Origin of the sequence: Croceicoccus sediminis (assembly GCF_007570835.1) — a bacterium.
GTDB classification, from domain to species: domain Bacteria; phylum Pseudomonadota; class Alphaproteobacteria; order Sphingomonadales; family Sphingomonadaceae; genus Croceicoccus; species Croceicoccus sediminis.
In genome coordinates this window covers 285,709-340,533 of the sequence record NZ_SUNC01000004.1, presented here as the reverse complement: position 1 = coordinate 340,533, position 54,825 = coordinate 285,709, and the positions used below count along the sequence as shown (strand labels likewise).

The 54,825-nt window shown below is 64.8% G+C and carries 61 protein-coding genes (2 of these 61 cut by a window edge); 35 read left to right on the top strand and 26 right to left on the bottom strand.

Annotated features, from left to right (window positions below; translation table 11 throughout):
• A protein-coding gene (gene acs, locus FAX90_RS14760) for an acetate--CoA ligase (protein ID WP_144098178.1) crosses the window boundary here: on the top strand, window positions 1-964 show its final stretch. The gene continues 989 nt to the left of window position 1, outside the view; the window shows 964 of its 1,953 coding nt (coding positions 990-1,953); the start codon falls outside the window, past its left edge; its stop codon occupies window positions 962-964.
• A 57-nt stretch (window positions 965-1,021) separates the two neighbouring features.
• Entirely contained in the window at window positions 1,022-1,660 is a 639-nt protein-coding gene (locus FAX90_RS14755) for a LuxR C-terminal-related transcriptional regulator (protein ID WP_144098177.1), read from the top strand.
• Between the two features lie 6 nt (window positions 1,661-1,666).
• On the opposite strand, the gene FAX90_RS14750 is transcribed toward FAX90_RS14755, so the two are convergent.
• Window positions 1,667-2,284, bottom strand: a complete 618-nt coding sequence (locus FAX90_RS14750; RefSeq protein WP_240704932.1) for a TlpA family protein disulfide reductase — start codon at window positions 2,282-2,284, stop codon at window positions 1,667-1,669.
• Between the two features lie 37 nt (window positions 2,285-2,321).
• Between FAX90_RS14750 and argH the strand changes: the two genes are divergently transcribed.
• The 4 genes from argH to FAX90_RS14730 are packed head-to-tail and all read left to right on the top strand — an operon-like array spanning window position 2,322 to window position 5,988.
• Entirely contained in the window at window positions 2,322-3,704 is a 1,383-nt protein-coding gene (argH, locus tag FAX90_RS14745) for an argininosuccinate lyase (protein WP_240704939.1), read from the top strand.
• Window positions 3,701-3,952: a hypothetical protein gene (locus FAX90_RS14740; protein WP_144098175.1), complete on the top strand. Its 252-nt coding sequence runs from the start codon at window positions 3,701-3,703 to the stop codon at window positions 3,950-3,952. Before argH ends, FAX90_RS14740 begins: the two co-directional genes overlap by 4 nt.
• A gap of 1 nt (window position 3,953) precedes the next feature.
• Entirely contained in the window at window positions 3,954-5,213 is a 1,260-nt protein-coding gene (gene lysA / locus FAX90_RS14735) for a diaminopimelate decarboxylase (RefSeq protein ID WP_144098174.1), read from the top strand.
• Between the two features lie 10 nt (window positions 5,214-5,223).
• A complete protein-coding gene (locus tag FAX90_RS14730) occupies window positions 5,224-5,988 on the top strand; it encodes a precorrin-2 dehydrogenase/sirohydrochlorin ferrochelatase family protein (RefSeq protein ID WP_144098173.1) in 765 nt (254 codons plus the stop codon).
• A 250-nt stretch (window positions 5,989-6,238) separates the two neighbouring features.
• Here the strand turns inward: FAX90_RS14730 and ruvX are convergent, their stop codons facing one another.
• The 7 genes from ruvX to pyrE form a co-directional block, all read right to left on the bottom strand.
• Entirely contained in the window at window positions 6,239-6,712 is a 474-nt protein-coding gene (gene ruvX / locus FAX90_RS14725; protein ID WP_144098172.1) for a Holliday junction resolvase RuvX, read from the bottom strand.
• Window positions 6,709-7,866: a DUF3089 domain-containing protein gene (locus tag FAX90_RS14720; RefSeq protein ID WP_144098171.1), complete on the bottom strand. Its 1,158-nt coding sequence runs from the start codon at window positions 7,864-7,866 to the stop codon at window positions 6,709-6,711. Before FAX90_RS14720 ends, ruvX begins: the two co-directional genes overlap by 4 nt.
• Window positions 7,866-9,044 (bottom strand): AI-2E family transporter, encoded by a 1,179-nt coding sequence (locus FAX90_RS14715; RefSeq protein ID WP_240704931.1) that lies wholly within the window; start codon window positions 9,042-9,044, stop codon window positions 7,866-7,868. Before FAX90_RS14715 ends, FAX90_RS14720 begins: the two co-directional genes overlap by 1 nt.
• On the bottom strand, window positions 8,951-9,883 hold the full coding sequence (lepB, locus tag FAX90_RS14710) for a signal peptidase I (protein WP_144098170.1): 933 nt from the start codon (window positions 9,881-9,883) through the stop codon (window positions 8,951-8,953). The genes FAX90_RS14715 and lepB overlap by 94 nt, the downstream gene beginning before the upstream one ends.
• 3 nt (window positions 9,884-9,886) lie before the next feature.
• Entirely contained in the window at window positions 9,887-10,300 is a 414-nt protein-coding gene (gene acpS / locus FAX90_RS14705) for a holo-ACP synthase (protein WP_144098169.1), read from the bottom strand.
• A 240-nt stretch (window positions 10,301-10,540) separates the two neighbouring features.
• A complete protein-coding gene (locus FAX90_RS14700) occupies window positions 10,541-11,281 on the bottom strand; it encodes a pyridoxine 5'-phosphate synthase (RefSeq protein ID WP_240704930.1) in 741 nt (246 codons plus the stop codon).
• A gap of 14 nt (window positions 11,282-11,295) precedes the next feature.
• The gene (pyrE, locus tag FAX90_RS14695; RefSeq protein ID WP_144098167.1) at window positions 11,296-11,880 is read right to left on the bottom strand and encodes an orotate phosphoribosyltransferase; all 585 of its coding nucleotides are present in this window, start codon (window positions 11,878-11,880) and stop codon (window positions 11,296-11,298) included.
• A gap of 270 nt (window positions 11,881-12,150) precedes the next feature.
• On the opposite strand from pyrE, the gene coxB reads away from it, so the two are divergent.
• From coxB to FAX90_RS14640, 12 genes are all read left to right on the top strand, one after another.
• The gene (coxB, locus tag FAX90_RS14690) at window positions 12,151-13,161 is read left to right on the top strand and encodes a cytochrome c oxidase subunit II (protein ID WP_144098166.1); all 1,011 of its coding nucleotides are present in this window, start codon (window positions 12,151-12,153) and stop codon (window positions 13,159-13,161) included.
• 25 nt (window positions 13,162-13,186) lie between these two features.
• Window positions 13,187-14,884, top strand: a complete 1,698-nt coding sequence (ctaD, locus tag FAX90_RS14685; RefSeq protein ID WP_144098165.1) for a cytochrome c oxidase subunit I — start codon at window positions 13,187-13,189, stop codon at window positions 14,882-14,884.
• Between the two features lie 139 nt (window positions 14,885-15,023).
• Window positions 15,024-15,944: a heme o synthase gene (locus tag FAX90_RS14680; protein WP_144098164.1), complete on the top strand. Its 921-nt coding sequence runs from the start codon at window positions 15,024-15,026 to the stop codon at window positions 15,942-15,944.
• Window positions 15,941-16,111: a hypothetical protein gene (locus FAX90_RS16660; RefSeq protein WP_170235002.1), complete on the top strand. Its 171-nt coding sequence runs from the start codon at window positions 15,941-15,943 to the stop codon at window positions 16,109-16,111. Before FAX90_RS14680 ends, FAX90_RS16660 begins: the two co-directional genes overlap by 4 nt.
• A complete protein-coding gene (locus tag FAX90_RS14675; protein ID WP_276612383.1) occupies window positions 16,108-16,686 on the top strand; it encodes a cytochrome c oxidase assembly protein in 579 nt (192 codons plus the stop codon). The genes FAX90_RS16660 and FAX90_RS14675 overlap by 4 nt, the downstream gene beginning before the upstream one ends.
• A 136-nt stretch (window positions 16,687-16,822) precedes the next feature.
• Window positions 16,823-17,650: a cytochrome c oxidase subunit 3 gene (locus FAX90_RS14670; protein ID WP_144098163.1), complete on the top strand. Its 828-nt coding sequence runs from the start codon at window positions 16,823-16,825 to the stop codon at window positions 17,648-17,650.
• Window positions 17,650-18,090 (top strand): DUF983 domain-containing protein, encoded by a 441-nt coding sequence (locus tag FAX90_RS14665; RefSeq protein WP_144098162.1) that lies wholly within the window; start codon window positions 17,650-17,652, stop codon window positions 18,088-18,090. The genes FAX90_RS14670 and FAX90_RS14665 overlap by 1 nt, the downstream gene beginning before the upstream one ends.
• Window positions 18,087-18,674 carry an SURF1 family protein gene (locus FAX90_RS14660; RefSeq protein WP_338080293.1) on the top strand — a complete coding sequence of 196 codons (588 nt, stop codon included), beginning with the start codon at window positions 18,087-18,089 and terminating at the stop codon, window positions 18,672-18,674. The genes FAX90_RS14665 and FAX90_RS14660 overlap by 4 nt, the downstream gene beginning before the upstream one ends.
• Before the next feature lie 11 nt (window positions 18,675-18,685).
• Complete coding sequence (thrC, locus tag FAX90_RS14655) at window positions 18,686-20,089, top strand: threonine synthase (protein ID WP_144098161.1); 1,404 nt, start codon at window positions 18,686-18,688, stop codon at window positions 20,087-20,089.
• Window positions 20,089-20,982 carry a class I SAM-dependent methyltransferase gene (locus FAX90_RS14650; RefSeq protein ID WP_144098160.1) on the top strand — a complete coding sequence of 298 codons (894 nt, stop codon included), beginning with the start codon at window positions 20,089-20,091 and terminating at the stop codon, window positions 20,980-20,982. Before thrC ends, FAX90_RS14650 begins: the two co-directional genes overlap by 1 nt.
• A 2-nt stretch (window positions 20,983-20,984) precedes the next feature.
• Window positions 20,985-21,356 (top strand): dihydroneopterin aldolase, encoded by a 372-nt coding sequence (locus tag FAX90_RS14645; RefSeq protein ID WP_144098159.1) that lies wholly within the window; start codon window positions 20,985-20,987, stop codon window positions 21,354-21,356.
• Complete coding sequence (locus FAX90_RS14640; protein WP_144098158.1) at window positions 21,356-21,676, top strand: Rossmann fold domain-containing protein; 321 nt, start codon at window positions 21,356-21,358, stop codon at window positions 21,674-21,676. The genes FAX90_RS14645 and FAX90_RS14640 overlap by 1 nt, the downstream gene beginning before the upstream one ends.
• Window positions 21,677-21,685: 9 nt before the next feature.
• On the opposite strand, the gene FAX90_RS14635 is transcribed toward FAX90_RS14640, so the two are convergent.
• Window positions 21,686-22,237 (bottom strand): hypothetical protein, encoded by a 552-nt coding sequence (locus tag FAX90_RS14635; protein ID WP_144098157.1) that lies wholly within the window; start codon window positions 22,235-22,237, stop codon window positions 21,686-21,688.
• A 247-nt stretch (window positions 22,238-22,484) separates the two neighbouring features.
• Here FAX90_RS14635 and rplU point away from each other — a divergent pair, with 247 nt between their 5' ends.
• From rplU to FAX90_RS14615, 4 genes are all read left to right on the top strand, one after another.
• Window positions 22,485-22,832, top strand: a complete 348-nt coding sequence (gene rplU, locus FAX90_RS14630; RefSeq protein ID WP_144098156.1) for a 50S ribosomal protein L21 — start codon at window positions 22,485-22,487, stop codon at window positions 22,830-22,832.
• 33 nt (window positions 22,833-22,865) lie between these two features.
• The gene (gene rpmA, locus FAX90_RS14625) at window positions 22,866-23,135 is read left to right on the top strand and encodes a 50S ribosomal protein L27 (RefSeq protein ID WP_144098155.1); all 270 of its coding nucleotides are present in this window, start codon (window positions 22,866-22,868) and stop codon (window positions 23,133-23,135) included.
• Window positions 23,136-23,289: 154 nt separating this feature from the next.
• Window positions 23,290-23,706 carry a hypothetical protein gene (locus FAX90_RS14620; RefSeq protein WP_144098154.1) on the top strand — a complete coding sequence of 139 codons (417 nt, stop codon included), beginning with the start codon at window positions 23,290-23,292 and terminating at the stop codon, window positions 23,704-23,706.
• Window positions 23,707-23,836: 130 nt separating this feature from the next.
• Entirely contained in the window at window positions 23,837-24,448 is a 612-nt protein-coding gene (locus FAX90_RS14615) for a TetR family transcriptional regulator (RefSeq protein WP_144098153.1), read from the top strand.
• A 13-nt stretch (window positions 24,449-24,461) separates the two neighbouring features.
• On the opposite strand, the gene ygfZ is transcribed toward FAX90_RS14615, so the two are convergent.
• Window positions 24,462-25,229: a CAF17-like 4Fe-4S cluster assembly/insertion protein YgfZ gene (ygfZ, locus tag FAX90_RS14610; RefSeq protein ID WP_144098152.1), complete on the bottom strand. Its 768-nt coding sequence runs from the start codon at window positions 25,227-25,229 to the stop codon at window positions 24,462-24,464.
• A 46-nt stretch (window positions 25,230-25,275) separates the two neighbouring features.
• On the opposite strand from ygfZ, the gene FAX90_RS14605 reads away from it, so the two are divergent.
• On the top strand, window positions 25,276-26,604 hold the full coding sequence (locus tag FAX90_RS14605; protein WP_144098151.1) for a dihydroorotase: 1,329 nt from the start codon (window positions 25,276-25,278) through the stop codon (window positions 26,602-26,604).
• 24 nt (window positions 26,605-26,628) lie between these two features.
• On the opposite strand, the gene rarD is transcribed toward FAX90_RS14605, so the two are convergent.
• The gene (rarD, locus tag FAX90_RS14600) at window positions 26,629-27,540 is read right to left on the bottom strand and encodes an EamA family transporter RarD (RefSeq protein WP_240704929.1); all 912 of its coding nucleotides are present in this window, start codon (window positions 27,538-27,540) and stop codon (window positions 26,629-26,631) included.
• A gap of 146 nt (window positions 27,541-27,686) precedes the next feature.
• Between rarD and FAX90_RS14595 the strand changes: the two genes are divergently transcribed.
• A complete protein-coding gene (locus FAX90_RS14595; RefSeq protein WP_144098150.1) occupies window positions 27,687-28,160 on the top strand; it encodes a glycine zipper 2TM domain-containing protein in 474 nt (157 codons plus the stop codon).
• Window positions 28,161-28,229: 69 nt separating this feature from the next.
• On the opposite strand, the gene astD is transcribed toward FAX90_RS14595, so the two are convergent.
• Window positions 28,230-29,636, bottom strand: coding sequence for a succinylglutamate-semialdehyde dehydrogenase (gene astD, locus FAX90_RS14590; protein WP_144098234.1), 1,407 nt, complete (start codon window positions 29,634-29,636; stop codon window positions 28,230-28,232).
• Between the two features lie 87 nt (window positions 29,637-29,723).
• Complete coding sequence (locus FAX90_RS14585) at window positions 29,724-31,133, bottom strand: protein adenylyltransferase SelO family protein (protein ID WP_144098149.1); 1,410 nt, start codon at window positions 31,131-31,133, stop codon at window positions 29,724-29,726.
• Between the two features lie 111 nt (window positions 31,134-31,244).
• Here FAX90_RS14585 and FAX90_RS14580 point away from each other — a divergent pair, with 111 nt between their 5' ends.
• From FAX90_RS14580 to FAX90_RS14565, 4 genes are all read left to right on the top strand, one after another.
• The gene (locus FAX90_RS14580) at window positions 31,245-32,168 is read left to right on the top strand and encodes an alpha/beta fold hydrolase (RefSeq protein WP_144098148.1); all 924 of its coding nucleotides are present in this window, start codon (window positions 31,245-31,247) and stop codon (window positions 32,166-32,168) included.
• A gap of 13 nt (window positions 32,169-32,181) precedes the next feature.
• A complete protein-coding gene (locus tag FAX90_RS14575) occupies window positions 32,182-33,282 on the top strand; it encodes a glycosyltransferase (protein WP_144098147.1) in 1,101 nt (366 codons plus the stop codon).
• Between the two features lie 150 nt (window positions 33,283-33,432).
• Window positions 33,433-34,230: a tetratricopeptide repeat protein gene (locus FAX90_RS14570; protein WP_144098146.1), complete on the top strand. Its 798-nt coding sequence runs from the start codon at window positions 33,433-33,435 to the stop codon at window positions 34,228-34,230.
• Between the two features lie 5 nt (window positions 34,231-34,235).
• Window positions 34,236-35,597, top strand: coding sequence for an outer membrane protein assembly factor BamB family protein (locus tag FAX90_RS14565; RefSeq protein WP_144098145.1), 1,362 nt, complete (start codon window positions 34,236-34,238; stop codon window positions 35,595-35,597).
• A gap of 48 nt (window positions 35,598-35,645) precedes the next feature.
• Here the strand turns inward: FAX90_RS14565 and FAX90_RS14560 are convergent, their stop codons facing one another.
• Genes FAX90_RS14560 through FAX90_RS14550 form a run of 3 tightly spaced genes read right to left on the bottom strand, consistent with a single transcriptional unit; the run spans window position 35,646 to window position 38,594 of the window.
• Entirely contained in the window at window positions 35,646-37,019 is a 1,374-nt protein-coding gene (locus tag FAX90_RS14560; protein WP_144098144.1) for a glutamate--cysteine ligase, read from the bottom strand.
• Window positions 37,020-37,068: 49 nt separating this feature from the next.
• A complete protein-coding gene (locus tag FAX90_RS14555) occupies window positions 37,069-37,827 on the bottom strand; it encodes a 16S rRNA (uracil(1498)-N(3))-methyltransferase (protein ID WP_144098143.1) in 759 nt (252 codons plus the stop codon).
• Entirely contained in the window at window positions 37,827-38,594 is a 768-nt protein-coding gene (locus FAX90_RS14550) for a class I SAM-dependent methyltransferase (protein ID WP_144098142.1), read from the bottom strand. Before FAX90_RS14550 ends, FAX90_RS14555 begins: the two co-directional genes overlap by 1 nt.
• Window positions 38,595-38,694: 100 nt before the next feature.
• Between FAX90_RS14550 and ubiA the strand changes: the two genes are divergently transcribed.
• On the top strand, window positions 38,695-39,603 hold the full coding sequence (gene ubiA / locus FAX90_RS14545) for a 4-hydroxybenzoate octaprenyltransferase (protein WP_144098141.1): 909 nt from the start codon (window positions 38,695-38,697) through the stop codon (window positions 39,601-39,603).
• 18 nt (window positions 39,604-39,621) lie between these two features.
• Window positions 39,622-40,239, top strand: coding sequence for an SOS response-associated peptidase (locus FAX90_RS14540; protein WP_144098140.1), 618 nt, complete (start codon window positions 39,622-39,624; stop codon window positions 40,237-40,239).
• A gap of 53 nt (window positions 40,240-40,292) precedes the next feature.
• Here the strand turns inward: FAX90_RS14540 and FAX90_RS14535 are convergent, their stop codons facing one another.
• On the bottom strand, window positions 40,293-40,670 hold the full coding sequence (locus FAX90_RS14535) for a VOC family protein (protein WP_144098139.1): 378 nt from the start codon (window positions 40,668-40,670) through the stop codon (window positions 40,293-40,295).
• A 122-nt stretch (window positions 40,671-40,792) separates the two neighbouring features.
• On the opposite strand from FAX90_RS14535, the gene soxR reads away from it, so the two are divergent.
• A complete protein-coding gene (gene soxR / locus FAX90_RS14530) occupies window positions 40,793-41,245 on the top strand; it encodes a redox-sensitive transcriptional activator SoxR (RefSeq protein ID WP_144098138.1) in 453 nt (150 codons plus the stop codon).
• Here soxR and FAX90_RS14525 read toward each other — a convergent pair.
• The 6 genes from FAX90_RS14525 to FAX90_RS14500 all read right to left on the bottom strand — a co-directional run bounded on the left by FAX90_RS14525 (window position 41,234) and on the right by FAX90_RS14500 (window position 48,790).
• Window positions 41,234-42,736: a PH domain-containing protein gene (locus FAX90_RS14525; RefSeq protein ID WP_144098137.1), complete on the bottom strand. Its 1,503-nt coding sequence runs from the start codon at window positions 42,734-42,736 to the stop codon at window positions 41,234-41,236. The genes soxR and FAX90_RS14525 overlap by 12 nt on opposite strands.
• Complete coding sequence (locus tag FAX90_RS14520; RefSeq protein ID WP_144098136.1) at window positions 42,733-43,203, bottom strand: PH domain-containing protein; 471 nt, start codon at window positions 43,201-43,203, stop codon at window positions 42,733-42,735. The genes FAX90_RS14525 and FAX90_RS14520 overlap by 4 nt, the downstream gene beginning before the upstream one ends.
• Window positions 43,203-46,628, bottom strand: coding sequence for a chromosome segregation protein SMC (gene smc / locus FAX90_RS14515; protein ID WP_144098135.1), 3,426 nt, complete (start codon window positions 46,626-46,628; stop codon window positions 43,203-43,205). Before smc ends, FAX90_RS14520 begins: the two co-directional genes overlap by 1 nt.
• A gap of 40 nt (window positions 46,629-46,668) precedes the next feature.
• On the bottom strand, window positions 46,669-47,436 hold the full coding sequence (locus FAX90_RS14510) for a thioredoxin domain-containing protein (protein ID WP_144098134.1): 768 nt from the start codon (window positions 47,434-47,436) through the stop codon (window positions 46,669-46,671).
• A gap of 114 nt (window positions 47,437-47,550) precedes the next feature.
• Entirely contained in the window at window positions 47,551-48,216 is a 666-nt protein-coding gene (locus tag FAX90_RS14505) for a DsbA family protein (protein ID WP_144098133.1), read from the bottom strand.
• A 16-nt stretch (window positions 48,217-48,232) separates the two neighbouring features.
• On the bottom strand, window positions 48,233-48,790 hold the full coding sequence (locus tag FAX90_RS14500) for a DUF721 domain-containing protein (RefSeq protein ID WP_240704927.1): 558 nt from the start codon (window positions 48,788-48,790) through the stop codon (window positions 48,233-48,235).
• A 30-nt stretch (window positions 48,791-48,820) separates the two neighbouring features.
• Between FAX90_RS14500 and FAX90_RS14495 the strand changes: the two genes are divergently transcribed.
• Together FAX90_RS14495 and nudC are read left to right on the top strand one after the other, a co-directional pair.
• Window positions 48,821-49,864, top strand: a complete 1,044-nt coding sequence (locus tag FAX90_RS14495) for an A/G-specific adenine glycosylase (protein WP_144098131.1) — start codon at window positions 48,821-48,823, stop codon at window positions 49,862-49,864.
• Between the two features lie 67 nt (window positions 49,865-49,931).
• Window positions 49,932-50,816, top strand: a complete 885-nt coding sequence (nudC, locus tag FAX90_RS14490; RefSeq protein ID WP_240704926.1) for an NAD(+) diphosphatase — start codon at window positions 49,932-49,934, stop codon at window positions 50,814-50,816.
• Here the strand turns inward: nudC and FAX90_RS14485 are convergent.
• Window positions 50,813-51,214 carry a DUF1489 family protein gene (locus FAX90_RS14485; RefSeq protein WP_144098130.1) on the bottom strand — a complete coding sequence of 134 codons (402 nt, stop codon included), beginning with the start codon at window positions 51,212-51,214 and terminating at the stop codon, window positions 50,813-50,815. The two genes, nudC and FAX90_RS14485, sit on opposite strands and share 4 nt — an antisense overlap.
• A gap of 24 nt (window positions 51,215-51,238) precedes the next feature.
• Entirely contained in the window at window positions 51,239-52,693 is a 1,455-nt protein-coding gene (gene mgtE, locus FAX90_RS14480) for a magnesium transporter (protein ID WP_144098129.1), read from the bottom strand.
• A gap of 273 nt (window positions 52,694-52,966) precedes the next feature.
• On the opposite strand from mgtE, the gene FAX90_RS14475 reads away from it, so the two are divergent.
• Both FAX90_RS14475 and FAX90_RS14470 read left to right on the top strand, forming a co-directional pair.
• Window positions 52,967-53,431 (top strand): peptidylprolyl isomerase, encoded by a 465-nt coding sequence (locus FAX90_RS14475; protein ID WP_144098128.1) that lies wholly within the window; start codon window positions 52,967-52,969, stop codon window positions 53,429-53,431.
• A 41-nt stretch (window positions 53,432-53,472) separates the two neighbouring features.
• Entirely contained in the window at window positions 53,473-54,348 is an 876-nt protein-coding gene (locus FAX90_RS14470; RefSeq protein WP_144098127.1) for a Tle-like phospholipase domain-containing protein, read from the top strand.
• On the opposite strand, the gene FAX90_RS14465 is transcribed toward FAX90_RS14470, so the two are convergent.
• Window positions 54,349-54,825, bottom strand: partial view of a LysR substrate-binding domain-containing protein gene (locus FAX90_RS14465; protein ID WP_144098126.1) — the 3' portion only. It continues 408 nt past the right edge of the window; the window shows 477 of its 885 coding nt (coding positions 409-885); its start codon lies off the right edge, out of view; its stop codon occupies window positions 54,349-54,351.

Below are 54,825 nucleotides of genomic sequence, written 5' to 3'. Positions count from 1 at the left end.
GATGTTCGAAGGCGTGCCCAACTATCCCGACCATGACCGGTTCTGGGCGGTCTGCGACAAGCACAAGGTCAACATCTTCTACACTGCGCCCACCGCGATTCGCGCCCTGATGCGCGAAGGCGATGCCCACGTGAAGAAGCATGACCTGTCCTCGCTGCGCCTGCTGGGCACGGTGGGCGAGCCCATCAACCCCGAGGCATGGCGCTGGTATTACGAACAGGTCGGACACGGCGAGTGCCCGATCGTCGACACCTGGTGGCAGACGGAAACGGGTGGCCACATGATCACCACGCTTCCCGGCGCACATGCGATGAAGCCGGGCAGCGCGGGCAAGCCGTTCTTCGGCATCTGCCCGCAGCTGGTCGACAACGACGGCAACGTGCTGGACGGCGCGACCGAGGGGAACCTGTGCATCACGCGCAGCTGGCCCGGACAGGCGCGCACCGTCTATGGCGACCACGACCGCTTCATCCAGACCTACTTCGCCACCTACAAGGGCAAGTATTTCACCGGCGATGGCTGCCGCCGCGATGCGGACGACTATTACTGGATCACGGGCCGCGTCGACGACGTCATCAACGTGTCCGGCCACCGCATGGGCACGGCAGAGGTCGAAAGCGCGCTGGTCCTGCACGAACTGGTCGCCGAATCGGCGGTCGTCGGCTTCCCGCACGATATCAAGGGGCAGGGCATCTACTGCTATGTCACCTTGAACGCGGGCGTGGAACCTGACGATGAGCTGGCCAAGGTGCTGCGCAACTGGGTCCGCACCGAAATCGGACCCATCGCATCGCCCGACCACATCCAGTTCACGCCGGGCCTGCCCAAGACCCGTTCGGGCAAGATCATGCGCCGCATCTTGCGCAAGATCGCGGAGAACGACTTCGGTTCGCTGGGCGACACGTCCACGCTTGCCGACCCGAGCCTGGTCGACGGGCTTATCGAAGGCCGCCTGAACCGATAGGTTTTTAGGCGTTGTCGACAGTCCTTGGGAGAGGGCCTGATCGTGGGGGGGAAGGAAATGACCGGGCGGATCGTAATCGCCGATGACCATCCGCTGCTGCGTGCAGCGGTGCGCGGATGTGTCGAACAATCGTGGCCGGGCCGCGACGTGGTGGAGGTGGCCGACGCCGCCTCTGCCCGCGCCGAGGTGGGCCGAGGCGATGTCGAGCTGCTGACGCTGGACCTGCACATGGCGGACAGCGCCGGGCTGCAGACGTTGATGGCCTTCCGCCAGGACTTTCCGGCCGTTCCCATCGTCATCGTGTCCGCCAGCGAGGACGCGAAAGTAAGGCGCGGCGCCCGCGAACTGGGTGCCGCCGCCTTCATCCCGAAAAGCGCGCCGCTACCCTTGATGAGAGAGGCACTGACCGCCGTGGCCGAAGGGGACTACTGGTTTCCCGAAGAGGGTGAGGTGACCGAGCAGGATGCCAGCAACCTAGAAAAGCTGGCCCGCCTGACCCCGGCGCAGCGCCGCATTTTGACGCTGGTTTCCGAAGGCAAGCTGAACAAGCAGATCGCCCACGAAATGGACATTTCCGAAGCGACGGTGAAAGCGCACATGACCGCGATCTTCCGCCGCCTGGGCGTCGTGAACCGCACGCAGGCCGTGCTGATCGCCAAGGAGCTCGACGCGGCAGTCCCGCCCGCAGGGGCATAAGGGGGCTCAGCCTCCGATCGTGTCCGCCAGCATCGCCTCGGTCCGCGCGCCGGACCAGTCGTGCCCGCCGATCATGCGCCAGACTTCCTTGCCGTCGGCATCGTAAAGCACGGTCGTGGGCAACATCCCGGTGGCGTAGGAAAAACCCAGGTCGTTGTTCGGGTCCAGCCACGGCTCCAGATTGGCGAAATCTTTCTCCGCGAACCACGGCTCGACCGTTTCGGCCCCGTCCATGTCTTGCGAAACGACGATGACTTTCAGCTTGTCGGGATAGCGACCGGCCAGTTCGTCCAGCATCGGCATTTCCAGCACGCACGGTCCGCACCACGTCGCCCACAGGTTCACAAGCAACGGTTTACCCTTGAAATCGCTTATTTTCTTCGAAGTCCCGTCGGGCAGCGTAATGGTAAGATCGGGCATTTCCTGACCGCGTGTGGAAATGTCGAGCGTGCCGTTGAACTCGCTCTCGCCGCCTTGCGCCGCGTTCGCTTCTGCTTTGGCTGATGCTTCAGGTTGCTCCGGAGCCTCGCTTTGCCTATCGCACGCGGCGATTGCCGGTACGGTGCAGGCCAGCGCGATTCCGGCGAAAAACTTGAAGGACGGGTTTATTTCGATGACGGGCAATTCGGGCTCCGGTGCAGGCGGCGGTCAGGCGAACCAGATGTGGGGCGGACGTTTCGCCGAAGGACCGTCCGCGATCATGCGCGAGATAAACGCCTCCATACCCTTCGACAAGGCCATGTGGCGACAGGACATCGCCGCCAGCAAGGCCCATGTCGCGATGCTGGGCAAGCAGGGTATCGTGTCGGCAGACGACATGAAGCTGATTTCGGACGGGCTCGATCAGGTCGCTGCCGAATATGAAGCTAACGGGGTTCCCGAAAACTGGGACCTCGAAGACATCCACATGGTGACCGAGGATCGCTTGACCCAGCTGATCGGCGCTGCGGCCGGGCGCTTGCACACCGCGCGCAGCCGCAACGACCAGGTGGCGACCGATTTCCGCCTCTGGGTGCGCGACGCGATGGATCAGGCGGATGCGGGGCTGCTGGCCTTGCAGCGGGCGCTGGTAACGCGGGCGGGTGAGAACGCCGACAGCATCATGCCCGGATTTACCCACCTTCAGACCGCGCAGCCGGTGACGCTGGGCCATCATCTCATGGCCTATTACGAGATGTTCCGCCGCGACCGTTCGCGCTTTGCCGATGCCCGCACGCGCATGAACGAATGCCCGCTGGGCAGTGCGGCGCTGGCGGGTACAGGTTTCCCGCTGGACCGTGACAGCACCGCAGGCGAGCTGGGCTTCGACAAGCCGACCGACAACAGCCTAGATGCCGTGTCGGACCGTGATTTCGCACTGGATTACCTGCAGGCCGCGGCGCAATGTTCGCTGCACCTTTCGCGTCTGGCCGAAGAAATGATCATCTGGGCCAGTCAGCCCTTCGGCTTCGTGCGGATGCCCGATACGCTGTCTACCGGCAGCTCGATCATGCCGCAGAAGAAGAACCCCGACGCGGCCGAACTGGTGCGCGGCCATGCGGGGCGGATCGTCGGATGCCTGACCAGCCTGATGGTCACGATGAAGGGGCTGCCGCTCGCCTATTCGAAGGACATGCAGGACGACAAGCCGCCGGTGTTCGAGGCGGCATCGCTGCTGGCGCTGTCGATCGCGGCGATGACCGGCATGGTCGCCGACGCGACGTTCAAGACGGACCGGATGCGTCAGGCCGCCGAACTAGGCTATGCCACCGCGACCGATTTGGCCGACTGGCTGGTCCGACAGGCGGACATTCCGTTCCGCGAGGCGCATCACATCACCGGCGCTGCGGTCAAGCTTGCCGAAAGCAAGGGCGTCGCACTCGACCAGCTTGCGATGGACGAATTGAAAGCCATCGATGCGCGGATCGACGAACGGGTCTATGATGCCCTTTCGGTCGAGGCATCGGTCGCCGCGCGGTGCAGCCATGGCGGCACCGCTCCGTCCGAAGTCGCAAAGCGCGTGGCAGAGGCCCGCAAGGTTCTGGGAATGGAGCAGGGCGCATGACGATCCGTAACGCCATCATCGGCAGCGCGCTGGCAGTGCTGGCCCTGTCTGGGTGCGCGCGCGAAACCGACTTGCGCCCCGTCGAAGGTGCTTCGCTGCCGCCGACGCCCTATGGCGCCGATACGCAGCCCGATGCCGACGACCTGCTGGAACGTCCCGCGCAGGCTGCGCCTGAACGCAGCGTGGAACTGCGCACCCGTTCGGAAGAGCGGGAGCAGGACCCCTTCGACCTGCCGCCGGAGGGCTGACGTGGACCATTTCCAGGTAAAGAACGGCGTGCTCCACGCCGAGGACGTGGCCCTGCCGACAATTGCCGAAGCGGTGGGCACGCCCGTCTACGTCTATTCCGAAGCGACCCTGCGCCGCCATGCTCGCGTGTTTCGCGAGGCGCTTTCGATCCTGCCCAGCACGCATTTCGCCTTTGCGGTGAAATCGAACCCGAACCTCGCCGTATTGCGCGTGCTGAAGGAAGAAGGCTTCGGCGCGGACGTCGTTTCGATCGGCGAGGCGCGCCGCGCGCTGGCTGCAGGCATTCCGGGCGCGGACATCGTCTTTTCCGGTGTCGGCAAGACCGACGAGGAAATGGCAGAGGCGCTGGAATCGGGCATCGGCCAGTTCAACCTTGAGAGCGAGGAAGAGGGCATCGAGCTTGCCCGCATCGCGCATGAAAAGGGCCTGACCGCGACTGCGGCTCTGCGCGTCAATCCCGACGTCGATGCCGGGACGCACGACAAGATCAGCACCGGCAAGGCCGACAACAAGTTTGGCGTGCCCTATTTCGCCGCGAAGGACATTTTCGCACGCTTGTCAGCGCTGCCGGGCATGAACTTGCGGGGTCTGGCGGTTCACATCGGCAGCCAGATCACCAACCTCGACCCCAGCCGTGCCGCTTTCACCAAGATGGGCGTGCTGCTGGCGGACCTTCGCGCGGCGGGCCACACTATCACGCACGTCGATCTGGGCGGCGGTCTGGGCGTGCCCTACCGCGTGGGCGAACAGCTTCCCGGTCCCGACGACTATGCCGCGATGGTGGCCGAAGTCGTGAAGGATTGGGACGTCACCGTCATGTTCGAACCGGGCCGCGTCATCACCGGCAATTCGGGCGTGCTGGTCAGCAAGGTCGTGCGCGTGAAGCGCGGCGCGAATAATCCCTTCGTGGTGGTCGACGCGGCGATGAACGATCTCGCCCGTCCGGCCATGTACGATGCCTGGCACGATTGCGTGGCCGTCTGTCCGAATGGCGAGACGATGACCGCGAACGTCGTCGGCCCGATCTGCGAAAGTTCGGATACCTTTGCCAAGAACCGTGAGATGGACGCGGTGACGACCGGCGATCTGGTCGCCTTCCGTACGGCGGGGGCCTATGGCGCGACGATGGCGAACACATACAATTCCCGTCCGCTGGTGCCCGAAGTGCTGGTGAATGGGGACAGGTTTAGCGTCGTCGCCAACCGCATCGAGCCGGCCACGATCCTTGCGGCCGAACAGGTCCCGGACTGGCTGAAGTAAGGCCGCGCCGATGCAGTCCCTTCCACTCTTCTTCCGCATTTCGGGCCGCAAGGTCGTCGTGCTGGGGCAAGGGGAGGCGGCCGACGCGAAACGCCGCCTGATCGAACGCGCGGGCGGGGAATGCGTCGGAGAGCCGGAGGCACACCACGCCGTCCTGGGCTTCGTCGTGGTAGAGGACGACCGCGATGCCGAGGCCGCGGCCATCCGGCTGCGCTGCCGGGGGCTTTTGGTCAACGTCACCGACAAGCCCGCGCTATGCGATTTCACCGTGCCGTCGATCGTGGACCGCGATCCGGTGCTGATTGCGGTGGGCACAGGCGGTGCCTCTGCCGGGCTTGCCAAGATCTTGCGCCTGCGAATCGAACGGCTGCTGCCGCAAGGGCTGGGCAGGCTTGCCCTCGCGCTGCGCGATGCGCGGGCGGCGATGAAGGAGCGCTGGCCGGGCGCCGCCGAACGCCGCCGCGCGCTGGACGCTGCACTGGATGAAGGCGGAACGCTCGACATCATGGCCGTGCAGGACGACCATGCGGTCGAAAACTGGCTCAAATCGGATGCCGACACTGCGCCGGGCGGGCTGCACGAAGTGGTGCTGCGTTCCACCGATCCCGACGACCTCACCCTACGCGAAGCGCGCCTTCTGGGCAGCGCCGATGTCATCGCTCATGATCCCGCCGTGCCCGATGCGCTTCTGGTCCGCGCCCGCGCCGATGCGGTGCGCACGGACCTCTCCGACACGGCGCACGATGGCCTTGTCGTGGTGCTGCGCCTTTCCTGACCGGATGTGCAGGGGTTCGGCCCTCATCAGCGTTAACGGCTTTGCAAGGTTCCTGACATATCTCGTTACCTGCAAGTAAGAGACCAACCAGGAGACCAGTCATGATCGTAGCAATAGCAGCCGCAGGCGTCGGCATCAGCTTTGCAGCTTCGGTTTGGGCGACCAAGCAGATCGCCGCCCAGGACGAAGCCAAGGCCTAATCCTTCTCGCGTGATCCCTGCCCGCAGTGCCGGGCAGGGGGATCGCACCTTTATCCCAGCCCGTCCTGAACCAGCGCGTCGAGCGCGCCCTGCAGGATGATGGCTGCCGCGTGAGAGTCGATGCGTTCGGCCCGTTTGGCGCGGCTCATGTCCTGTTCGATCATCGCGCGTTCGGCGCCGACAGTGGACAGGCGTTCATCCCACAACAGTATCGGCAGATCGAACGCGGCATCGAGGTTTCGCGCCAATGCCCGTGTCGCCTGTGCGCGCGGTCCTTCGGTGCCGTCCATGTTCTTCGGCAGGCCGATGACGAAGCCCATAGCGCCGCGTTCGGTGACCAGTTTCGTCAGCGCCTCTTTCAACGGGCCGAACTTGCCGCGCGGCAGGGTCTTGCCCGCGGTCGCAAAGCGCCATCCCGCATCGCATGTCGCCACACCCACCGTCTTCGTGCCGGGGTCGAGCCCAATCAGGATACCGCCGTTCGGCAGGAGGTCGGAAAACCCGCGCGCGTTTTCGAAGATCATTGCGCCGGGGCACTCGCCGTAGTCGCGGGCGCGGCGTTACCGTGCGTTTTCAGCCACCCGGCTTCCCGGTTGGCGAAATCCCGGCGGATGTTCATCCAGAACAGCGGGATGTCATAGACGTGGTAATTGTTACCCGGCAGCACCGCGTTGCCCATCGCGGGCGGGGTGCCGATCAGCAGCAGGTTGTCTTCCGAACACCGCGCCGGGACGACCCCGGGAACAAGCATTCCGCTCGAAAAATTGCCATTGGGAACCAGCGTGCCCAGATTGGCACTGGCCGGAGCCTTCCCGCCGACCGTCCCCAGGATCGGGTTGGTGCAAAGCGTATCGGCCTTGTCCAGCGGCTTTCCGTCCAGCGTCGGCCCGCGTTCGTAGGCATCGAACAGCGCTTCGGGATCGGCCGGCTCGCCATAGCTCTGCCAACTCAGCACGCAGCCCGCCTGGCTGTCGGTGGCACAAGCTGGAAGGCCCATGGCAGGCAGGTCCCGCTCCATCGAAACGGGCCAGCCGGCGATATAGGCGGCAACGATCCTGTCGGCAAGCGGCGTGCCCGCGACCTTTTCGGCCAGCAGCCGTTTCAGGTGCAGCGCGCCCTGGCTGTGTCCGGCCAGCACGATGGGAGTGTCCTTGCCGGTGGTCGCCACGAAATAGTCGAAGGCCTGTGCGATGTCGTTATACGCAAGGTCGAAGGCCTTGGACGTGTTTTCGCCCGATACCAGGAAGGCACCGACCGCGGCCTGGCGATAGCGCGGGGCCCAAATCTCGACCGATCGGTTGAACGGACTGGCCAGCCCGCGCACGAACAGTTCCGCACCCGAATTGGCCGCCTGGTCGTCCAGCGGCGCGTTCCATGCATCGCGTTCGAGATAGCTGGTGGGGTGGACGAAGAACACCGCTGAACGGGCCGGCGTCCCGGCATTCGCCACGCCGGCGGGCCGCCAGCGGGCGGGATCGGACGAACTGTTGCCCGGACGGCTGATCCACATGTCCGGATCGGCGTAGGCGTTCCCGGTCAACGGGTCCTGCGCCACGAAATCGCCCTTGGGCGTAAAGGCCAGTTCGGTCAGCTCCTTCGACCAGATCGTCAGCACGAAACCGGCAATGATGACCAGGACGATGCAAAAGGCGATGAAATAGAGAAACTTGCGAACCATCAGGCGGGTGTCTCCGCGTCGGGGAAGCCATCGGGCGTGCCGTGTCCGGCACGTTCGCTACGGTGTTCGAGCATGACCTTGAACATGGCGACCAGCGGATCGGCCAGAGCAAGGCCGATGATCCCGAAAAGGATGCCCAGGATAAGCTGCATCGCAAGGACGAGGGCGGGGGCGAGATCGACGGTCTTCTTCGCGATCATCGGAATGACGACATAGCCGTCGAAGGTCTGCACCACGAGATAGACGCCAAGGCAGTAGAGCGCCATGTCCGTCCCGCCCGAAAAACCGACCAGCACCATCAGCAGGCCGGAAATGACCGCGCCGATGTTCGGGATGAACGCAAGCAGGCCGGTCAACAGGCCGAGGAGCGCGGCGAGCGGTACGCCATATAGCCCCAGCGCGGCCCAGGTCAGGACGCCTTCGAAGACCATGCCCACAAGCCGCCCGAACATCAGGCGGCGTAGGGCGTGGGCCATCTTGCCCGCCATTTCGAGAAAGCTTTCCCGGCTGTTGTCGGGCAGCATCCAAGCGACGCCGCGTTCGTAGAGGCGTGGTTCCAGCACGATGTAGATGCCAAGGATCAGGATCAGGAACAGCGTGGTAACCCCGCCGATCAGGCCGCCGACCACACGGGTCAGCTGACCGACCCCGCCCAGTGCCTGCTGCGCGATGCCGGACATCGAATCGGCGTTGATGGCAAAGCCCTGTGCTTCGAACCAGTTTATGACGCGAACGCCCTGTTGTTCGATGATGGAGGGGAACTGCGCGGCCTGATCGGCAAGCTGGGTTCCCGCGAAGAAGGCCACCCACGCGGCAAAGAGCGCGCCCAGAATCAGCACGACCGCTATGCGCGCACCGCGGTTGAGCGGGATCACTTTACCCAGAAGCCGCGCACCGCCATCGATGATCGCGGCAAAGACCAGCCCGCCGAAAACCACCAGCAGCGCCTGCGCCATGTAGATCGCCGTACCGACAAGCACGACGACGAGCGACCAGACCAGCGCCTTGCGCGCCTCGAACCGTAGCTGGGGGTCGGAAATTGTGGTCGGGCTGTGCGACTGCGGGTGCGGATCGTCGACGTCCATCAGGTCTTCCCATGCTCCCCACTGTCGCCGCGTGCGGGCGAGGAAGCGATCGAGGTGCCGCGCTCCCGTATTTCGGGGCGCAGACTGCGCCATGCGCGGCCTTCGCGCAAGGCTCCCCACCATGTCAGGGGGTTCCAACTCTCTGTTCCGTCGAGCGAAAAGGTGATGAATTCGGCCCGCCCGCCGATGTCGGCCAGCGGAACCGGGCCGTTCAGGCCCTTGTTCAGGCCCATCTCGCGGCTGTCCGCGCTGTGATCGCGGTTGTCGCCCATCAGGAAGACGTGACCTTCTGGAACGACGATTTCCGCCATGTCGTCCAGCGGCTGATTCTCCAGGTGGTCTATAACGACGTAGCTTGCCCCGTTGGGCAGCGTTTCGCGCAGCAGCGGCAGTTCGCATACTTCCTTGCCCGAAGGCAGCCGCTTGCGAAGATAGGGGAAAGTATAAGGCTCGCACGGCGCATTGACGTCCACGGGCAGGTCGACCGGCGGTTCGACTTCCTGCGGGACGGCGACGCCGTTCAGGATGATGCGTCCCTTTTCGACCGCGATCCGGTCTCCGGGCAGGGCGACGACGCGCTTGATCCAGTCTTCGGTGGCATAGGGCGGGACGACGATCACGATATCGCCATATTCCGGCGTTCCGGGAAGCACGCGCCAGTCGCTGCGCGGCAGGACGTGGAAACTGGCCGACACCCAGGAATAGCCATAAGGATATTTGGATACGATCAGGCGGTCGCCGACCAGAAGGTTCGGCATCATCGAGATCGACGGGATGTAGAACGGCTTGGCCACCAGGCTGTGAAACGCGATCACGGCCAGCAGCATGACAAGCAGGCCGACGATCTCCTGAAACCAGGAATGACCTTCCGGCTCCTTCGACAGGGTTTGCGGCGATTTGCGCACCGCCTCGCTTTTACCGAACAGCGGCATGGATCAGTCTGCCTGCGTAAAAGGCCGTGCCTCGATCACCACGAAGGCCTGTGCCCATGGGTGATCGTCGGTCAGCGTCAGGTGAACGTGGACTTCGTGGCCATGCGGGGTGAGTTCGGCCAGCCGCGCCGCTGCGCCCCCTTCGAGAGCCAGCGTCGGCGCGCCCGACGGGGCGTTCACGACGCCGATGTCCTTCATGAAGACACCGCGCTTGAACCCGGTGCCGACCGCCTTGGAAAACGCCTCTTTTGCCGCGAACCGCTTGGCATAAGTGCCCGCGCGGGTGTGGGGACGGCGCGCGGCCTTGCCGCGTTCCACCTCGGTAAAGACGCGAAGTTCGAATCGCTCGCCGAAACGGTCCAGAGAGTTCTGGATTCGCTCGATATTGCAGAGGTCCGAGCCCATGCCGATGATCATGGCGTTACCTGTTTGTTGGGGCCCTCAGGCGCCGGGCGGGGCGCATCCGCGCCCCTTGGCTTCGCGCCAATAAGGCGCGGCGGCCATTCGGCCTTGCGGGAGTCGCTGCGCGCCCCGATCAGCGCTTTTCCGGGGCGCGAAGCGAAACCCGCAAGCGCGAACGCGCGCCCGAGCTTATGCGAAGAAGCCAAGCGGGCCGGATGGCCCGCGCCCGGCGCTTGAGGGGCGAACAAACTCACCTCACCTCGCCTCGTCCATCAGGTTACGCATCCGGCGCACAGCATTCTCCAGGCCGACGAAAACGGCCTCGCCGATGAGGTAGTGACCGATATTGAGTTCCGCCAGTTGCGGGATCGCCGCGATGGGCGTGACATTGTCATAGGTGAGGCCGTGGCCTGCGTGCGGTTCGATGCCGTTCTTGGCGGCAAGGGCTGCCATGTCGGCAATGCGCTTCAACTCGCGCGCGGTGCGTTCGCTGTCGCCGTCGATCTGGGCATGGGCATATTCGCCGGTGTGGAACTCGACGATATCGGCGCCCAGCTTCAACGCGGCCTCGATCTGGCGTTCCTCGGCCTCGATGAACAGCGAGACGCGGATGCCGGCATCGGTCAGCCGCGAACAGACAGGGGCCAGACGGTTGTGCTGCCCCGCTGCGTCCAGCCCGCCCTCGGTCGTGCGTTCCTCGCGCTTTTCGGGCACGATACACGCCGCGTTCGGCGAATGGGCGAGCGCGATTTCCAGCATCTCGTCCGTCGCCGCCATTTCCAGGTTCAGCGGAAGGCCGGTCGCCGCCTGGATACGGGCCAGGTCGCCGTCGCGGATATGGCGGCGATCCTCGCGCAAGTGCGCGGTGATGCCGTCCCCGCCAACGGCCGCAACGATTTCCGCCGCGCGCACGGGATCGGGATGATCGCCGCCGCGCGCGTTGCGGATCGTGGCGACGTGATCGATGTTGACACCCAGCCTGAGGCGTTCGTTCACCACTGCGTCGATCCTTATGCGGCCTTGCGGCTTCCGGGCTTGACCGCGGGCAGGGCGGCCAGGTCCTCGGGCAGCTCGTCCTCGGCGTAAGTCGGGAAAGTGAGCGAGACGAGCGGTTCGAACGGGACGTCGAACTCGATCTCGCCGCCGGTGCGGTCGACAAGACAGGCCAGCGCGACGACCTTTCCGCCTTCGTCCTCGATCGCCTTGATCGCCTCGCGGCTGGAAAGGCCGGTCGTCACGACGTCTTCGACCATCAGCACCTTTTCGCCAGGTTCGATGGAAAAGCCGCGGCGCAGCTCGAACGTTCCGGTGGGGCGTTCGACGAAAATCGCATCCACGTTCAGCGCACGGCCCATCTCATGACCGATGATGAGGCCGCCCATTGCCGGCGAGACGACCTTGTCGATCTTTCCGCGCAATTCGCGCGGCAGCTTCGCGGCAAGGGCCACGGCCAGCCTTCCGGCGCGGTCCGGGCTCATCAAAACGCGTGCGCATTGAAGGTAATGCGCGCTGTGCCGGCCCGACGAGAGCAGGAAATGCCCTTCGAGCAGAGCGCCTGCTGCGCGGAATTCGGAGAGGACTTCTTCGTCGGTCATGCTTCTCTTTCGCGGAGGCCGATGGGCCAGAATTCAGTACGATGATAACGCTGCTGCGACGGTCTGGGCCATTGGTGCGATGGACTGCCTGCCGCGCCGCAGTGCAAAAATATCCCCTAGAGGTGCTTGAGACAGGCCGCAAGCGCGCGTATAGGCCCCCTCGCAAGCGGACCTTCAAGGGGTGTTTCGTATCGCGTCCGGGCGGGATACGACACAGGCGAAGGGGGCTGGAATACAGTTGGAACGACGCAGGAAGGCGACAGACTGGTGATGGGAATCCGCCGCACAGTTCAGTATATTGCAGGGGCCGCGACGACGCTCGCCCTCCTGCCGCAGGCGGCTCTCGCCGCAGTAGCGACCACAGAGGCACCCGTTGCCGAAGCGACCCAGGCCGCGGCCGAAGCTGCGGGCGGTTACGTCCCGATGGCTCCGACGCCGGGCAAGGGCATGCCGGTCGACGGCGGCATCTGGTTCCAGGACCAGTATTCGCCGATCGGTGACTACGGTTCGTGGATCCACGACGCGATTCTGTTCCCGTTGATCACGGTGATCTCGCTGTTCGTTCTTCTCCTGCTGTTGTGGGTCATGGTGCGCTATCGTCGCGGCAAGAACCCGACGGCGTCGAAGACCAGCCACAACACGCTGATCGAAGTGATCTGGACCGGCGTTCCGGTTCTGATCCTTCTCGGCATTGCCGTCCCCTCGATCGACCTGCTGGCAAAGCAGTACGAATCGCCGCCCGAAGACGCGCTGACCGTCAAGGTGAACGGCTATCAGTGGTACTGGGGCTACGAATATCCCGACAACGGCGGTTTCGAAGTCATCTCGAACATGCTGGACGAGGAAGAGGCGATCGCCCGCGGTGAGCCGGCACACCTGGCCGTCGACAACCGCATGGTCGTTCCCGCCGGTGTCCCGATCCGCATCCAGACCATCGGCATGGACGTGATTCACTCGTTCGCGGTTCCCTCGCTCTGGTTCAAGCTGGACGCAGTGCCGGGCCGTCTCAACGAGAAGGCTCTCTTCATCAAGGAACCGGGCGTCTATTACGGTCAGTGTTCGGAACTGTGCGGCGTGCGTCACGGCTACATGCCGATCGCCGTCGAGGCTCTGCCCAAAGAACAGTTCGAGGCATGGGTCCTTGAACAGGGTGGTGAACTGCCCGGCAGCCAGCCGACTGTCGCGGCATCGCAGGAAGACGGCGACGCAGAAGTCGACGCCGAGGCCGAAGTCACCACCGAGGGCGAAGAGCCCGAAGCCGCCAATGTCACGGCGGCCTGACCAGATTTCCGGATAGGGTAAGATCATGGCTACCACAGCAACCCCCGAAACGCTGCCGGCACACGAGGACGCGCACGACCTGCACAGTCACGCAGATCACAAGCCGCCGTTCTTCCAGCGCTGGTTCATGTCCACCAACCACAAGGACATCGGCACCCTCTACCTGATCTTCGCGATTTTCGCGGGTGTCATTGGTGGTGCGATTTCCGGCATCATGCGTGCCGAACTCGCCGCGCCGGGTATCCAGTACCTTGGCTGGTGGACCACGTTCCTCGGCGGTGACGGGGCCAATTTCGATGAAACGCTCCACCTGTGGAACGTCCTGATCTCGGCTCACGGCCTGATCATGGTCTTCTTCATGGTCATGCCGGCCGTCATCGGCGGTTTCGGCAACTGGTTCGTCCCGATCATGATCGGCGCGCCGGACATGGCCTTCCCGCGCATGAACAATATTTCGTTCTGGCTGACTTTCGTCGCGTTCTGTTCGCTCATGATCTCGGCCTTCGTGCCGGGCGGCACGGGCAACGGCGCGGGCACCGGCTGGACGGTCTATGCTCCGCTCTCGACTTCGGGTTCGCCCGGGCCTTCGGTGGACTTCGCCATCTTCGCGCTGCACCTTGCCGGTGCCAGCTCGATCATGGGCGCGATAAACTTCATCACCACCATCTTCAACATGCGTGCGCCGGGCATGACCCTGCACAAGATGCCGCTGTTCGTGTGGTCGGTGCTGGTTACCGCCTTCCTGCTGCTGCTGGCCCTTCCGGTCCTGGCCGCAGCCATCACCATGCTGCTGACCGATCGTAACTTCGGGACGACGTTCTTCGATCCGGCCGGTGGCGGCGATCCGATCCTGTACCAGCACCTGTTCTGGTTCTTCGGTCACCCCGAAGTCTACATCATGATCCTGCCCGGCTTCGGCATCATCTCGCAGATCATCTCGACCTTCAGCCGCAAGCCGGTCTTCGGCTACCTCGGCATGGCCTACGCCATGGTCGCGATCGGCGTCGTCGGCTTCATCGTGTGGGCGCACCACATGTACACCGTCGGCCTGTCGGTTAACGAGAAGATGTACTTCACCGCCGCCACGATGGTCATCGCGGTGCCCACCGGCATCAAGATCTTCTCGTGGATCGCGACGATGTGGGGCGGCAGCCTCGAATTCAAGTCACCCATGTGGTGGGCCCTTGGCTTCATCTTCCTGTTCACCGTCGGCGGCGTCACGGGCGTTGTCCTGGCCAACGGCGGCATCGACGACAACCTGCACGACACCTACTACGTCGTCGCGCACTTCCACTACGTCCTGTCGCTGGGTGCGGTCACCGCTCTCTTCGCGGGCTGGTGGTACTGGTTCCCGAAGATGTTCGGCAAGATGCACTCCGAGTTCCTCTCGAAGCTGCAGTTCATCGTCTTCTTCGTGGGCGTGAACACGCTGTTCTTCCCGATGCACTTCCTGGGCATGCAGGGTATGCCGCGGCGTTACCCCGACTACGCCACCGCTTACGAGCTGTGGAACTGGGTTGCGACCAAGGGCTATGAGATCATGGCCGTCTCGATCGTGATCTTCTTCATCAACGTCTTCTATTCGCTGATCGCGGGCAAGAAGGCTGCGCCCAACTACTGGGGCGAAGGTGCCACGACGCTGGAATGGACGCTGTCCAGCCCGCCGCCGTTCCACCAGTTCGAGACCCTGCCGGTCATCGACGACAAGGCCGGCGCCCACTGAGGCACCGGGACACCGCAATCACCAGGGCGCCCCGGGATCCGATCCCGGGGCGTTCTGTTTTAGGGGGCTCTCGTTCGATGCAGGGCCTCCGCCCAAGGACGGGCTTTTCACACCGGACCACATGGTTCATAGGGCACCGATGATCACAGCCGATCATTCCGTACTGATACCCAGCGACTGGCGGGACTTCCTCGCGCTGACCAAGCCGCGCGTGATGACGCTTGTCGTCTTCACCGGCCTTTGCGGCCTGCTGGCGGCGCCGGGCAGCATCCATCCCGTGATCGGGTCCATCGTCATCCTGTGCATCGCCGTGGGCGCAGGCGGCGCGGCCGCACTCAACCAGTGGTACGAATCCGAGATCGACGCGCAGATGAAGCGCACGGCAAAGCGGCCCATTCCCGCCGGCCGCATGGCGCGAACCGATGCCCGCGATTTCGGCATCGCGCTCTCGGCAGGATCGGTGATGGTCATGGGCTTGGCTGCAGGCTGGTTGACCGCCGCGCTGCTGGCGGTGTCGATCGTCTATTACGCGGTCGTCTACACGATCTGGCTGAAGCCGCGCACGCCGCAGAACATCGTCGTCGGCGGCGGGGCGGGGGCCTTTCCGCCGCTGATCGGGTGGGTCGCGGTGACGGGCGACGTGACCCTGATGCCGATCGTGCTGTTCGCGATCATCTTCATGTGGACGCCGCCGCATTTCTGGGCGCTCGCGCTCTTCGTGAAGACCGATTATGCGAAAGTCGGCATCCCCATGATGCCGGTGGTGGCGGGCGAGAAATCGACTCGCCGTCAGATCCTGATCTACGCGATTCTGCTCACGCCTTTCGCGCTTGCGCCGTGGTATCTGGGGTCGGCCGGGACGGTCTATGCGGTTAGCGCCGCGGTTCTGTCGGCGGCCTTCGTCGGCTTCTCGTTACCAGTTGGCCTGCGCGCCAGCGCAGAGGAAGACGCGATGAAGCCCGAAAAGCGCCTCTTTGCCTTTTCCATCCTCTACCTTTTCGCCCTGTTTGGTGCGCTTGTCGCCGACAGGCTCCTTCACAACGCAGGACTGATCGCATGACCCCCGAAGATCAGAAGCAACTCGAAGCGCGCCGCAAGAGCAGGAACAGGGCACTGGGCCTCGTCCTTCTCGGCCTCGTGGTGCTGTTCTTCGCGCTCACCATCGTGCGTTTCCCCGATGCAGACGACATCGCGGCGTTCCAGGCGGAGCAGGAGGCGGCACGGTGAGCACGGTTTCAGCGACCGGACCGGACGAAACCAACGCGCAGAGGAGCAATCTTCGCGTCGGCATGTTCGCGCTGGGCATCGCGGTCGCGATGCTGGGGCTGGGCTATGCCTCGGTGCCGCTTTACCGGATGTTCTGCCAGGTCACCGGCCTTGGCGGTACGACGCAGCGGGTTGACGAGGCGCAGGCTGCGACGGTTCAGGCCGCGACCGGTCAGACGATCACCGTGCGATTCGATGCCAACACCGATCCCGGTCTTCCGTGGGAGTTCCGCCCCGAACGTCCCAAGCAGAAAGTGACGATCGGACAGCGCGACATGGCGACGTTCGTTGCGCGTAACGATTCCGACAAACCGATCACCGGCACCGCGACGTTCAACGTCACACCGACTCAGGCGGGGGTCTATTTCAACAAGATCCAGTGTTTCTGCTTTACCCAGCAGACGCTGAAACCCGGGCAGGAAATGCGGATGCCGGTGCTTTTCTACATCGATCCGGAATACCTCAACGACCCGGATACGAAGGATGTCGGGGCGGTCACGCTCAGCTATACCTTCTATGAAAGCGCGGATAGCTGACCGCTAACCGGCGAAAAGGCGTGCAAAGGCTCTGGACCGGGCGCGCAGGCGGGGTTAAAGGCCCCGTCAAACCGAATGGGCGGAACCGTTTTTGGATCCGCAGTGCTCAAAGGCTGGAAACTCAGGGGACCGTATAATGGCCGGCGCGAAGAACCACGATTACCACATTCTGCCGGCAGATCCCTGGCCGCTCATCACGTCCGTCAGTGCTTTCGTGATGACCTCGGGTCTTGCCCTGTTCATGCACGACTATGCTTTCGGCACGTACCTGCTGATCGCCGGGTTCCTCGGCGTCATCATCTCGATGTTCAGCTGGTTCGGCAACATCATCAAGGAAGCCCACGCAGGCGACCACACCCCGGTCGTTCAGCTGCACCAGCGTTACGGCATGATCCTGTTCATCGCTTCGGAAGTGATGTTCTTTGTCGGCTGGTTCTGGGCGTTCTTCGACTTCTCGCTGTTCCCCTCGGCGCTGAGCGAGGTTGTCGACGGCCAGTGGCCGCCCAAGGCGATCGAAGCGGTCATGAACCCGTGGGACCTGCCGCTGCTCAACACCATGATCCTGCTGTGCTCGGGCACTACCGTGACCTGGGCGCACCACTCGCTGATCCACGGCGACCGTGACGGCCTGAAGAAGGGCCTTTGGGCCACCGTCATTCTAGGCGTGCTGTTCTCGGCGCTCCAGGCTTTCGAATACATGCACGCGCCGTTCCCGTTCGGTGAGAACACTTACGGCTCGGCCTTCTACATGGCGACCGGCTTCCACGGCTTCCACGTCATCGTCGGCACGATCATGCTGATCGTGTGCCTCGTTCGCGCCTACAAGGGCCACTTCACGCCCAAGCAGCACTTCGGTTTCGAAGCCGCGGCCTGGTACTGGCACTTCGTCGACGTCGTGTGGCTGTTCCTCTTCGTCGCGATCTACATCTGGGGCGGCGGGGACGCACCGTACCATAGCGCCTGATGACCGGCGATAAGGACGGCGGGGACGATCGCGAGGTCGCGCTTCCCGCTTCCGCCAACCTCGTGAAAGCCGCGGCGATGGGCGAATGCCCGCGCTGCGGCTCTCGCACATTGTTCAAGAGCGTGGTGAGCTTCGCCGACCGCTGCACCACCTGCGGGCTCGACTTTTCGCGGTTTAACGTCGGTGACGGCCCGGCCGCGTTTCTGACGCTGGCCATCGGTGCCATCCTGGCGGTGCTGGCCATCGTGTTGGACCAGTCGGTCCACCCGCCGTTCTGGGTCCACGTGATCCTGTGGGTGCCGCTGACCATCGGCATGGTGCTTTACGGTCTGCGCATCGCCAAGGGCATGTTGCTGATCACCGAGTACAAGCGCAGCGCGCGTGAGGCCGGCAGCCTCGAAACCGACGGCACCCGCGCACAAGACGACCAGGACGCGTGATCCGCAAGCTCCCCATCGTAGCAACCGTAATCGTCGTCGCTGCCGTTGCGACGATGATCGCACTCGGTTTCTGGCAGCTTGATCGCAGGGCCGAGAAAGAGGCTCTGCTCGTCCGCTACGACAGCGCGCTCGTCGATCCGGATCCTGTGGCTTTCCCGCTGAGCGATTCCGATCCGCACCGCTGGCTCTATCGCCAGTCCTCGCTCGATTGCCGCGAAGTCCTGTCGCAAAGCGCGATGAGCGGGCGCAATGCCGATGGCGAACCGGGCTGGGCCATGACAGCGCGCTGCGCCGTCGATGGCGGAGAGGCCGAGATCGACATTGGATGGAGCCGCAATCCCAATGGCCCCAGCTGGTCCGGCGGCACCGTTGCCGGGACGATCGCGCCGCTTGGCGAAACCGTCCGACTGGTCGCCGGTGAACCGCAGGCCGAGCTGGAGCCGCTGGCCCGGCCTGACCCGTCGGAAATCCCGAATAATCACCTGGCTTATGCCTTCCAGTGGTTCTTCTTTGCGATTACCGCGCTCGTTATCTACGCCCTCGCGCTCAAACGGCGTCTTGCGCGCAAGGGCGAGCAGGGCTAGGCGCGCGGCCCATGGAATACGTTTCGACAAGGGGCAGCGCACCGGCGCTGGACTTCCGCGGGGTCACGCTGGCTGGCCTGGCCAGCGACGGCGGCCTCTACGTGCCGCGCGCATGGCCGAGCTTTTCGCAAGACGAGATCGCCGCCATGGCGGGGCTCCCCTATGCCGAGTTGGCCGCACGGGTCATGCAGCCTTTCATCGGCGACTGCATCGCGCCCGAACGCCTGCTTGAACTGACGACACAGGCCTATGGCCGTTTCGCGCACAAGGCGGTGACCCCGCTCAAACAGTTCGACGAGACTCAGTGGCTGCTCGAATTGTTCCACGGGCCGACGCTGGCGTTCAAGGACGTCGCGCTCCAGCTTCTGGGCTTGTTGTTCGAGGAATTCCTCAAGGACAGCGACCAGCACCTCACCATTGTCGGCGCGACCAGCGGCGACACGGGTTCTGCCGCGATCGACGCGGTGGCCGGGCGTGACAAGATCGACATCTTCATGCTGCATCCCAAGGGCCGCGTGTCCGAAGTGCAGCGCCGCCAGATGACGAGCGTGATCGCGCCCAACGTCCACAACATCGCCATCGAAGGCAGCTTCGACGATGCGCAGGCGATGGTGAAACGGATGTTCGCCGATCGACAAATGACCGACCGTTTCCGCATCAGCGCGGTGAACTCGATCAACTGGGCCCGCCTGATGGCGCAGGTCGTCTACTACTTCGCCGCCGGGGTCCAGCTTGGTGCGCCGCACCGCAAAGTCGCGTTCTCCGTGCCCACCGGCAACTTCGGCGACGTGTTCGCGGGATATGTCGCGGCGAAGATGGGCCTGCCCGTCGAGCGCCTCGTCGTCGCCACGAACGTGAACGACATTCTGCACCGCGCGATCTCCACCGGCGACTATTCGGCCCACGGCGTCACGCCGACCGACGCACCGTCGATGGACATCCAGGTTTCGTCGAACTTCGAACGCCTCCTGTTCGACGCGGGTGGGCGCGATGGTCTTGCCATGGCGGACCAGATGAAGGGTTTCGAGGCATCGAAGGCGATGCAGCTGACCAATACGCAGCGCGATGGCGCCGCCGCCCTGTTTACCAGCGAGCGTGCCGACGCGGCCCAGACCGCCGATGCCATGCGCTGGGCGTGGGACAATTGCGGTGAAGTGATCGACCCGCATACCGCGATCGGGCTTCACGCCGCGCTCAACACAAGGCTGCCCGCGGGGGTCCCGATGGTCACTCTGGCCACCGCGCATCCGGCCAAGTTCGGACCTGCGGTCGAAAAGGCCATCGGTGAAAAGCCCATCCTGCCGCCGCGTGTCGGCGACCTGTACGACCGCGAGGAAGCCTTCAGCGAACTTCCCGGCACATATGAGGCCGTGGCCGAATTCGTCGCCGAACGGGCCACGCCGAGCCCGCTCTAATGGCAGTTCTGGCCGAAAACCCGATCCTGCTCGCGGGCGAGGGCTGGGACGGTTATCGCCTGCTGGACAGCGGGAACGGCCGCAAGCTGGAAGGCTATGGCCCGTACCGCTTCATTCGCCCCGAACCGCAGGCGATGTGGACCCCGCGCAGCAAGGACTGGCAGGCCGATGGCGAGTTCATCCCCGCCAGCGACGAGGATGGCGGCGGCCGCTGGCACTTCAACACGAAAGTGCCGCGTGATGGCTGGCCGCTGTCGTGGCGCGAGGTGAACTTCACCGCGCAGTGCACGCCGTTCCGGCATCTCGGTTTCTTTCCCGACATGGCCCCGGTGTGGGACTGGATGGACGAACAGCTTGGCGGGCTGGACGATCCGCACACGCTGAACCTGTTCGGCTATACCGGCGTGGGCTCGCTCAGCCTCGCACGGCGCGGCCGGGTCGCGCACGTCGATGCCAGCAAGAAATCGGTGGCGCAGGCGCGCGACAATGCCGCCCTGTCGGGAATGCAGGATGCGCCGATCCGCTGGCTGGTCGACGATGCCGCGAAATTCGCTGCGCGCGAGGTGCGCCGCGAGCGCCGCTATGACGGCATCATCCTCGACCCGCCGAAATTCGGACGCGGTCCGGGGGGCGAGGTCTGGCGTATCGAGGACGGGTTGCCTGGCCTCGTCACCGATTGCCGCAGCCTACTCGACAGCGATTCGCGTTTTCTGTTCCTGACGGCCTATGCCGTGCGGATGAGCTCGCTCGCGCTGGCCGGACTGCTTGCGGAAAAGTTCGAAGGTCTTCCGGGCCGGATCGAACATGGCGAACTTGCCGTGCGCGAAGAGGGTGAGGGTGGGCGCATCCTGCCGACCGCGATCTTTGCGCGCTGGGTCAACGACGGGAAATGACGATGCGCGACAGCCTCACGCTGGAGGTCGAGGATTTCGTCGTCGACATCCTGACCGGGATCTACTCCGAAGAAACCGGCAAGCCGCAGCCGCTGCGCATTTCGATCGCGGTGGACCTTGCCATGCCCGAACGGTTCGAACCCGATACGCCCCTGTCGGCCAGCAAGAACTACATGGACCTGAAATTCGCCGCCAGCGAGGCCTTGCCCGAAGGGGTCCATTTCAAGCTGATCGAGGCCGTGGCCGAACATATCTGCGAAACGCTGTTCCTGCAGGACGACCGCGTGAACCAGGTCAGGGTGAAAATCGTGAAGCTCGCCATTGCCGAGGCGGACGAGAAGATCGGCATGACGCTGGTGCGGAACCGCCGGTAATGGCGGTGCGGGTCATTCCCGTGGCCCTGGGCGATGCGCAGCCGCTGGATGCTGCTGCCCGTTTTCATGCCGAGTTTCTGCCGGAAATCGAGGATGTGCTCGCGTCCGGAAGCAGCGTCACCGTCCATTTCTCCGCGGCCGAGGAAAAGCCGCATCGCTGGCGCAAGGAAGCGATTGGCGCGCTCGCCCGCAAATATGCACCGCTGCGTGTGAACGCGGTCTCGCCTTCCAACGATGGGAACGAGGCAGCAGTTCAGGCCGCCATCGATTTCCTGTCCGGCAACGAAGGCGTGACCGGGCAGATCGTTATCGCGGGCTGAGTGTCGCGGTCAAAGGCCGCGCAGGCTGGAGAGGACCGCGTCTTCCGCCGCGATCAGCCCTTCGACCTTTTCGCGCAGCGCGATGATTTCGGGCAACCCTGCCGGCGTGCCCGTATCGGCCTCGCTGACCGCGCCGAGGGCGAGTAGCGAATCGAGATCGGCCAGCGCGAACATCGTGTCGCTGCGCGCCGATTCGAGGCTTGAGAGCGCGACTTCGGCATCCGACCATGCCAGTGTGCCGAGTGCGGCCCCGGATGCCGAACGCGCCCTGGCGCGGGCCGTGGCCTCGCGGGCTAGGAAAGTTTCGTGCGAGGCATAGGCCGCCTTTTCGATCGCGGCGAGGCGGCCGGGAAGATCGGCGGGCGGGGCAGGGGGCGTGACCGGTGCGGTCACGTCGGGTTCGGCCGGTGCGGCACTGCCCGTCATCCGTTCGGCCTCGCGCACGGCGAGCGAGGGATACTTCGAGGACGTGCTGGCACAAGCCGAAAGCGAGGCGGCGGCGCAGGCCAGGACGAGCAGGCGGGCGGCAGAGGTGCGAAAGTCGGGCATTGCCTCTCCCATAGCAGCTTGATTTGCCGGTGCCAGCCACCACCTTGCAACCATCGCGGCAAAGGCACCCTTGCGGCACGCTGCAAATGGCCAATCACGCGTTGACAGCGAAGGCCATCTCCAGTAACGGGCACCGCTCAATCCGGCATCGGCTTCGTTTTTTGCCGCGCCGGAAATAAACGCCCGCAGATCGGCACGGATACAACATCGGCGCTTTGACGTCGGGTCGTGGCTTCGCGGCAGAACAGACAGGTGAACAATGTTCGCAATCGTGCGTACAGGCGGCAAGCAGTATCGCGTTGCCGAAGGTGACAAGATCGCAGTCGAAAAGCTGGCAGGTGAAGCCGGCGACACGATCACTCTGGGTGACGTGCTTCTCGCCGGTGAAGGCGACAAGCTCGAAGACGCCTCGAAGGTGACGGTCTCGGCCGAAATCATCGCCCAGGCGAAGTCGGAGAAGGTCGTCGTTTTCAAGAAGCGTCGCCGTCACAACTACCGCCGCAAGAACGGTCACCGCCAGCAGATGACCCTGCTGCGCATCACTTCGGTCGGCGCTGCCAAGAAGGCACCGGCGAAGAAGACCGAAAAGCAGGAAGACGCGGCCTAAGTCGCCGCCCAACGGAATTCGGAGCACTAAACCATGGCACATAAAAAAGCAGGCGGTTCGTCGCGTAACGGTCGCGATTCGGTCGGCCGCCGCCTTGGCGTGAAGAAGTTCGGTGGCGAAGCCGTCGTCGGTGGCAACATCATCGTGCGTCAGCGCGGTACGAAGTTCTACCCCGGCGACAACGTCGGCATCGGCCGCGATCACACGCTGTTCGCGCTGACCGAAGGTCAGGTACGCTTCCATGAAGGCAAGCTCGGCCGCAAATTCGTATCGGTCGATGCGCTGGCGGAAGCCGCCGAGTAATCGGATGGTCGATAACGGGCCGTCCTGCGAAGGATGGCCTCGCCGACACCTGATGTCGGCCTGAAAAGGGAGAGGGGCCACCCCCGCTCCCTTTTTTCGTTCTGCTCTCCCTGATCCTGCATTCGGCCCCATTTGCGGGCCGGTTGCCACCATAATGAAACGCATCGTTGCTATCGGCGCGATGCGAAATTCAGGGAGTGACATCGCGATGTTCATTCGCAGCGAAAACCTGTTCGTCCGCCCGGCCTGGCCGGAAGACCGTCCCCGGCTGTCCCGGCTCGACGTTCCCGCCCGCGTCGATCCGTTCAAACTGGACGGTCAGGGCCTTGTCGTGACTTTGCCCGGCGGACACGATGCGCGGGGCGAAAGGGTTGCCGGCGCGCGCCTGATCGGTACTGGCGGTTTTCGCGTGACGCGCGGCCGGTGGCAGCCGGTCCTCTGGCTGGCGCCCGCGTGGCGCAGTCTGGGCCTGTTCGACGAGGCCGAGGAATCGCTGGATCAATTGGCGGGTCAGCTGCCCCCTCCGCCCGGTGACGGCGGAATGGATGAGCTGGTCGCGATCGCGGCGTAACTTTCCCATGAAATTTGCTGCGGGCGCGCGATCGATGCGGTCGTGCGCTCGCCGGTTTCCGTGCGGATTTCCCGTTGCCCCGTGATGTGTTAGACTGCGCGCCATTGGGGATTGGGGAAATTACAGTTCTATGACGATGCGAAAGCGGCTCAGCCCCGCTGACAGCCAACGTATGGCATTGGATGCTGCATTGCAGATCCTGATCGAGAACGGCCCGCAGGCTGTCACGCTCAAGGCGGTGGCGGCCAAGGTCGGTCGTACCCATTCGAACCTGCTGCACCATTTCGGAAGCGCCGACGGGTTGCAAAAGGCCTTGGCCGGTCATCTGGCGTCTGGGGTTTGCGCAACGATCGGCAGGGCGGTGCAGGCCCGGCGTGCCGGTCAAGGCAGCGCGCGCGAGATCGTGGATCTGGTCTTCGACGCTTTCGGCAAGCAGGGCGCAGGCGCGCTGGCCAACTGGATGGCGGTGACGGGGGATCGCGACGCGCTGGACCCCATATTCGAGGCCATTCACTTACTGCTCGACCAGATCGGCCCGGCGGGCGAGGACTGGCAGAGAGTGCGCGAGGTGACGATGACGCTCGTGCTCCAGGCGCTGGGCGAAGCGATGATCGGCAACCTGCTGGCGGATTCTCTGGACCTGCCGCACGGGCATGCGCGCGATGTCGCGACGCGCCAGCTGGTCGCCATGCTGCCGCGTGGTGAGGCGGCGGGCGGCGAGGAAGAATCGGTCGCCGGTTAGCTTTGGGGGCAGCTCAGATTTCGGGGCCGGTCAGCGCGCCCTGCAGCCATTTCGGGAAAAGCGACGGATCGGCATCGGCGACGCGCACGTGATCGACCGCAAGGTCATGAGCTTCGTAAGCGATGCGGCGGCGCTTTTCGTCGGACTTGTTCAGCGGCACGACGACAAGGCGGCGGTTCACCTTCTGCCGCCAGTTCATGCGCGCGGTGTTTTCCTGTCCGACATAACAGCCCTTTGCGAAGCTGACGCCCCTCAGTTCCACCGCATTGCATTCGAGCCAGAGCGTTTGGTCATGGCCAAGCTCGTCACGGCCCTCTGCCACGCCCAGCGACAGGCGATGCTTGCGGTAGGCCTCGTCCGCGCAGTCGGCGGGATCGTCCTCCGCCGGTTCCAGCCAGCGTTGACCCAGGGCCGCCATGCGCGGATCATCCCCGCCGCCGTCGCCGCGATGCGACGTCCAGTGGACGGCGACGGCCGGGTCGATGGCGATGTCGATCTTGCGGCGAAGGCGATAGAGCGTGAGGCGGCGGGCCAGTTCCTCGGCATGGGCGGCCTCGCAATCGATCAGCAGCGCGTCCTTGGCGGGCCAGACGAAGAAATCGAACAGCGCCTTGCCCTGCGCGCTGAGCAGTGCGGCCCAGACCGGCAGCGCGCCCTTCACGTCGTTGGTCACCAGTCCCTGCAGGAATTCGGCGACGTCGCTTCCGCCTGCGCCTTCCTCTCCAGAAAGGCGGATGATCGCCCTGTCGCACAGCCGTGTCGAGGTGAAGCCGTCGCTCATGCAAGTCCCTTTGCCAAATCGCCCGTGCCATCCTAGATGATGGGGCATGACTGATACGCACCAAACCCCCGAATGGGTCCTGAGCGGCGGCACCGTGCATACGCCGTCCGGACCGGTCGAAGCCGAGGTCGCCGTTGCCGGTGGCCGCATTGTGGGAGTTGGGCATTATCCCGGCATTCGCAAGGTCGATTGCACCGGGCTCGATATTCTTCCCGGCGTCATCGACAGCCAGGTCCATTTCCGCGAACCGGGGCTGGAGCAGAAGGAAGACCTTGAAACCGGCAGCCGCGCGGCGGTTCTGGGCGGCATCACCGCCGTTTTCGAGATGCCGAACACCAATCCCAATACCGACACCGAAGAGCGCATCCACGACAAGCTGAAGCGCGCCCATCACCGCATGTGGTGCGACCATGCCTTCTATGTCGGCGCGACGGCCGAAAACGCGGAAAGCCTTGCCGAACTGGAGCGCATTCCCGGCACGGCCGGCGTGAAGATCTTCATGGGCGCATCGACCGGCAGCCTGCTGGTGGCAGAGGACGAGAACCTTGCCCGCGTGCTGGCATCGGGCCGCCGCCGCGTCGCGATCCATGCAGAGGACGAGGAGCGCATGAACGCGCGCAAGGACAAGCGGGTGGAAAACGATCCGTCCAGCCATCCCGTCTGGCGCGATGACGAATCGGCCATGCTGGCCACTCGCCGCATCCTGCGCCTTGCACGAGAGGCGAACCGCCCGATCCATATCCTGCACGTGACCACCCCGGCGGAGCTGGAAGTCATCTCGCAGCACCGCGACGTCGCGACCTGCGAAGTGACGCCGCAGCACCTGACGCTCAATGCCGAGGATGCGTATCCCCGGCTTGGTAGTCATGCCCAGATGAACCCGCCGATCCGCAGCAAGGCGCATGTCGACGGATTGTGGCACTGGTTGCAGCAGGGCGTGCCCGATGTCATCGGATCGGACCATGCGCCCCACACGCTGGAGGAAAAGGCCAAGCCCTATCCCAACAGCCCCAGCGGGATGCCGGGCGTGCAGACGTTGCTGCCGCTCATGCTGAACCACGTGCTGGAAGGGCGAATGACGTTGGAACGGCTGATCGACATGACCAGCGCGGGCGTGCAGCGCGTGTTCGGGCTTGTCGGCAAGGGCCGCATCGCTGCCGGTTATGACGCCGATTTCACCATCGTCGATCGCAAGGGCAGCTTCACCATTACGGACGAATGGCTGGCCTCGCGCTGTGGCTGGTCGCCGTTCACGGGAATGGAGCTGAAGGGCCGCGTTGTCGGCACGATCATCCGCGGCAATGTCGCGATGTGGGACGGGCAGCTCGGTGAAAGCGCGCAGGGCGAACCGCTGCGTTTCGCCTTCGCGCTCTGAAGGTCCTGAACGGAAAAGGGCGGATCAGACGGGGTCGGGCGGTGGACGCCGCTTGCGCCCCCTGATCAGGATATCGGCACAGAACAGCACGGCTGCGGTCCAGATCAGGGCAAAGCAGATCGCCTGCGCCGTTACCAGCTGTTCGCCAAAGATGAAGAGGCCCGACAGGAAGACCAGCGTCGGCGCGAGGAACTGGACAAAGCCCAGCGCCGAATAGGTCATGCGCCGCGCCGCCGTTGCGAACAGCAGAAGGGGAACGCCGGTCACCAGCCCCGAGCCCATCAGGAGTAGCGAGGTCGAAACGTTCGTCCCGAAATCTTCCGCCCCTTCCGGTACGAAAGCCAGCACGCCGAGCGCGAGCGGAGCGATGAGCAGCACTTCGACCGTAAGGCCCGGCAGCGAATCGACCTTCACCTTCTTGCGGACCAGCCCGTAGAGCCCGAAGGAAAACGCCAGCGTCAGGCTGATGTAGAGCGTTTCGGCCGCCTCGAACGCCAGCACGCCGATGCCCATCGCGGCGACGGCCACGGCAAGCCACTGCAACCTGGCCAGCTTTTCGTGCAGGAAAATCGTGCCCAGCAGCACGTTGACAAGCGGGTTGATGTAATAGCCGAGGCTGGCCGCGTAGAACTGCCCCGCCTGGACCGCGAGGATGTAAATGACCCAGTTGACGGTGATGAGCAGCGCGCTGACCAGCAGGAGCGCGACGGCCCGCCGGTCGGCCAGCGCCGCCTTCAGCTTTGCGAAGTCGCGAAACAGCAGCAGTGCGGCAAAGCAGACGGGAATCGTCCACAGCACGCGCCACGCGACGAGCCGGAACGGATCGACCGGGTTCAGCCACACCAGGAAAAGCGGGATCAGGCCCCAGATCGTGTAGGCGCCCAGTGCAAAGGGCAGGCCGCCGCGCCTGGGCTGCGATTCGATTTTCGTAGTCACGCGCCGCCCCTAGGCCCGAATTTGCCGCACCGATAGGGCGTGCATGCAAATCGGCAGGACGAGGCGATCTGTTATCATGGCGTTCAGGTTTACACCCCTAATCCTGAATGGGCGATAGAGATACAGAATTTTTGGAGTTGTCCCCGATGTCCCTTTCCCCTCTTTTCCGCACTGGCCTTGCGCTTGCCGCTGCACCCGCGCTTGCCATCGGCGTCGTGCCCACGGTGCAGGCCGCTGCCTTCGATCATCCGGTCGCTTCGACCTATGAAGTCGAAAGCGCCGCGCACAAGCGTCACAAGCATGACCGTCACGACCGTTATGACCGCTATGATCGGTACGACCGCTATGATCGGTATGACCGTCGCGGCGAACGTTATGGCAGCCGCGATTATTACTACGGCGACCGCGTAACGCGAAACACCCGCGTGTGGCGCGGCAACGATGGCCGTTACTATTGCCGCAAGGACAACGGCACGACCGGCCTGCTGATCGGCGGCGCCGTAGGCGGCCTGATCGGTAACGAGGTTGCGCGCGACAAGACGCTGGGCGCGATCCTGGGCGCTGCTGGCGGTGCCCTGTTGGGCCGCGAGATTGACAGGGGCGGCTCGCGCTGCCGCTAAGCGCCTTCGAAGTGTGAAACAGGAACGCCGCGCCGGGATGACCGTCGCGGCGTTTCCTTTATTGCACCCTTACTTCAGGCCAACGCCGATGCTGGCCTCGATCTCGTCTCCCTCGGCAGAGGCGACGGGATAGGAGCAGTAGTCGGCGGCATAGAATGCGCCTGGACGGTGGTTGCCCGAAAGGCCCGTGCCGCCGAACGGAGCGGCGGAGGATGCGCCGTTCGTGGGCCTGTTACGATTGACGATGCCGGCCCGGCTTTCGCGCCAGAACTGCTGCCACTGTTCTTCGCTACCCCCGACGAGAGAGGCCGACAGGCCGTAGGCGGTATCGTTCGCCGCTGCGATGGCCGCGTCGAAATCGGGGACGCGCACGATCTGCAGGACAGGGCCGAAAAGCTCCCGATCGGGCAGGTCCGCGACGCCGGTGACGTCCAGGATCGCGGGCGTGAGCAGTGGCCTCGACGGATCGGGCCGTTCGAGGGGGCGCAGCACTTTCGCGCCCATTTCGAGCAGCTGGTCATAGCCGCGTTGCAACCCGTCCGCCGCGTCGTTGTCGATGACGGGGCCCATGTAAGGCTGCGGATCGTCGAACGGGGCGCCGACGCGGATACGGTCGACCAGCGGCAGCAGTTCGGCCAGCAGCGCATCTGCCATGCTGTCCTTCACGATCAACCGGCGCGCGGCGGTGCACCGCTGGCCCGCCGTCGTATAGGCCGACTGCACGATGATCGTGGCGGCTTCGGCCAGTTTGTCCGTGTCCCAAACGACGAGCGGATTGTTGCCGCCCATTTCCAGCGCACAGATCACGCCGGGGCGTTCGGCCAGCGCCTTGCCGATGGCGATGCCGGTATTGGACGATCCGGTGAACAGCACGCCGTCGACCCGCGTATCGCTGGTCAGCGTGCGGCCCACGTCTGCCGCGCCGACGACGCACTGCACGACATCGCCGGGAATGCCCGCACGGTGGTACAGTTTTACGAGGTGCTCACCCACCGCGGGCGTCTTTTCCGACGGTTTGAACACGCAGACATTGCCCGCCAGCAGCGCGGGGACCATGTGCCCGTTCGGCAAGTGCGCGGGGAAGTTGTAGGGGCCGAGCACCGCCATCACGCCGTGTGGCTTGTGACGCAGGGCGGACCGGCCACCGGGCGCTTCGTCGATGCGGACGCCGGTGCGTTCTTCATGCGCGCGGATCGAAATCGCGACTTTGGCCGCAACGGCGGCGACTTCGGTCTTCGCCTCCCACAGCGGCTTGCCCGTTTCGCGCGCGATCAGTTCGGCAAAGGCGTCGGCATCTTTCTTCACTTCCTCGGCAAAGGCTTCGAGCAGCTCCACGCGCTCTTCCAGCGGGCGGGCGGCCCAGGCGGGGAAGGCGGCGCGCGCGCGGGCGATCGCAGCAGAGGCATCGCCATGTTCACCGCGCCAGAGTTCGGCGCCGGTCGCCGGTTCGGTAGAAATCAGGGTCACGGCGGTCATCCTCCTGTCACTGGCCGGCTGGTGCGGGCCACGCATGTCTATCATGCACCCCTATCTAGGGCTCCATCGTTGCAAATGAAACCACCTCTATGGCTGTGCGGCGGGCTTTGGCGCGGGGCCGTGGGCGTCGCCCATGCCGCGCAGGGCCGCGACCTTGCGGTCCAGCACCGACCAATCGTTTTCGAGGTCGACTGCGTTCAGGATCGCCTCCACTTCCTCGATCAACAACGACTGCGGCGCATCGTCGGACCAGTATTCGTGCGTGTCGGAGACGCGCGGCGCATCGTTCAGCGCATCGCGAAAGGCGTCCATCTCCGCGCCATTGGGCAGGCTGTTGGTGCGCGCGGCAAAGAAGAAGGCGTCCGGCTGCATCCCGCTTGCGGTAAGCGCTGCTTCGCCGCTTGTAACCAACTGCGCCGCCTGTTCGGGCGAGGCACCGGGCGCGCCAAGCCGCCATGCGAAGCGGCGGGCGACGTTGTCGGTGAACAGCTGCGGAAACCGTTCCAGCGCGGCGACCAGCGGCGGTGCTTCGCAGATCGGCCGCAGGGCTATGCAAAGCTGCGCCGCGTTCCAGTGCATCGCCTCGGCCTGCCTGCCGAAGGCGTAGAGGCCCGAATGGTCGAAATAGGCGGCGGTGAAGGCCGCGTCCCACTTCGGCAACCAGCGCCACGGGCCATAATCGAAGCTTTCGCCCGAAACGTTCATGTTGTCGGTGTTGAGCACGCCGTGGACAAACCCCGCGGTCACGTAGGACGCGGCAAGGTCGGCCATGCGCTCCACCACCAGGTGGGCAAGCCGGACTGGCGGCAAGTCGCGTTCGGGCGCGTCTCCGGGCGGCGGCGGGCCGGGATATTGCGCCAGCGCGTATTCGACGAGCTCTGCAAGGTGATCGTTCTCTCCCAGCGCGGCGAGGCGCTGGAAACTGCCGATGCGCACGTGCCCGTGGCTGAGCCGCACCATGACGGCGGAACGGGTGGGCGAAGGTTCGTCCTGGCGCTGCAGGTTCTCGCCCGTCTCGATCACCGAGAAGGTTTTCGACGTGTTTGCGCCCAGCGCCTCCAGCATCTCGGTCGCGAGAATTTCGCGCACCGCGCCGCGCAAGGTCAGCCGGCCGTCGCCAAACCGGCTGTAGGGCGTCTGTCCCGACCCCTTGGTGCCAAGGTCGAGCAGGCGATCTGCGCCGTCGCGCATCTGGGCAAACAGGAACCCGCGGCCATCGCCGATATCGGGGTTGTAGTTGCGGAACTGGTGCCCGTGATACCGCATCGCCAGCGGGCCGGGCAGGTTGTCGGGCAGGGGTTGAAACCTGCCGAAGTGGGCCAGCCATTCGGCATCGCTCAACCCGTCCAGACCCACCGCCTTGTCCCAGCGATCGTTGCGAAAGCGCAAGGTGGTTTCGGGAAAGTCCGCGGCTTCCACCGGGTCGGCGATCCATTCGGCAATCTGCGCGATCGGTGTGTCGGGACGATAGCGTGATGCTTGCGGTTCGCGTGCCATGTAGCGATAGTGGGGGCCACCCTATCGCTTCGCAAGGCTTCACAGCACAGGGTTCGGGGCATAAGGACGGGGCAATCCGAACGAAATCGAGCACAGGGGCGCTTTGCACGAATGACTGGTGAAAAGGCCGCGACCAAGTCGTGGCGCGATTCCTTCTGGCGCAGCGAGGACGGGCTCGAGCTGCATTACCGCGACTATCCGGGGCCGGAAGGCAGCAGGGCGATACCCGCGCTGTGCATTCCCGGCCTTAGCCGCAATGCGCGCGATTTCCACGATCTTGCCCTGCATCTGGCGCATGACCGGCGTGTCATCGTCGTCGACCTGCGGGGCAGGGGCGACAGCGAATATGCCAAAGTCGGATCGACCTATAACCCGCTGCAATATGCACAGGACCTGCAAAGGCTGTTCGTCCTGGCCGATCTGGACAGGGCCGTTTTTATCGGCAGTTCGCTGGGCGGACTGGTCACGATGATCCTCGCCATGCTCGATCCTGCGCGGATCGCGGCGGCGATCCTGAACGATATCGGACCGGTCATCGGGCGTGCGGGCCTTGAACGGATTTCGGGCTATGTCGGGCAAGGGCGCAGCTATCCCACGTGGATGCACGCGGCCTGGGCCCTGCAGGACATGCACCAGGACACTTATCCCGACTGGAAGCTCGAAGACTGGCTGGCCGAGGCGAAGCGCGCGATGGAGCTGGGCAACAACGGGCGTATCACGTTCGATTACGACATGCGCGTGGCCGAAACCTTTCAGCAGGGGCTGGCCGATGCCGCCGAGACCGAGATCTGGAACGGGTTCGATGCGTTGAAGGGAAAACCGGTGCTGATCCTGCGCGGCGAACATTCGGACATCCTGACCGGCGCGACCGCGCGCGACATGGTCTCTCGCTTCGACGGGGTCGAACTCGTCACCGTGCCGCGCGTGGGGCATTTGCCGACCCTGTCCGAACCCGCCGCGGTTGAGGCGATAGACCGGCTGTTTGACGAAAGGCTTCCGCTTGCGATCAAGGCTGGCCCTGGCGACCAAGGCTAGGTAAGCGGCTGGCATGGCTGCTAAGAAAACCGTCAAGAAGATCAAGGTGCACCGCGTCCGCAAGGTGCTCCACGTCGGGATCGACCTCGTCAAGGCGCCGTGGACGGCAACGCTGGTCCAGGCGCTGCCTTCCAACGTGGAAAATCACGGACCGCATACCGACGATCCGACGGCATCTTTGTTGCAGCTATATCGCCCCCAATTCCCACCTTTGCGCCCGCGTTCCGGGCCGGGGCCGATGAACCGCATGGCGCGGGTGATGCGCGGATACGAACTCGTCATCTCGCATGGCAGCCGCGCCTTTCCCGCCACGATGGGCCACACCCTTTTCGGAGAGGCGCTGAAACTGCCGCCGCTGGTCCATTACCACGACGGCGTGGACGAAGTGCCCAAGGGCTGGTGGGTGCGTTTCCGCCGCCGGCTGGGCTTTGCCCGTACGCCGCTGGTGATCGTGCCGACACAGTCCGCCGCGCAGTCGGTGACGGCCGCGTGGAACGTGCCGGGGCAGCGCGTGCGCATCCTGCCGCCGGTCTTTCCAAAGCCCAAGGGCGGCGCGAACATCCCACGCCTGATGAAACGCGGCAATGAAAAGTGGCTGGGCATCCGCGCCGCCGATGCCATCGCCATGCTCAACGAAATCGTTTCGGCCATGATCGAGATGGACAATGCGTGGCACGTCGTCGTTTTCGGACCGGCAGAGGAAACGAACCGGGTGCGCGCGGCGTTCGATGCCGGGGACATGGTCGACAGGCTCCACGTGACCGACCGGTATCACGGTCCGGGCGCGGTCGCCGCCTTGTTCGATCTCGCGCTGCTGGATGGCCGCGACGGGTTGATCCCGCCCGATATGCCCGCGCTGATGGCCGCTGGCGTGCCGATCGCCGCGCTTGGCCCGCGCGGTCTGGGCGAGCTTTTGCCAGAGGAAAGCCGCGCGATGCTCCTTGCGCCCGGTGCCGATCTTGCCGGCAGGCTGCAACAGATCGCGCACGACGACGCTGCGCTTGCCCGGTCGGGAGAGGCGAATGCCGCCTTCGCCGAACAGCACAACGACCCCGCGCCGCATCTTTCGGCGCTGGCAGGATTGCTTGGCCTGAACGCCTTGCAGGACCGCTGATCGGGCCGATTTCATCCGCCGTTCACCCGCCTCCTGCTTGATGACGGGGGATGCTGGTGCCCGAAGGCAGGCTTTGTCGTTGAAAAGGCGCTTTGCCGCCCCTAAACCGCACGCGTTCGAATAATATTGAAAGCCCGAAAGGCACTGGACTTGGCGCTTCGCCCGAAATCTCCGAAAACCGATCTCGAAAAGACTGCGCAGCGTGATGAGGCGCGCAACGATGTCTTCATGCGCGAGGTCGACGACGCCGTCCGGCAGGACCAGATGGCCAACGCCGCCAAGCGGTTCGGCATTCCACTGGCGATTCTCCTCGTGCTCGGCCTTGCGGGGCTGGGCGGATACTTGTGGTGGGATTCGCAGCAGACCGCCAAGGCCGAGGAAGATTCGGTCGCCATGACGCTGGCTATCGACAGGCTTGAGGCGAACCAGCCCGATGCGGCGCTGGAAAAGGTCGCGCCGCTGAAGGACAGCGATATCGAAGGCTTCGCCGTTCAGGCGAGGCTATTGGAAGCCGGGATCGCGCAGCAGCGGGGTGAGGATGAAAAGGCCGCCAAGCTGTTCGGCGAAGTCATCGCAGATGCCGATGCGCCCGCGCCGATGCGCGATCTTGCCACGCTGCGCCTCGTTTCGCTGCAGTACGACGACATGAAGCCCGAAGACGTGGTGGCAAAGCTCAAGCCGCTGGCCGTTCCGGGCGAACCGTTCTTCCCGTCGGCCGCCGAAATGGTCGGCATGGCCTATATCGAACAGGGCAAGCCTGAACTTGCCGGTCCGCTTTTCGCGGAAATCTCACGCGACGAAACCGCGCCGCAGGCCTTGCGCGCACGGGCCCGCCAGATCGCGGGCCTCGTCGGTACCGATGCCGTCGACGACGTCGACGAAGTCATGGAACAGATCGAGCGCAACAGCGCAGCCCGCGCCGCAGCACAGCAGCAGGCAGGGCAATAGGGAGCATGAAACAGATGAAGCATGAACGCGTCTCGCGGGGGAAAGTCCTGCGCACTGCCGCGCTTGCCACCGCCGCTGCGGCAACCCTTGCCGGGTGCGGTGCCTTCAAGGGCGACGGTCCGGAAAAGACCCCGACGCTGGGCGAACGCGTCCCGATCCTGTCGCGCATCGAAAGCGGCGCAAAAGTCGATCCGGCGCTGGCAGGGGTTCCCGTAACCCTGCCCGCGCAGCAGGTGAACGCCGAGTGGGCGCAGGCCGGCGGTTCGGCTTCGAAAAGCTATGGCAACCTCTCGCTCGCCGGAAGCCCGGTGCGCGCCTGGACCGCGTCGATCGCGGGCTCCACCAGCAAGCAGCGCCTTGCGGCCGCGCCCGTCATCGGCGGCGGACGCCTGTTTGCCTATGACACCAACGGTATCCTGCACGCCTTCGACGCGCAGACCGGCGGCAAGGTCTGGACCCGTTCCTTTGAGGTGAAGGGCGACGGTTCCTCGTCGGTCTATGGCGGCGGCGCCAGCTATGACGCGGGCAAGGTCTATGTCACCACCGGCGTCGGCGAAGTCGCGGCGCTGGATGCGGAAACCGGCGCGGAAATCTGGCGCATTCAACTCGCCAGCCCGCTGCGCGGTTCGCCGACGATCGCGTTCGGCGCGCTCTACGTGATGACGCAGGACAACCAGGTTATCTCGCTCGACATCAATACCGGCGCGACTCAGTGGACCGAGGCGGGTTCGTCGGGCCAGTCCGGCGTTTTCGGCGTGGCGGCACCGGCTGCGGGCCAGGGCACCGTGATCGCGGGTTTCAGCTCGGGCGAACTGATCGCCTATCGCTATGAAAACGGCCGCAACCTGTGGGCCGACGCTCTGGCGCGGACCAGCATTTCCACCTCGGTCGGCACGCTGACCGACGTCGATGCCGATCCGATCATCGATTCGGGCGCGGTCTACGCCCTTGGTCAGGGTGGCCGCATGGCCGCATACGAACTCGTCACCGGCCAGCGCATCTGGGAACTGAACCTTGCGGGCATTTCCACACCGGCGGTCGCAGGCGACTGGATCTTCGTGCTGACCGACGATGCCAAGGTCCTGGCCATCGCGCGTTCGACGGGCAAGGTCCGTTGGATGTCGGTCCTGCCGCAGTACCGGAACATGGACGATGAAAAGGGCGAGCTTTACTGGTCTGGCCCGGTCCTTGCCGGCAACCGCCTGTGGCTGACCAACACCAACGGCGAAGTCTGGTCGATCGAGGCGGCATCGGGCGAGGCATCGCCGTTCGCCGACCTTGACGAAAAGATCAGCCTTGCCCCTGTCGTTGCCAACAACACGCTCTACGTGCTGGACGACAACGGCAAGATCACCGCCTGGCGTTAAAAGCCGGGCGGGTCTTTATTTCGCAGCGGATCGTGAATTCGTGGCCGGTCAGAAGCTCTTGAGCTTGTAGAGACCGGTCACGTCCTCATCCCAATCGTTGTAGTAGTGTTCAAGGCAGACCTCGGCCGGGGTCTTGCCGCGATCGACGATTTCCTGAAGCGGGCCGAGAAAGCCGGTCTCATCGTCGCCGATCGAATTGAGCTGCCCGCGGGCGGCAAGGCCGGAGCGCGCGATCGACAGGACTTCGCCCGCGATATCCTGAAGCGTGCCGCCGCCCGGGATTGGCGCCCGAAGGCCCATTTCCGGCACCGAATCGCGCAGCGTCTCACGCTCTGCCATGGTCCAGTCCTTCACCACGTCCCACGCCGCGTTCAATGCGGTCTGGTCGTAAAGCAGGCCGACCCAGAATGCGGGCAGGGCACAGATCCGGTTCCACGGGCCGCCATCGGCCCCGCGCATTTCGAGGAAACTTTTCAGGCGCACTTCGGGAAAGGCCGTCGAAAGGTGATCCTGCCAGTCGCTTTCGGTCGGCAACTGGCCGGGAAGCGCGGGCAGTTCGCCCTTCATGAAGTCGCGGAACGACTGGCCCGCCGCGTCGATGTATTTCCCGTCGCGGAAGACGAAATACATCGGCACGTCGAGCATGTAGTCGACATAACGCTCATAACCGAAGCCGTCCTCGAACACGAAGGGCAGCATGCCCGTGCGATCGGGGTCGGTGTCGGACCAGATGTGGCTGCGGAAAGAAAGGAACCCGTTGGGCTTGCCCTCGGTAAACGGCGAGTTCGCGAAAAGCGCGGTCGCCAGCGGCTGTAGCGCAAGACCGACGCGGAACTTCTGCGCCATGTCCGCCTCGCTCGAATAGTCGAGGTTCACTTGGATCGTGCAGGTCCGCAGCATCATGTCGAGGCCGAGATTGCCGACCTTGGGCATGTAGTTCGACATGATGCCATAGCGGCCCTTGGGCATCATCGGCAGTTCTTCGCGGGTCTTGTCGGGCCACATGCCCGCGCCGATGAAGCCGACGCCGAACTTTTCGCCGATGGCCTTCACCTGAGTCAGGTGCCGTCCGGTCTCTGCGCAAGTCTGGTGAATGTTCACCAGCGGCGCGCCCGAAAGCTCCAGCTGGCCCGCCGGCTCAAGGCTGACGGTGCCGTCCGGACCGGCCATCGCGATGACCTTTCCGTTCTCCTCGACAGGGGACCAGCCATATTCGGTGAGCGCCATGAGAATGTCGCGGATGCCGCCCGGTTCGTCATAGCTGGGCGCGTGATAGTCAGCCTTGGAATAGACGAACTTTTCGTGCTCGGTACCGATGCGATAGTCGGCGACGGGCTTTTCGCCCTTTTCCATCGGCCGGACAAGTTGGTCGCGGCTTTCGATCAGCGGGTCGGCCTTGGCGGACTGGGTACGGGTAGACATGGCGCGCGAATTAGGGTGCCGAGGCCGGTGATGCCAGCGAAATTTCGCCTCAGCTCTGCGCGGCCCAATCTCCCATCGCGCCCATCCACAACGCCGTTGCCGCGATCGCGGCCGTTTCGGCGCGCAGGATACGCGGACCCAGCGTGACCGGACGGGCCTGCAAGAACCCGCGAACCTCCTCGCGCTCGGCATCGTCGAACCCGCCTTCTGGGCCGATCAGCAGGCCTGCGGGCGGCAGACGTTCGGCAAAGGCGGTGGCCGCGGACGGGGCATCGCCCATCTCGTCCGCGAACCACAGGACGGCGTCTTCGGGCCAGTCGCGGATCAGGTGCGAAAGGCTGACAGGGGCGAAAATTTTTGGCAGGGCCGTGCGGGCGCATTGCTCCGCCGCTTCGGTAACGACGGATCTTGCCCGTTCCATATTCAGCGAATCGGCAACGCAGCGGCGCGTGACGACGGGCCGGATCTTTGCGACGCCGAGTTCGGTCGCCTTTTCCAGCACCTGATCGAACCGGGGCTTTTTCAAAAGCGCGGGGCAAAGCGTGAAGTCCGGCACGTCTTCGCGGGTTCGCAGCAACTCCACCGGGTCGAGCACGACTTCGCGCTTGCCAGCGGAGATGACGCGGGCGGCCCATTCGCCGGTCGCGTCATCGCACAGGATCACCGCGTCACCTTCGCCCACCCGCATGACGCGCGAGAGGTAGTGCGCTTGCGGTCCGTCCAGTACGCGCTGATCGCCCGCGGCCAGCGGGCAATCGACGAAGAGCCGCGGCGCGCTGCGCGGGGGCCAGGCCGGGGTCGCGCCCATCAGCTTTGCAACACCGCGCGCGTGGCGATGTAGGGCGCGAAAAGCTGCGGCGCTTCGCCTTCGGGTTCGAAATCTTCGAACAGGTCGGTCATCATGAAGCCAGCCGCCATCTGCCCGGCAAGCTGCGTTTCCAGCGTGTGGCTGAACGAAGCGGTGTGATCGCGCGCAAGAAGCAGGTCCAGTTCCTCCTTCGGAAGATCGAAATCGGAATAGGGCAGCTTGTGCCGGGGCACCAGTTCACCGCGCTCCCACGGCTCCAAGTCGAAGATGAACACTTCGAGTTTGGTAATGCCGACCAGCAGGACGCCGCCGGGGCGCAGCACGCGGGCGCATTCTCTCCAGACCGGCACCACTTCGGGCGCGTAGGAGTTGGAGCAAGGGTGGAATATCAGGTCGAAGCTGTCGTCGTCCAGCGCCGACAGGTCGTGCATGTAACCCTGGACGGTACGGACCGACAGGCCTTCGCGGTCGGCCACCATGCGATCGGCGGCATGCTGCGCGTCGGAGGCATCGAAGCTTGTGACATTCGCACCCGCCGCGGCAAAGATGGGCACTTGCTGCCCGCCGCCCGATGCGAGGCCGAGGACATCCTTGCCCACGATATCGCCGAACCAGCTGCGCGGGACGGGCTTCAAAGGGGTCAGCACGACTTCCCAATCGCCCTTGCGGGCGCGCGCGATCGTCTCGCTGTCGAAAGGACGGGTCCAGATGTCGGCCTCTGCGGCGCGGCGGTTCCAGCCTTCTCGGTTGAGTTCGTTGACGTTCATGGCCCGCTTCCTAGACCAAGCCTGCATCGCGGCAAAGTCCGCGCTTGCGGCAAAGACGCGGGTGCTGGCGCGGCGCGGGAAGGGGCGCTAGACCGGGGTCATGACGGCTACTGCAACTCCCGACACACAGTATCGCGGCCTCGTCGGAAGGCTTCCGGCTTCGCTGCGGCCCTATGCCCTGCTGGGCCGGTTCGATCGCCCGATCGGCTGGTGGCTGCTGTTCTGGCCTTGCGCATGGGGCGTGTGGCTGGCGGGCGGCGCGGGGCGGTGGTCGCTGGTCCTGTGGCTCCTGCTCGGTTCGATCGCGATGCGGGCGGCGGGATGCGTCTACAACGACATTCTCGACCGCGATCTTGATAAACAGGTCGCCCGCACGGCGGCGCGGCCTCTGGCCAGCGGGGCAGTATCGCTGAAGAAGGCATGGGCATGGCTGCTCCTGCTCTGCCTCGTCGGGCTGATCGTCCTGTTGCAGCTGCGCTGGGAGGCGCAGGTGGTCGCGCTGGCCAGCATCCTGCCGGTTGCCGCCTACCCGATGATGAAGCGGATCACATGGTGGCCGCAGGCGTGGCTGGGCCTCGTGTTCAGCTGGGGCGCTCTCGTCGGTTGGGTCGAGGTATCCGGCAGCAACCTGGCGGTTCTGGCCGCGCTTTATGCAGGGGCCATCTGCTGGGTCATCGGATACGACACGATCTACGCGCTTCAGGACCGGGAGGACGATGCGCTGGTCGGAGTACGCTCCAGCGCAAGGGCGCTGGGCAGCAAGGTGAAGCCGGGGGTCGCCAGTTTCTATATCGCGGCGGTGGCGTTTTGGGCGTTGTCGCTCTGGCTTCTGCGCGGCGACTGGCTGGCGCTGCTGGCGCTACTTCCGGCGGCGGGGCACCTGTTGTGGCAAGTGGCGACGTTGGACCCTGATGATGGCGACAATGCGCTGGCCCGGTTCCGGTCCAACCGCATGGCGGGTTTCCTGGTCGCGTTGGCCTGTCTCGTCGTCGGCAATGCCGGTCTTTAATGGCGGGCCGGTAAGACCATGTGCAACCTCTACCGCATGACCAAGCCTGCGGACGAGGTCGCAAGGATGTTCGGCGTTGAGGCTCCGGCCCCCGGCAATGCGGGCGGAGAGGTCTATCCCGGCTATCCGGGCTGGGTCGTTGCCGACGGGCGGATTAGCAGCATGGCATGGGGCTTTCCATTGGTTCTGAAGGGCAAGAAGGGCCAGCCGTTAAAGCCCAAGCCCGTCAACAATGCGCGGACCGACAAGCTTGGCTCTCCCTTCTGGCGCCATGCCTTTGAAAATGGCCGCTGCCTGATTCCGGTGGAAGCCTTTGCCGAAGCGGCGGGGGAAAAGGGGGCCAAGACGCGCAGCTGGTTCTCCGTGCCCGGCCAGCCGGTTTTCGCGGCGGCCGGGCTGTGGCGTAATTCGGCCGAGTTCGGGCCGTGCTACACGATGGTGATGACGCAGGCCTGCGCCGATATCGGCGACCTGCATGACAGGATGCCGGTGATACTCACGCAAGAGGAAGCGGCGCGCTGGGTGGAAACGTCCAGCCGGGATGAGGCGCTCTCGCTCTGCCGTCCCTGGCCGCACGGTCTTTGCGTGGAACATACGGCACAAGCATGGACGCGATCTTCCGCAGCCAGCCGGTAACTTGCTTGGCCGAGAGATAGGGCGGCACGGCAAAGGGCGGGCGCTCGGCAAATTCAGGCATAGCTGATGACCTCCCACTCGATCCCGTCCCAATCGAAGAAATAGAACCGGCGGCCCGGTTCGTAATCGCCGTGATTGAACGGCGTAAGACCGGCTTCGACGACAACCTTTTCGGCGGCGTCGATGTCGTCCACTTCGAGCCCGATGTGGTTGAGCGGCTCACCCTTCGCGAAATCGCCCGCGATCCCGCCCTTGGGGGTGTAGAGCGCGACGTAAGTCCTGTCGGAGCCGAAATGGATGGAATGGCCGCCATTGAGTGAAGGCCCCTCCCAGCGCTTGTGCCATCCGCACAGCTTTTCCAGCAGGCCTGACAGGCGTGGTCCATCGGACGTGGTGATGTTGACGTGTTCGATCCGGGCGACTGCGTTCATGTGTCTGGTTCCTTCATTGCTTCGTCGTGCGGTGATCATGTGCGAATCACTGCTTGCCCTATCCTGCAACCTCAAGCTAACTTGAGGTCAAGCTTTGAAATTTGCGAAAAAACGGGTGCTGCATGGTGGATGGTAACCAGTTGATATCGATAGGGACTCTTGCCAAGCGCACCGGCGTAGCGGTGTCGGCGCTGCGTTATTACGAAACGAAGGGTTTGCTGACTTCGCTGCGCACCAGCGGCAATCAACGCCGCTTTCTGCGCTCCGACATTCGCCGCATCAGCTTTATCCTGATCGCGCAGAGGTTGGGTTTGGGCCTGACCGAGATCGAACGCGAACTGGCGGCACTACCCCAAGGGCGCACGCCGACGGTGAAGGACTGGCAAAATCTCAGCCGCTCGATCCGCAGCCAGCTGGACGCGAAGATCGAGCTACTGACGAAGACGCGCAACCGGCTCGACGGGTGTATCGGCTGCGGCTGCCTGTCGCTAACCAGGTGCAAGCTCTACAACCCCGAAGACCGGGCCGGGGCCGCAGGGCCGGGGCCGCGTTTCGTGCTGGGATCAGCGGGGTAGGGCGGAGTAGTCGACCGCGTCGATGCTCTGCAGCACGGCTTCGCGAAGGGCGCGTGCCTCTGCGACAGGAAGCCCGCGAAACAGCAGGACGCCTCCCGCAAGGCCGAAATGCAACGTGGCATAACCGCGAAGCCGGGCGATAGGCCCCTGCACGATCTGCGCGGACTGCAACCGCACGCGCGGCGCGGTGATCGTGCGCGGCGACAGCAGCCCCGCGCGCGCATGGACCCGATCGGGATCGAGCGCGTGGCGGTGGCGCAAGTACCCGGTCAGTGCCGAGAAGGCGAGAATCAGAAACAGGATCGCGGGTATCGCGACCGGGGTCCAGCGCTGCAGCCAGATCGCGACCGCAATCGCGGCGATGGCGAGCGGCAGCGAAAGCAGAGCGCGATCGATCCAGTATGCGCGGCTGGTCCGGTGCCATTCGACGTCGCCGGGCAGCGGGATGCCGGCCTCTCTCGCGATGGCGGCGATTTCGTCCCAGCGAGCGAAGGGCGCGACGTCGTGGCTGGCCTTGCCGCCATCGCTGGCCAGCGAAATGAACGACAGCGCATGCCAGCCCAGCAGGCGCCTGATGACGCCGGTGTCGGTTGCCACGGCCTGAACACGGTGGCGCGGCATGACGACGTCGGTTCGGGTGAAAAGGCCGCGCCGGCGGCGGAAACCCTTGTCGGTCCGATCCAGCCGAAAGCCATAATCGCGCAGCAACGTCTTTACCACGCCGCTGACGATGCCGACGACGATCACGGTCAGAACCGCGATTATGGCGCTGCCGATCTGTCCGATCCGCCCCAGCGTGCGGATGCGTTCGCCCTGTTCGGAAAACAGCGTTTCCCAGAAATCGCGGTCCCAGATGCTGATTGGAAGCAGGAAATCGAGCTGATCGACCAGCGCGAACAGGACTGCGAATATGACCAGGCTGAAGCTGAAGACGCCCGATAGCAGCACGCGTTTGAGGTCCATCGCGAAGATAGGAACGGCCTCCGCCTCCGCTTCTACTTCCGCAATGGTCTCTGCCGACGGGGCCTCGTCCCGCCGCGCACGAACCAGATCGCGCAGGCGCGCGCCCTCTTCCTTGGTCAGGAAGGCCAGCGTCAGGTCATCCTTGCCCCCCGCACCGGTTTCGAAGCGCACCTCGACCAGGCCGAACAGGCGCGAAAGCAGCGTTTCGGACAGGCTGACGTCCTGAATTCTTTCGTAGGGGACCGATCGTGCCTGCCGTGACAACACGCCGCTTTCGACGCGGATGTCCTCTGCCCCCGTGCGATAACGCCGGAAATACCACTTCAACCATGCCGTGAAGGGCGGAAGGACAAATATCGCGACGATCAGCAAGGGAATGGCGAAGCCCGGCACGTTTTCGCGCGTGGCAAGGCCGATCATCACGGCGATGGCGGGCACGATGCCCTTGCGCAGGTCGCTCAGCGCACCGACCAGCACGCCGATGGAATCGGTGCGGCGAAACTCCTCTGTCAGGGGCGGTTCGGTCACATCGTGTCGCGGCGGATGCGCGCCGCGATCGCCTCGCGCACGTCGATCGCGGTTTCGCGGGACAGGCCGGGCACCGAGACAGAGGCATTGTGCGTGCCCGCGGTATGCACGACCAGCGTGGCGAGCCCGAACCAGCGTTCGACCAGCCCTTCCTTCACGTCGATATGCTGAACCCGCCCGAATGGCACGACGGTGTCGGACCGGCGGAACCAGCCTTTCACGTAACGTAGCCGGTCCATCGTCGTCGAATACCCCTTGCGGCGATAGCGCCTTCTGGGCAGCGGAAAGGTGAATAGCGCCGTCACCAACAGGGCTGGCACGATGATCAGGCCGGTCGGTAACCCGACGACAAGTTCCACCACCACGGCACCGATCAATATCGGCACCATGCCCAGCAGCGCCTCTATCCGCAGCACGGTGATGTGGCGGGGATCGAGCAGCGTCAGGTCTTCGTTCTGTTCGTTCATCACTCTGCCGCGAGCAGTTCCTCTGCCCCGCCCAGATCGACGCTGACGAGGCGGCTTACGCCCTGTTCCACCATGGTGACGCCGAACAGGCGGTGCATCCTGCTCATCGTCACGGCATTGTGCGTGACGATCAGGTAACGCGTGTCGGTCTGCTTGCTCATCGCGTCGAGCAGGTCGCAGAACCGCTCGATATTCGCATCGTCAAGCGGCGCGTCCACTTCGTCCAGCACGCAGATCGGCGCCGGATTGGTCAGGAACAGCGCAAAGATCAGGGCAACCGCGGTCAGCGCCTGTTCGCCGCCCGACAGAAGGGTCAGCGATTGCAGCTTCTTGCCCGGCGGTTGGGCATAGATTTCAAGACCGGCCTCCAGCGGATCGTCGCTGTCGATCAGGGCAAGATGCGCCTGACCGCCGCCGAACAGAGTGGTGAACAGGCTCTGGAAATGAGTGTCGACCGCCTCGAACGCGGCGCGCAGGCGTTCGCGCCCTTCGCGGTTGAGGCTGCCGATCGAACCGCGCAGCCGGTGGACCGCCTCGGCCAGCTCCTGCTGTTCGGTCAGGCTCGCGCCGTGTTCTGCCTCCGCCTCGGCCAGTTCGTCGGCGGCGACGAGGTTCACGGGACCCAGCCGTTCGCGCTGGGCGATCAGCCGCTCGGCATCTTCGCCTTCCGCCTCTGCTCCGCGCACGGTGGCGGATTCGAATGCGAGCCGTTCGGGAAGCAGCGGGGGCGGGCACTGGAACCGGTCGCCCGACTGGCGCGCCATTTCGGTGCGGCGGGCCTCTTCGCTTTCGGCGCGGGCGGCGGCACCGGCGCGGGCTTCGCGGGCATTGGCCAGCGCCTCGTTCGCGGCGGTGAAGGCGGTATCGGCCTGCTTTCCCGCCGCATCGGCAGCGGCATGGGCGGCTTCCGCCTCGGTCAGTTCGCCGGCCAGCCTGTCGCGCGCCTTTTCGGCCAGTTCGATCTCGCGCATCAGCGCTTCGGGCCGGGCGGCGGTGACGGCGCGTTCTTGCTCGATCTCCTCGCGGCGGCGGGTCATGTCGGCAAGCCGCCGGGCCGCATCGCCCGCCCGCGCTTCCCAACTCTTCATGTCGCCTTGCAGTGCCTTCGTCCGTTCGCGTCCGACGGCCAGGGCCTGATCGAGCGAGGCGAGCTGAGCCATTGCGGATTGCAGGGACGTTCGCGCAGTATCGTTCCGGTTGCGCGCGGATTCGAGCGCGGCCTGCTGCGCCGAGGGATCGGGCAGGGCGCGGCGGCGTTCTTCGGCCTGCATCACGTCCTGCTGCGCGGCGGCGAGGCGGGTGTGCAGGTCTTCGAGTCGCTCGGTCAGCTCCTCGCGCGCACGGGCATGGCGTTCGACCGCGTTTTCCGCCTGATCGCGGGCACGCAGGGCGGCGCGTTCCTCTTCCGATGCGGTATTGACCGCGCGTTCGGCGGCGATGCGGGCGTCGGTGGCGACGGACAGCTGTTCGTTCGCGGCCTCGACCTCCGCCGTTGCGGCATCGGCCTCTTCGCGCAGCGCGGGCAGCTGCGCGGCCAGAGCCTCTAGCCGGTTCGCCGCTTCCAGCCGGGCTGCCTCGGCCGCGCCTTCGCCGCGCGCGACGAAACCGTCCCAGCGGCGCAGAGCTCCGGCCTTTGTCACCAGCCATTCGCCGGGTGCGAGCGCCTGGCCCTCATCGGCCTCGACCACGCGCACCATGGCGAGACGGGCGTGCAGTTCTTCGGGCGCGTCGCGAACGTGGGCGGCAAGACTGTCGGCAATGGGTTCGGGCGCGTCGGCGCCGGTCCAGAACCGGCCGTCCTGCCCCTGTTCGGGTCGACCCAACGGCGCGGCGGCGTCCCGGCCCAGCGCCGCGGCCAGTGCCCGTTCATAGCCCGGTGCAGCCTTTACGGCGTCGATCGCGCGGCGGCGGCCCTTGCTGCCCTTGTCGGCCTTTTCCCGTGCGCGACGGTCGCGTTCGAGCGCATCATGCTCTCGCTCCACCCCGGCCAGTTCGGCCTTGGCGGCCGCGAGCGCGCTGGCCGCTTCGTCGCGGCGGGTCGAAACTGCCTCGCGGTCGGCGCGTGCCTTGTCCAGCGCATCGCGCGCTGACGCGACCGCAGCTTCCGCCTTGCCGCAACGGGCCTGCGCGCCCTGCAGCGCCAGATCGAGTTCGCGCGCATCGCCCAGCGCCGCATCCTGCGCCTCGCGCGCGGTCAATTCCTGTTCGAGCCGGGCGAGCGCCCCGCGCGCCTGCCCGACGGCTGCCTCGGCCACGCGCCAGTCTGCCTCCACCCGCGCCAGTTCCGCAGTCGCCTGCGCCAGCGCGAGTTCGCCCGCACGCTGGGCGCGTTCGGCATTGTCCTGTTCGTCGACCAGCGAGGGACGCCGTTTCTCGTCCTCGGCCAGCCGCAATTCCGCCGCGCGCACGTCGCGTTCGAGCCGGGACAGCGCCTCTGCCGCGTCCTTTGTCGTCCGGTTGGCATCGCCTTCGTCGGCATCGAGCCGGGCGCGTTGACGGTCGAGGTCGGCGAGTTTCTCTTCTGCCGACTCCAGCTTGCCGGTCAGCACGGCGAGCATGTTGGCCTGAGCGTTCAGATCGTCGCGGCGGTCGGCCATTTCCTCGCGCGCCTTGGCGAGCGCTTCGGCCGCGGCACGTTGGTTGGCTTGCGCTTCGTTCGTCGCTGCCTGATGGGTCTGCACCGCGTCTTCGGCGGCCTTGGCCTGCTTGTGCGCGGTATCGGCGGCTGCGGCGGCCTCGCGCCACTTGGCATAGAGCACACGCGCTTCGGCAGTGCGGATCTGGGCGGACAGTTCCTTGTACTTCTCTGCCGCGCGGGCCTGCCGTTTCAGCGACCCGATACGCGTGTCGAGCTGCGCGAGAATGTCGTCCAGCCGGGCAAGGTTCGTCTCGGTCGCGCGCAGTTTCTGTTCCGCGTCCTTGCGGCGCACGTGAAGGCCCGCGATCCCGGCGGCTTCTTCCAGCATCTGGCGGCGTTCGGCAGGCTTTGCCGCGATGACGGCGGCGATGCGCCCCTGGCTGACGAGGGCGGGGCTGTGTGCGCCCGTCGCGGCATCGGCAAAGACCAGTGCCACGTCCTTGGCGCGCACGTCACTTCCGTTGAGGCGATAGGCCGACCCTGCGCCGCGTTCAATGCGGCGGGTGACTTCCATTTCCTGTCCCGCATCGGTTTCGGCCAGCAGGACGACTTCGGCGAATGATCGCGCCTTACGGCTCTCGGTCCCGGCGAAGATCACGTCTTCCATGCCGCTGCCGCGCATGGACTTCGCGCTGGATTCGCCCATGACCCAGCGGATCGCTTCGAGAAGGTTGGACTTGCCGCAGCCGTTCGGCCCGACAACGCCGGTAAGCCCCGGTTCGATTAGCAGGTCGGCAGGCTCGACAAAGCTTTTGAAGCCCGAGAGTCGAAGCCTGCGAAACTGCATCAGGCCCTCCGCGGGCCCTGATCAGGCCGGAGCCGCGCCATTACCGCGCGCCGGCCCGCTGCAGGGCGGCCTCGACCTCCGGCCAGGTCAGGCCGTCGATCTTGGTGTTGTTGATCAGGAAAGTCGGCGTACCGGTAATGTTGTACTGGGTGCTCGCCTCGCTGGTCGCGTTGGCAAGCGCCTCTGCCTCCGCCCCCTTCGAAAGGCAGTCGTTGCCCTGGTCGATGCTGACCCCGCGTGCGGCGAAGAACTCGGTCAGCCCGGTCAGCTGGCCCAGGTTCACGAAACGCTGGTCAGACGGGGCGCTCACGGCCTGCTGATAGGCACCTTCGCCGCCATTGCGGATCGAATCGAAGAACTGCTGCTGATTCTCGAACACCTGGCCGGTCAGCGCGAAGTAGCTTTCAGGTGCCGAACAACGCGTCAGCATCGCACCGGTGATGTCGATGGGATCGCGCACGAAGTTGCGGAATTCGAAGCTGACCCGGCCCGAATCGACGTAGTCGCTTACCAGCTCTCGCTCTGCGCTTTCGTAGAATTCGGCGCAGTGGGGGCAGGTCAGCGACGCGAATTCGACCAGCTTGATCGGCGCATCGGGGTTGCCCATCAGATAGCCGCCCTGTTCGGTCTTGGTCACGACCTCGGACCATTGCTGCCCTTCGGGAGCGGCAACCGTTTCGACCGGTTCGCCTGAAGGGCCGGTCCCGGCGGTGGCTGCCGTGTCGTCTTCGCCGCCGCAGGCGGAGAGAGCCAGCGCCAGTGGCGCGGTCATCAGGGCAAGGGCGATGCGATGGGAAAGGCGGGTCATGACTACGTAAAAGCTCCTTTGACGGGGCAGGCTAGCCCAGCGGACGGGCATATCGGGAGACTGGCGCGCGTGTTTTGCACAGCCGCGATGGATTCGCGGCCTACCAAACGCGGGTTACAGCCTCAGGTCGAGCTGGAATTTCAGGCTTTGCCAGTCGCTTGTGCCGGCAAGCAGCACATCGTCGACCGCGAAGCTGGGCGTGCCGCGCACGCCGAGATCGACGTAAGATTTCGTCTTTTCGGCAAGGGCAGCGGCCATCGCTTCGTCGGCAAGGCACTTGTCGACCTCGGCCCGCTGGTAACCCAGCGTGCGCATCATGTCGTAAAACCCTGCATCCTGAGCGATGGCGCGGCGGCGCGCGGTGTAGCTGCCGCTGTCATAGCGGTTGCGCTGCGCCTGTGTGGCCTTCACCAGTTTGCCCAGCCAATTGCGCTGTTCACGCATGAAGAGCGAATGGTTGCGGTTGAACTTCGTGGCAGCCCCGCAATTGGTCAGCATCGCGGCGGTAAGGTCGAAGGGATCGCGCACGAGGTGCCGGACCACGATCTGTAGCTTGTCGGTCGAGGCATAGACGCTGCGCAGGGCTTCGCCGCCTTCTTCTTCGAAATGGGCGCAGTGCGGGCACGTGTAGCTGACGTATTCGGTTAGCTTGGTCGCACCTTTGCCGATCACGTGCACGCCCGGCTGCGGGTTCGACACGGGCTGCGCCAGGGCGGGCGCAGCGATCGTCATGATCAGGACCGCGAAAGCACCTGCAAGGCGGGACAATACCGAATTCACCTGAAGATTTCCCCGTTCACTGCTTTTCGTTCTGATTGCCCATGGAGCGGGCCAGAGATTCCAGCACCGTTCGCAATTCCGGATCGCCGATGTCGCGCAACGAATTGCCCAGTTCCATCGGAATCGGTTTCAGCGAAGGCGGCGGCTTCGCCCTTTCCTCAGCATGGGCCGGCTTAACCTGTCCTTGCCGCATCCGTACCTTGGCCACCGCGCGATAGCCGAAAAAGCGGTTCACCCGCTCGATTATCTCGGGGATCACGTGCTGGATGATCGGGGCATGGGCGGGCGTGACGACGAGGTTCAGGGTGCCCTCCGACTTTTCGCCCGCGGGAAAGCGGATCGATTCGGGGGCAGAGACCTTGGCATGGTGGGGCCCGACGATTTCGGGCCAGCGGGTCACGACGCTCGACTGGACGAAGCCGAAACGGCGGAAAGCGGTGCGCCCGACTTGCGGCATGAGGTCGGAAATCGCCTTCGCCTCTCCTCCGCGCGGACGTTCGTACGGCTTCGCCTTGGGCTTTGCCGCCTTTGCGCCAGCTTTCTTCGCCGGCTTCCTTTCGTCGTCGCTTTTCATCCTGCGCGTCGCCATGCCATAGGCCGCCTCGTGAAAGCCAGCGACAAGATCGACGATGCGGCAGGCCGACTGCTCGCGTGGTATGACGGACACGCCCGGACCCTGCCATGGCGCGTGCCGCCGGGCAGTGGTCAGGCGCCCGATCCCTACCGCGTGTGGCTGTCCGAAGTTATGCTTCAACAGACGACCGTGGCGGCGGTAAAAAGCTATTTCGAAAAGTTCACGCAGAGCTGGCCGACGGTCGAAGACCTGGCTTCGGCGGACGATGCCGATGTCCTGTCGGCGTGGGCGGGGCTGGGGTATTATGCCCGGGCGCGCAACCTGATTGCCAGTGCCCGTGAGGTCGCGGCGCGGGGCGGCATTTTTCCCGATACCGAGGAAGGCCTTCGCGAGCTGCCGGGCATCGGCGCTTATACGTCCGCCGCGATCGCCGCGATTGCGTTCGGCCGCCGTGCGGTGGTGGTCGATGCCAATGTCGAACGCGTGATCGCGCGGCTGTTCTCGATTACCGAGCCCTTGCCGGGATCGAAGGACGCGATCCGCGCCGCCGCCGACACGATCACACCCGACGAACGCGCGGGCGATTTTGCGCAGGCGATGATGGACCTCGGCGCGACGATCTGTACCTCGCGCGATCCCAGGTGCCTGCTCTGCCCGCTGTCCGACATGTGCACCGCCAGGCAGACGGGAATCGCGGCGGATCTGCCGCGCAAGACGCCGAAGAAGGCCCGTCCGGTGCGGAGCGGGACGGCGTTCTGGATCGAAAACGATGGCCACGTCCTCTTGGTAAAGCGCGAGGGGAAGGGGATGCTGGCCGGAATGCGTGCGCTTCCCGATGACGGGTGGAGCGCGAGAGCGAGCGGGAACGGGGAGCCGCCGCTTGCGGCAGAGTGGAGCAGGGTGGACGGCGTTGTCGGCCACGGATTCACGCATTTCCTGCTCGAACTGTCGGTCCATCGCTGCGAGGTGAGTGACCGCGTGGCGGAAGGCGAATGGTGGCCCGTCGACCGGATCGAGGAAGCGGGCCTGCCGACGCTGTTCGCCAAGGCGGCGAAGCTGGTTCTGGCGACCTGACGATTACGCGCGTTGCGCGGTTGCCTGCGCGCTTCTAAGCCAAGCGCATCAGGAGAAGACGACCTTGTTGCAAAACGGCCAGACTACCGCCCCTTTCGAACTCGACCGCGCCGATCACGTCCGCGCCGATCCCGATGCCCTTTCCGAACTGATGGGCATGCGCGCGCGGTTGCTCAAGCTCCACGGGTTGACGCCCGAACTGGATGAACAGGGCTGCCTCAAGTGGGGATCGTTGACGGAGGCGGAGCCCGATGCGGAGCTGGTGTTTCTTGGCATCGACGGCGATCGCGGCTGTTTCGCGGCGGTGCCCAAGGCGCCTGTTCCGATCAACCGGGGCGAATTCATGGCGACGATCACCCGGCTGCACGACCGGCAGTTCGGGATCTATGCCGGCGCGCGCAGCATGGTCGATTGGCATGCCCGCCACCGGTTCTGCGCCCAGTGCGGGTCGCATACCGCGATTTCCAAGGGCGGCTGGCAGCGCACGTGCGTTAATCCCGCCTGCGGGGCCAGCCACTTTCCGCGCACCGATCCGGTGACCATCATGACGATCGAGCGGCGCGAAGACGACGGCAGCCGCCGCCTCCTGCTGGGCCGCGGGCTGGGCTGGCCGGGCAACATGTATTCCGCGCTGGCGGGCTTCATCGAGCCGGGCGAAACCATTGAAGAGGCGGTGCGCCGCGAAGTCATGGAAGAGGCGGGCCTTCCGGTCGCGCAAGTGCGCTATTTGTCGAGCCAGGCCTGGCCCATGCCCTCGCAGTTGATGATCGGTTGTCACGGGATCACGTTTCACGAACATATCGTCGTAGACCGCACCGAACTGGAAGACGCCCGCTGGTTCAGCGAGGAGCAGGTGCGCGAAGTGATGTCGGGAAGGCCCGGCCTGTTCGAAGCGCCGCCGCGCTATGCCATTGCCCACCGCCTTATGCGGATGTGGCTGGAAATGACCTAGACGAGGCCCAGTTTCGACAGCTTGCCCAAGAGCCGTCCGGGCAGGACGTCGCCCCCGTCCTCACCTTCGGGAAGGTCGGGCGGGGCATCTTCGTCCTTCAGGTAACGCCAGCCCTGGTGCGCGCGTTTGGGGCGGCTCTGCACCCGGATCAGGCGCGGTTCGAGGTTGATGAACCAGCGGCCGTTGTCCTGCTGTTCGAACCCGATGATCGGGCTGCGCGCGACGATGGCGTGTTCGTGAATCCAGAACAGCGACCCGCCTTCCATCTCGTCCACCCGTTTGGGGCAGTACCGCGTGTTGACGGCAAGACGGGGCCGGTTCTCGAACCATTTCTCGATATCGGCATAGCTTTTTGCGCCGAATGCGATCTTGGTAAGGTGTAGCGGCCCTTTGCTCATGAAGGGCGATATGGGGACTTTTCGCTAGCTGACCAGTCCGGACGCCACGGCAAGGCCGAGGAAGGCGAAGAAGCCCATCGAATCGGTGATCATCGTGACGAACACCGATGACGCGACCGCAGGGTCCTGGTCCAGCCGGTCGAACAGGACCGGCACCGCGACGCCCGCAAGGCCCGCGGTAATGATGTTGATAACGACCGCGACCGCGATGACGACGCCCAGCATCGGCTGGAATATGAACGCCGTCGCCCCGCCGATCAGCGCCGCAACGGTCACGCCGTTCAAGATGGCGACGCGCATTTCGCGCCACAGGACGCGCACGGTGTTCGATTGCGTCAACTGGTTCATGGCCAGCGCGCGAACCGCGACCGCCATCGTCTGCGTACCCGCATTGCCGCCGATGGAGGCGACAACCGGCATCAATACGGCCAGCGCGACCAGTTTCTCGATCGCGGTGCCGAACGCGGCGATGATGAGCGAGGCGATGAGCGCGGTGCCCAGGTTCGCGATCAGCCAGCGCACGCGCTGGTAATAGGATTCGCGGATCGGCTGGTTGATGTCGCCTTCACCGGCACCGCTCATCAGAAGGGCGTCCTCGCTCGCCTCTTCCTGGATGATGTGCACGATGTCGTCGGCCGTGATCTGGCCGATCAGCCGACCCGATGCGTCTACGACCGCGGCGGAGATCAGTGCGTATTTCTGGAAGCGCAGGGCGACTTCTTCCTGGTCCAGCGTGGCCGGGATCAGGGTCTGGTCACGCTTCATCACGTCGGAAATCGCGATGTTGCGCGGGGTGCGCAGAATCCAAGAAAGCTGGCAGCTGCCAACGGGCCGGTGCGCGGGATCGACGACGAAGACTTCCCAGAACTCGGTCGTCAGGTCGCCGTTGTCGCGCAAGTAATCGATCAGGTCGCCGACGGTGATGTGTTCGGGCACCGCGACCAGATCGCGCTGCATGAGACGACCTGCCGATTCTTCGGGAAAGGACAGCGCGTCCTCAATCGCGGCGCGGTCTTCGGGGTCGAGTTCGGCAAGAACCGCGCGCTGATCTTCGTCGTCGAGATCCTCGATCAGCGCGACGGCGTCGTCGGTTTCGAGCTGTTCGGCGATCTGTGCGACGGCATCGGGCGACAGCGCCTCGAAAAGTTCGTCGCGGACGTGCTCGTTAAGCTCGGTAATCACCTCGCCGGTCAGCAGGTCGGCAATCGCCTTGCCGAGGTAAGGGCGTTCCTCTGCGGGCAGAAGCTCGAAAAGGTCGGCGATGTCGGCGGGGTGGAGCGGCTCGACCAGGTCGTAGACACGCCCGTCGTCGCCATCCTCGACCGCGTCGCGCACCGCCTCGACATATTCGCGGGTCAGGCGGTCGTCTTCGTCGAGATGCTCCATCTCAGGCTCGCCCTCCGCCATGCCGGGGCCTGCGGCGGAGACGATGTCTTCCTCGCGGTCCTTTTCCAGCAGGGTCGGATCCTTGCCGTCCATGTTGCCCCTTTTCGGTTTGGCGACGCGGGAAGGGACGATTTGCCCTTACGCCCGTAACTACTTTGCTGCGCTGCAAAAGCAACCGCGAAGGGCGCAAGTCCTGCTTTGACGCGGCGGGGCGGGCTGGGGACAGTTTGTGGATAAGCCTGTGGGCAGGTCTGGGGATCGATCCGGTAAAGGGCGGGGATGACTTTGCGCTGGCAATGCCTATATCCCGGCCATCGCAAAGAAGCGGCGGGCCGTACCTGTCGCACCAATGACAATGGAGCACCCATGTCCGACGAAAAACTTACCTTCTCCATCGACACCGGCGACGGCGCTCCCAAGGACGTTGTGATCAAGCTGCTTCCCGAAATCGCGCCCGGCCACGTTGCCCGCATCAAGGAACTGGCCGGTGAAGGCTTCTACGACGGCGTGAAGTTCCACCGCGTGATCCCCGGCTTCATGGCGCAGGGCGGTTGCCCGAACGGCACCGGCATGGGCGGATCGAGCAAGCCCGACCTGCAGGCCGAATTCAACGATCATCCGCACACCCGCGGCGTGTGTTCGATGGCGCGCACCAGCGCACCGCACAGCGCGAATTCGCAGTTCTTCATCTGCTTCGACGACGCGCGCTTCCTCGATCGCCAGTACACCGTCTGGGGCGAGGTCGAGAGCGGCATGGACGTGATCGACGCCCTGCCCAAGGGTGAGCCGCCGGCAAACCCGGGCAAGATCGTCAAGGCGACCGTCGCCTGAGCGACCGGCTGACACGGGGTCTGGCCGCGCTGCCCGAAAAGGTGCGCGGCCGCCTCGCATTTGTCTTGCTGATCCTGTGCCTGCCCGCGCTGGGCGGGTGCAGCTATACCGTCACCCGGCTGGGCCAGGATTGCGCCGGTGCGGGCGGCTATTGCCCGCAGACGCGCGAAGTCGCGGGCAAAACCTGGCGCTATGCCCAGCTGGCCCAGAACGTCTACTGGGAAAACGGGCTGACCAGCGAAAAGCCCGATGACGAACTTTACGTCCTACCCGAAGACCTCAAGGAACGCTTCGCCTCGGTCGACGACAAGGTGGGCTTCGCCTACAGCGTGTTCGACCGGTTCGAAGGCGATCACCTGAAGGAAGTCGTGCTGGTCTATCGCGGGACCGAGGGTCCGAAAGACTGGTATTACGGCACCCTGCTTGGGCGGCAGGCGCCGCGCGGTCTCAGCATCTATCGGCAGGTCCGTCAGGGACTGGATGAGGCTGGATACAGCGACATTCCCGTTGCGCTCACCGGCCATTCGCTGGGCGGGCGCATTGCTGACCATGTCCTCAAACGGGTCGAACGCGAAGACGGTGCTTTGCCCGGAACTCTGTCGAGCTATCTATTCAATCCCAATGCGGGCGGCTGGGCGCTGGAAGAGGGGCTGGACGGGCAGACCATCCACACTTCGGTTTCGGAAACCGCCGACGTTGCAGGGTGGGTTCGTTTTGCCGCCAACGACGGCCGCTGGGACGGCTATACGATCGACTGCCAGTCGACGATCAACCCCGTCTCCAGCCACTTCATGCGGCGGCTTGCCGATTGCCTCACCTGGATTGCCGCGCTGGACAGCGAAGAGGCGAAAACATCGGTGCTGAGAAACGAGATCGATCCGCCGATCACGGCCCGCATCACGCGAGAGGCCCGCTGATCACAGCTGCGCGTTGACCAGCCAGTCGTGGAATATGCGCACGGGCCGACTTTCCAGCGCGCGCGGCTTGCACACGAACCAGTAGCTGTACGGGCTCTTCACATCGATATCGTAAAGCGTGGCCAGCCGGTCATCGTTCGAACGGGCAAGGTGGTCGCCATGCAGGATGGCGATGCCAAGTCCCTGTGCCGCCGCCTCCAGCAGCAAGGGCCCGCTGTCGAAGCTGTCGGCCACCAGTTCGTAACGATCGGTCAGGCCGACCGCCTTTTTCCATGCATCGAAGCTGAGGTGCATTTCGGAATGGATCAGGAAATTCTGTTTGGCCAGCAAGTCCGGATCGGGCTGATCGCCAAGCTTTTCGACCAAGTCCCGCGCCGCGATCGCGTGGATCCGGTTCTGGTCCAGCCGCACGTGGTGCAGCTTGGGATCGGGCTCGTCCGCCAGCGTGATCGCCGCATCCAGCGTATCGCCCAGCTT

Bases quoted from the DNA above. Each gene is read 5' to 3' on its own strand.
- thrC (WP_144098161.1), top strand. From the start codon at position 18,686: ATGGAATACGTTTCGACAAGGGGCAGCGCACCGGCGCTGGACTTCCGC.
- FAX90_RS14665 (WP_144098162.1), top strand. From the start codon at position 17,650: ATGACCGGCGATAAGGACGGCGGGGACGATCGCGAGGTCGCGCTTCCC.
- FAX90_RS14615 (WP_144098153.1), top strand. From the start codon at position 23,837: ATGACGATGCGAAAGCGGCTCAGCCCCGCTGACAGCCAACGTATGGCA.
- FAX90_RS14510 (WP_144098134.1), bottom strand. From the start codon at position 47,436: ATGACCCGCCTTTCCCATCGCATCGCCCTTGCCCTGATGACCGCGCCA.
- FAX90_RS14635 (WP_144098157.1), bottom strand. From the start codon at position 22,237: ATGGGAGAGGCAATGCCCGACTTTCGCACCTCTGCCGCCCGCCTGCTC.
- smc (WP_144098135.1), bottom strand. From the start codon at position 46,628: ATGCAGTTTCGCAGGCTTCGACTCTCGGGCTTCAAAAGCTTTGTCGAG.
- ygfZ (WP_144098152.1), bottom strand. From the start codon at position 25,229: ATGAGCGACGGCTTCACCTCGACACGGCTGTGCGACAGGGCGATCATC.
- argH (WP_240704939.1), top strand. From the start codon at position 2,322: ATGTGGGGCGGACGTTTCGCCGAAGGACCGTCCGCGATCATGCGCGAG.
- FAX90_RS14715 (WP_240704931.1), bottom strand. From the start codon at position 9,044: ATGGCGCAGTCTGCGCCCCGAAATACGGGAGCGCGGCACCTCGATCGC.
- FAX90_RS14720 (WP_144098171.1), bottom strand. From the start codon at position 7,866: ATGGTTCGCAAGTTTCTCTATTTCATCGCCTTTTGCATCGTCCTGGTC.
- pyrE (WP_144098167.1), bottom strand. From the start codon at position 11,880: ATGACCGACGAAGAAGTCCTCTCCGAATTCCGCGCAGCAGGCGCTCTG.
- FAX90_RS14595 (WP_144098150.1), top strand. From the start codon at position 27,687: ATGTCCCTTTCCCCTCTTTTCCGCACTGGCCTTGCGCTTGCCGCTGCA.
- FAX90_RS14620 (WP_144098154.1), top strand. From the start codon at position 23,290: ATGAAACGCATCGTTGCTATCGGCGCGATGCGAAATTCAGGGAGTGAC.
- FAX90_RS16660 (WP_170235002.1), top strand. From the start codon at position 15,941: ATGACCCCCGAAGATCAGAAGCAACTCGAAGCGCGCCGCAAGAGCAGG.
- acpS (WP_144098169.1), bottom strand. From the start codon at position 10,300: ATGATCATCGGCATGGGCTCGGACCTCTGCAATATCGAGCGAATCCAG.
- FAX90_RS14580 (WP_144098148.1), top strand. From the start codon at position 31,245: ATGACTGGTGAAAAGGCCGCGACCAAGTCGTGGCGCGATTCCTTCTGG.
- FAX90_RS14550 (WP_144098142.1), bottom strand. From the start codon at position 38,594: ATGAACGTCAACGAACTCAACCGAGAAGGCTGGAACCGCCGCGCCGCA.
- FAX90_RS14650 (WP_144098160.1), top strand. From the start codon at position 20,089: ATGGCAGTTCTGGCCGAAAACCCGATCCTGCTCGCGGGCGAGGGCTGG.
- FAX90_RS14585 (WP_144098149.1), bottom strand. From the start codon at position 31,133: ATGGCACGCGAACCGCAAGCATCACGCTATCGTCCCGACACACCGATC.
- FAX90_RS14475 (WP_144098128.1), top strand. From the start codon at position 52,967: ATGTCCGACGAAAAACTTACCTTCTCCATCGACACCGGCGACGGCGCT.
- FAX90_RS14535 (WP_144098139.1), bottom strand. From the start codon at position 40,670: ATGAACGCAGTCGCCCGGATCGAACACGTCAACATCACCACGTCCGAT.
- rpmA (WP_144098155.1), top strand. From the start codon at position 22,866: ATGGCACATAAAAAAGCAGGCGGTTCGTCGCGTAACGGTCGCGATTCG.
- FAX90_RS14670 (WP_144098163.1), top strand. From the start codon at position 16,823: ATGGCCGGCGCGAAGAACCACGATTACCACATTCTGCCGGCAGATCCC.
- FAX90_RS14640 (WP_144098158.1), top strand. From the start codon at position 21,356: ATGGCGGTGCGGGTCATTCCCGTGGCCCTGGGCGATGCGCAGCCGCTG.
- FAX90_RS14555 (WP_144098143.1), bottom strand. From the start codon at position 37,827: ATGGGCGCGACCCCGGCCTGGCCCCCGCGCAGCGCGCCGCGGCTCTTC.
- FAX90_RS14540 (WP_144098140.1), top strand. From the start codon at position 39,622: ATGTGCAACCTCTACCGCATGACCAAGCCTGCGGACGAGGTCGCAAGG.
- FAX90_RS14680 (WP_144098164.1), top strand. From the start codon at position 15,024: ATGATCACAGCCGATCATTCCGTACTGATACCCAGCGACTGGCGGGAC.
- FAX90_RS14740 (WP_144098175.1), top strand. From the start codon at position 3,701: ATGACGATCCGTAACGCCATCATCGGCAGCGCGCTGGCAGTGCTGGCC.
- FAX90_RS14575 (WP_144098147.1), top strand. From the start codon at position 32,182: ATGGCTGCTAAGAAAACCGTCAAGAAGATCAAGGTGCACCGCGTCCGC.
- soxR (WP_144098138.1), top strand. From the start codon at position 40,793: ATGGTGGATGGTAACCAGTTGATATCGATAGGGACTCTTGCCAAGCGC.
- FAX90_RS14645 (WP_144098159.1), top strand. From the start codon at position 20,985: ATGCGCGACAGCCTCACGCTGGAGGTCGAGGATTTCGTCGTCGACATC.
- ubiA (WP_144098141.1), top strand. From the start codon at position 38,695: ATGACGGCTACTGCAACTCCCGACACACAGTATCGCGGCCTCGTCGGA.
- FAX90_RS14560 (WP_144098144.1), bottom strand. From the start codon at position 37,019: ATGTCTACCCGTACCCAGTCCGCCAAGGCCGACCCGCTGATCGAAAGC.
- FAX90_RS14605 (WP_144098151.1), top strand. From the start codon at position 25,276: ATGACTGATACGCACCAAACCCCCGAATGGGTCCTGAGCGGCGGCACC.
- mgtE (WP_144098129.1), bottom strand. From the start codon at position 52,693: ATGGACGGCAAGGATCCGACCCTGCTGGAAAAGGACCGCGAGGAAGAC.
- FAX90_RS14500 (WP_240704927.1), bottom strand. From the start codon at position 48,790: ATGAAAAGCGACGACGAAAGGAAGCCGGCGAAGAAAGCTGGCGCAAAG.
- FAX90_RS14565 (WP_144098145.1), top strand. From the start codon at position 34,236: ATGAAACAGATGAAGCATGAACGCGTCTCGCGGGGGAAAGTCCTGCGC.
- FAX90_RS14730 (WP_144098173.1), top strand. From the start codon at position 5,224: ATGCAGTCCCTTCCACTCTTCTTCCGCATTTCGGGCCGCAAGGTCGTC.
- FAX90_RS14520 (WP_144098136.1), bottom strand. From the start codon at position 43,203: ATGAACGAACAGAACGAAGACCTGACGCTGCTCGATCCCCGCCACATC.
- FAX90_RS14485 (WP_144098130.1), bottom strand. From the start codon at position 51,214: ATGAGCAAAGGGCCGCTACACCTTACCAAGATCGCATTCGGCGCAAAA.
- ruvX (WP_144098172.1), bottom strand. From the start codon at position 6,712: ATGATCTTCGAAAACGCGCGCGGGTTTTCCGACCTCCTGCCGAACGGC.
- ctaD (WP_144098165.1), top strand. From the start codon at position 13,187: ATGGCTACCACAGCAACCCCCGAAACGCTGCCGGCACACGAGGACGCG.
- rplU (WP_144098156.1), top strand. From the start codon at position 22,485: ATGTTCGCAATCGTGCGTACAGGCGGCAAGCAGTATCGCGTTGCCGAA.
- FAX90_RS14755 (WP_144098177.1), top strand. From the start codon at position 1,022: ATGACCGGGCGGATCGTAATCGCCGATGACCATCCGCTGCTGCGTGCA.
- lepB (WP_144098170.1), bottom strand. From the start codon at position 9,883: ATGCCGCTGTTCGGTAAAAGCGAGGCGGTGCGCAAATCGCCGCAAACC.
- astD (WP_144098234.1), bottom strand. From the start codon at position 29,636: ATGACCGCCGTGACCCTGATTTCTACCGAACCGGCGACCGGCGCCGAA.
- coxB (WP_144098166.1), top strand. From the start codon at position 12,151: ATGGGAATCCGCCGCACAGTTCAGTATATTGCAGGGGCCGCGACGACG.